The sequence below is a fragment of the Nocardioides sp. NPDC059952 genome, assembly GCF_042730435.1.
Taxonomy (GTDB): Bacteria; Actinomycetota; Actinomycetes; order Propionibacteriales; family Nocardioidaceae; genus Nocardioides.
In genome coordinates this window covers 1-42,997 of sequence record NZ_JBHWLY010000049.1, presented here as the reverse complement: position 1 = coordinate 42,997, position 42,997 = coordinate 1, and the positions used below count along the sequence as shown (strand labels likewise).

Below are 42,997 nucleotides of genomic sequence, written 5' to 3'. Positions count from 1 at the left end.
CCGGCGGGTCGCTGTTCTCCTCGTTTGGGGTCGTGGGTTCGCAGCCCCCGACCAACTGACCTCGTCGAGTCGGCGCGTCATGACGAGCCGACTCGACGTGTGCTGAAGGAGTTCTGAGATGACGTACGTCGAGATGGAGCACCCGACCGAGGACGTCGCGGTGGTGCGGCTCAACCGGCCGGAGCGGATGAACTCGATGGCGTTCGACGTGATCGTGCCGCTGGTCGCTCAACTCAAGGAGATCTCGGCCGACAACTCGGTGCGTGCGGTGATCCTCACCGGGACCGGGCGCGGCTTCTGCTCCGGTGCGGACCAGAGCGGTGAGAAGGGCCGGATGCCGGGGATCGAGGGGCTCACCGCTGTGTCGGTGGCACTGCGGGCGATGGAGATCCTCGAGGACCTGATCCTCACCCTCCGCACCATGCATCAGCCGGTCATCGCGGCGGTCAACGGCGCCGCGATCGGCGGCGGGCTGTGCCTGGCGCTGGCCTGCGACATCCGGGTGGCCGCGTCGTCTGCGTACTTCCGCGCAGCCGGGATCAACAACGGCCTCACCGCCAGTGAGCTGGGGCTCTCCTACCTGCTCCCCCGCGCCGTCGGCTCCTCCCGCGCCTCGGAGTGGATGCTGACCGGACGCGACATCGACGCCGACGAGGCCGCGCTCACCGGCCTGGTGTCCCGCGTCGTACCCGACGACGAGCTGATCGAGAGCTGCCTGGAAACGGCAAGCGCCATCACCCGATGGAGCCGCCCGGGCGTCGAGCTCACGAAACGTACGCTCATCGACGCGCAGAGCGCTGCGGGCTTCGAGCAGCACATGCACGGCGAGGGCCTCGGCCAGCTCCTGGTCCGCCTCCTCACCGGCAACTTCGAGGAGGCCGTCACCGCGCGCAACGAGAAGCGCTCACCGCACTTCCGCGACTGACCCGCTAGCGTTGCTCAGCGAGACAGGAGGCGGCGATGCTGGCGCTGACCCAGAGAACGTACGGCGGGCTCGACGCGGTCGAGATGGCTGATCTCCCGGTGCCCGAGCCGACCGCCGATGAGGTGCTGGTCGAGGTCCATGCCTGCTCACTGAACGGGTCCGACCGGGAGAACCTCGCCGGCTCGCCGTTCTACTCGCGCGTCGGCGGCCTGCGCAGACCCCGGCGGCCGGTGCCCGGATCCGACATCGCGGGTGTGGTCTCAGCGGTAGGGCGGGAGGTGAGCGAGCTCTCCGTCGGCGACGAGGTCTTCGGGGAGCTGGCCGGCTACCGCGGCGGGCTGGCCGAGTATGTCGCCACGAAGCCGCGGCTGCTCGCGCGCAAGCCGTCCGGTTTGACGTACGTCGAAGCCGCCTCCATCCCGCAGGCCGGTTGCATCGCCTGGCGCGCCATCGAAGGACGAGTGCATCCGGGCGACCGGGTGCTGGTCAACGGCGCAGGCGGTGCGGGGGGACCGCTCGTCATCGGGCTGGCCAAAGCCCGGGGCGCCGAGGTCACCGCCGTCGACCGGGCCGATAAGGCCGACTTCCTGCACCGGATCGGCGCGAGCACCACCGTCGACTTCGAGGCCGAGGACTGGGCCGATCACGCCGACCACCGCGAACGCTACGACCTGATCGTCGACCTGGTCGCTCACCGCTCCCCCTTCCGCGTCCACCGCGCCCTGCGCCCGGGCGGCACCTACCGGATCGTCGGCGGCTCGACCCGGATCCTGCTCGCCGCCCTGCCCGCCCGCCCGCTCATCAAGGCACGCACCGGCAAGGACGTCGGCGTACTCGTCGTGCCCCAGTCGCGCGCAGACCTCGAGGCGATCACCGCGCTGGTGACGAGCGGCGTCGTCACGCCCGCCATCGACAGCACCTTCCCGCTGAGCGAGGCGGTGGCCGCGTACGCACGTCTCGCGAGCGGCGACAACCAGGGCAAGATCGTCGCGATCATGCGCTGACGCGCCACGCCCGTTCTGTCGATCTGAACCACGGCCTCAGATAGCGTGCGGTGCCATGGAGTATGCAGGGCTCAGCAAGCTGCTCGTCGTCCCCGAAGGGTTCGAGGCGCCGAAGGTGCTCACCCACGGCGAGCTGACGGCGCGGCCGCTGTCGCGCGAGTGCCTGGCAGATGACGTACGAGCGATCAACGCCGACCGGGAGCTCATCAACGCGACTCGGGGCGGCGGGTGGCCGGACGGGCCGACGTCGGAGGAGGACGACTACATCGACCTGGTCTGGCACGAGGGCGAGTGGAAGGAGAACAAGTCGTTCTCCTACGTCCTGGAGACGTCCGGACTCGGCTACGTCGGGTGCGCCTATCTCTACCCGCTGGGCGTCCGGCAGGAGCTGAGCGAGGAGCTGGCGACGTACGACGTCGACGTCAGTTGGTGGGTGACCACCGAGGCTTATCAGCAGGGGCTCTACGAGGTGGTCCACGAAGCACTGAAGAAGTGGGTGCCGGGGAACTATCCGTTCCGCCGGCCCCACTTCTCCAACGTGGTGATTCCTTAGATCGTGCTGGCCGTCAGGCGTAGGTGACCGGAAGCTCCTTGATGCCGTTGATCCACGCGTGGCGCAGGCGGCGCGGCGTGCCGTTGGGCTTCAGGTCGGGCATCCGGTCGGCGATCACGTCGAACATGATCCGCACCTCCATCCGAGCCAGGTTGGCCCCGATGCAGTAGTGGGCGCCGTGGCCGCCGAAGGCGAGGTGGGGGTTGTGCTCGCGGGTGATGTCGAAGGTGTCGGCGTCGTCGAAGACCTCCTCGTCATGGTTCCCGGAGGCGTAGTAGAGCCCGACCCGCTGCCCGGCCTTGACGAGCTGGCCGCCGACCTCCACGTCGTTGATCGCGGTGCGGTGGAAGACGGTCACCGGGGTCGCCCAGCGGATCACCTCGTCGACCATCGTGTCGGGCCGCTCCTTCTTCCACAGCTCCCACTGGTCGGGGTTCTCGAAGAAGGCCTGCATGCCGTGGGAGATCGCGTTGCGGGTGGTCTCGTTGCCGGCGACCGCGAGCAGGATGACGAAGAAGCCGAACTCGTCATCGCCCAGCGCGCCGCCCTCCATCTCCGCGTTGACGAGCTTGGAGATGATGTCGTCCTTGGGGTCGGCCTTGCGCTCGGCGGCCAGCATCATGGCGTACGTCAGGATCTCGATCGAGGCGGCCTCGGGGTCGGCGTCGTAGTCCGGGTCGTCGTAGGCGAGCATCTGGTTGGACCAGTCGAAGAGCTTGCGGCGGTCCTCCTGCGGGACGCCGAGCAGCTCGGCGATGGCCTGGAGCGGGAGCTCTGCGGCGACCTCGGAGACGAAGTCGCCCTCACCCTTGGCCAGCGCGTCGTCGATGATGCCGTTGGCCCGCTCGATCAGGCGCTCCTTGAGGGCGTTGATCGCGCGCGGGGTGAATCCGCGGCTGATGATCTGGCGCAGCTTGGTGTGGTCGGGCGCGTCGTGGTGGATCAGCATCGCGCGCTGCAGCTCGACCTGCTCGCGGGTCATGTCCGGCGCGAACCGGATGATGACGCCGTTCTCGTTGGTGCTGAAGTTCTCGCTGTCCTTGGAGACGGCGAGGATGTCCTCGTGCTTGCTGACCGCCCAGAAGCCGGTGTCGAGGAACCCTGCTCGTGCTTCGGGCTTCTGCTCGATCCAGAAGACCGGAGCCGTACGTCGCAGCTCCATGAACTCCTGGAGCGGGACGCGCTCCTCGTTGAGCACGGGATCAGTCGGATCGAAATCCACGGGGAGAGCGGTCACGGGTGTGCTCCTTCGAGGTCTTTTCTGTAACACGTTCTAGTTTATCGTCACACAGTGCCCAGGATCACACAAGGGTTGCGCTAAACGAGAACACGTTCTACTTTGGGACAATCGAGTGTAACCGGTGTCACGTCATCAGGCGTGGCCGTGGGCGGCCGCGCACCAGCGACTTGTCGATACCCCTGAAGAGCGAGGTTCCATGGGCACGCCCGTCATCGTCGAAGCCGTCCGTACCCCTATCGGCAAACGCAAGGGCTGGCTGGCGGGTCTGCACCCGGGCGTCCTGCTCGGTGCCGCCCAGGTCGAGGTGCTCAAGCGCGCCGGTCTCGACCCTGACCTGGTGGATCAGGTCATCGGCGGCTGCGTCTCCCAGGCCGGAGAGCAGTCCAACAACATGGTCCGCCGCGCCTGGCTCCACGCCGGGCTGCCGATCCACACCGGCTCCACGGTCATCGACGCGCAGTGCTCCTCGGCTCAGCAGGCCACGCACCTGATCAACGCGATGATCGCCTCCGACCAGATCAAGGTCGGCATCGCCTGCGGCATCGAGTCGATGTCACGCATCCCGCTGGGCGCCAACGTCCCCCAGGGAGCCGGCGATCCGCGTCCCGCTGACTGGAACATCGATCTGCCCAACCAGTTCGAGGGCGCCGACCGAATCGTGAAGGACCGCGGGTTCTCCCGCAACGAGGTCGACGAGTTCGGGCTCTGGTCGCAGGTCAAGGCGCGCCAGGCGCGCGACGCCGGCCGCTTCAAGAGCCAGATCTTCGCCGTCGAGGCCCCCATGCTCGACGACGAGGGCAACCTCACCGGTGAGGTACGCACCGTCACCGAGGACCAGGGCATCCGCGACACCTCCCTCGACAAGCTCGCCGGGCTGAGCCCGGTGCTCGAGGGCGGCACCCACACCGCCGGTACGTCCTCGCAGATCTCCGACGGAGCCTCGGCCCTGCTGCTGATGGACTCCGACGTCGCCGCCTCCCTCGGGCTCACCCCGCGGGCCCGGATCGTCACCTCCAACCTCGTCGGTTCCGACCCCTACTACCACCTCGACGGCCCCGTCCAGGCGACCGAGAAGGCGCTGAAGGACACCGGGATGACGATCGGCGACATCGACATCGCCGAGGTCAACGAGGCCTTCGCCGGCGTGGTCATGTCCTGGGCCAAGGTGCACCAGGTCCCCGAGGAGAAGATCAACGTCAACGGCGGCGCGATCGCGCTCGGCCACCCGGTCGGCTCCACCGGCACCCGCCTGCTCACCGCGGCGCTGCACGAGCTCGAGCGCCGCGACGCGTCCACAGCACTGGTCTCGATGTGCGCCGGTGGCGCGCAGGCGACCGCGACGATCATCGAGAGGATCTGATCGTGCCCAAGTCCAAGGTCACCGAGGCCGAGTACGTCGTCGTCGGCGCAGGCTCCGCCGGTTGTGCCGTCGCCGGCCGCCTGGCCGCGGCCGGCAAGTCCGTCATCCTGCTCGAGGCGGGCAAGAACGACAAGCACAACTACCTGGTCACCAAGCCGGGCATGATCGGCCCGATGCACGCCGAGCCGCGGCTGAAGAAGCTCGTCGACTGGGGCTACCACACGGTCCCCCAGCAGCACGCCCGTAACCGCGAGCTCCCCCAGCCCCGCGGCAAGGTGCTCGGCGGCTCCTCCTCCATCAACGGCCTGCTGTGGGTCCGGGGCAACCGGGCCAACTACGACGCCTGGGCGGCCGAGGGCAACACCGGCTGGGACGCGGACTCGGTCAACGAGGCGTACCGGAGGGTCGAGGACTACGAGGGCGGCGGCACCGACTACCGCGGCACGGGTGGGCCGATCAAGGTCATGAAGCACCCGCGGCCGACGGAGGCGTCACTCTCCTTCCAGCGCGCAGCCGCCGAGACCCTCGACGTGAAGGTGCTCGACGACTACAACGGAGCCGAGCAGGAGGGCGTCTCGACCTTCCAGCAGAGCGCGATCGACGGGCTGCGCTACTCGGCCTCCCGCGGCTATCTCCACGACCAGGACCTGCCCAGCCTGACCACGCTGACCCGGGTGCACGTCTCCCGGATCGTGATCGAGAACGGGCGGGCGACGGGCGTCGAGATCGTCACCAAACAGGGTCCTCAGACGATCTCGGCCTCCCAGGAGGTCATCGTCTCCGCGGGCGTCTTCGGCTCGGCACAGCTGCTGATGCTCTCCGGAATCGGTCATTCCGCCCACCTCGCCGAGCACGGCATCACCGCGCTCCACGACCTGCCGGTCGGGGACAACCTGCACGACCACATGTTCGTCCCGACCACGTGGGAGATGCCGACGGCTCTGCACCACGGCACCGCCGGCTACTTCGGCAAGGCGGTCCTCAAGGAGCAGACCGTCGGGAAGTCGATCCTCGGGCACACCGTCTTCGAGACGGTCGGTTTCGTACGCACCTCGCTGGCCACCGACGTACCCGACCTGCAGCTGCACGTCCTTCCCTGGGCCTACCCCTCCCCCAACCAGGACGCGCCGGTCCGCCACGACGTCGACCCGCGGGCCGCGCTGACGGTGATGTCGTCGCTGATCTACCCGCGCTCGCGCGGGACGCTCCGGCTGCGCAACGCCGACCCGGCGGCCGAGCCGCTGATCGACTTCAACTACCTCGCCGAACCCGACGACAAGCGCGTGCTCCTCGAAGGCGTGGAGATGATCCGCGGGATCATGGCCTCCCCGGCCTTCGGCGACCAGGTCAAGTCCGAGATCCACCCCGGCAAGGCCCTCGACGCCGAGGCGATGAAGGACGAGGTCACCAACCGGGCGACCTCGATCTACCACGGTGTCGGCACCTGCCGGATGGGCGTCGACGAGCGGGCCGTGGTCGACCCGCAGCTCCGCGTACGCGGCATCGACGGCCTCCGCGTCGCCGACGCCTCCATCATGCCGTCCATCATCGGTGGCAACACCAACGCTCCGGCGGTCATGATCGGTGACCGTTGCGCAACCTTCGTCCTTGACGACAATTCATAGAGCATCCTCGACGAGAGCTGATCGGACTCAGACATGAGCACTGACACCGCGAAGACCGCAGGCGTACGCCGCCCCGACTGGATCACCGAGGAGCTGCTGGGCGAGCTGGTCTCCCGGGTCCCGTCCTCGACGGGTGCGTCCTGGAAGCTGACCGAGGTCTACACCGGTGAGGTGCTGGTGGCGCTGCCGCAGTCGTCACCGGCCGACGTGGAGCGGGCCGCCGAGGCCGGGCGTGCTGCCCAGCGCGCGTGGGCGGCGACCCCGCTCCCGGAGCGGCTGGCCGTCTTCAAGCGCGCCCACGAGCTGATCCTGCGCAACCAGCACAAGATCGCCGACCTCATCCAGGCCGAGTCGGGCAAGGCCCGCCGGATCGCGTTCGAGGAGGTCTGCGACCCGCCCATGGTGATCTCGCACTACCTCAAGCGGGCGCCGAAGCTCCTCAAGGACAAGAAGCGTCCGGGCATGATGCCGGTGCTGTCGAGCTCGATCGAGCGCCACCCGCCGCGGGGCCTGATCGGGATCATCGCGCCGTGGAACTTCCCGTTCGCGACCGGTCTCTCCGATGCGATCCCGGCGCTCATGGCCGGCAACGCTGTGCTCCTCAAGCCCGACAACAAGACCGCACTCTCGCCGCTGTTCGGGATCTCGCTGCTCGAGGAGGCCGGGCTGCCGAAGGGGCTCTTCCAGGTCGTCTGCGGCGAGGGGCCGGACGTCGGGCCGACCATGCTGGACAACGTCGACTACGCGATGTTCACCGGCTCGACCGCCACCGGCCGGGTCATCGGCGAGCAGGCCGGGCGCAACCTGATCGGCGCCTGCCTCGAGCTCGGCGGCAAGAACCCGATGATCGTCCTCGACGACGCCGACATCGACGAGACCGTCGACGGCTCGATGTTCGCCGTCTTCGGCAACACCGGCCAGATCTGCATGCACATCGAGCGGATCTACATCCCCGATGCGATGTACGACGAGTTCCGCGACAAGTTCGTGGCCGCCGTCGAAGGGATGCGGATCGAGGCGGCGTACGCCTTCGGGCCGGACCTGGGCGCGCTGGTCTCCCCCGACCATCTCGCGCGGGTCCAGTCGCACGTCGAGGACGCGGTCGCCAAGGGCGCCACGGTCCTGACCGGCGGGAAGGCACGCCCCGACGTCGGGCCGACCTTCTTCGAGCCGACCATCCTGGAGGGCACCACCAAGGAGATGATCCACGGGGTGACCGAGACCTTCGGGCCGGTGGTCTCGCTGCACCGCTACTCGACGCTCGAGGAGGCGATCGAGCTGGCCAACGACACCGACTACGGGCTCAACGCCTCGGTGTGGACCACGAACTTCAAGCGCGCTCAGGCGATCGCGGCGCGGATCGAGTCGGGCAACGTCAACATCAACGACGGCCTGGCCACCGCGTACGCCTCGAAGTCGACCCCGTCCGGCGGCATGAAGCAGTCCGGCGTCGGTGCCCGGCACGGCGACCAGGGGCTGCTGAAGTACACCGAGACCCAGAACGTCGCGACCCTGAAGAAGCAGGTCATGGGGCCTCAGGGCAAGCAGACCTTCGACGACTACGCCAAGCAGATGCAGACGTCGTTGCGCTGGATGCGGAAGCTCCGCATCCGTTGACCCCGTCAGCCCGGTCCCGCTACACAGACCTGACCAGGGAGGAGCTCGCCGAGGTCGTCCGCGAGCTCCTCCTGATCGGCCAGCTGATCGACCGCTCCGGGATGGCGTGGTGCATCTCCGCCTTCGGGCGTGAGGAGATGCTGCGGATCGCGATCGTGGAGTGGGCCGCGGCCTCGCCGATCTACACCCGGCGGATGCAGGTCGCGCTGGGGTATGCGCCTGCTGTGCCGGGCCAGGGTGACGTACCGACCATCTTCAAGGGCCTCCAGCTCGACATCGGTGCGCCGCCGCAGTTCATGGACTTCCGCTACACCGTCCACGACGCTCGCCACGGCGAGTTCCACCTCGACCACTGCGGCGCACTGATGGACGTGGAGCCGATGGGCGAGGAGTACGTCCGCGGCATGTGCCACGACATCGAGGACCCGACCTTCGACGCCACCGCCATCGCGACGCACCCCCGCGCCCAGGTGCGCCCGGTCCACCGGCCGCCACGGATGCCGGCCGGCCGGACACCGCACTGCCGCTGGACCGTGGTCATCGACGACTCCCACCCGGAGGCGCAGGCCATCGCGGAGCTGGCCGTCAACGAGCGTTCCCGGGCGGCGCTGCTCGAGCTGGCGCCGATCGATCCTGCCGATGACGGCGCGGCCGACTACGCCGGACCGCTCCTCGCCGATCTCGATCTGGCCGGTTTCTCCCATTCGGCGCTGGTGCGGATCGCCGACGAGGTCTGCCTGCAGATGGCGCTGCTCGACCGTGGCTTCACGCTCGCCCTGGAGCCCCGGGCGACCTCTCCCGAGCAGCTCCTCGACATCCGCCGCAAGCAGCTGGTCGGGGTCGCCGGCATCGCCGGTTCACGCCTCGCCCGGGCTCTCTCGCTGCCGCCGGACGTCAAGGGAGCGGTGCGGCTGCTCGCGCTCCATCCGATGCTCAACCCCGCTGCCTACGTCGCGGTCGAGGCAGATGCCGACGCGCTCGTCGTGCGGCCCTCCCCTGCCGACGAGGACGGTGCCTGGGTCTCGCTGATCGGGCCGGAATGGTTCGTTCCGCTCCGGGCCGCGGTGCAGTCTCTCGACCCTCACCTCGACGTCGAGGTGACCGCTCTCGAGGACGGCTGGCGGGCCGAGGTCGTACGCCGCGCCGAGCCCGCCGCCGAGGCCTCCGAGGTCGCGGTGGTGCGGTTCAGCACCGGCGCGGACTTCGCCTTCGAGCCGCGCCGGTCGCTGCCGATCACACCGGTCTGAGGCTCAGCGCCTTCGCAGCGCGAGCACCGGGATCACCCGGTCGGTCTTGGCCTCGTACTCGCCGAAGCCCGGGCTCATCGCCTTGAACCGCTCCCAGGCGGCGTCGCGCTCGGCGCCCTTCAGCTCGGTGACCTCGACCTCGACGACGCCCTCATCGGGGGTCTCGATCTTGGTCTCCGGGTAGGCCAGGAGGTTGTGGTACCAGGCCGGGTTCTCCGGTGCGCCGGCCTTGGAGGCGGCGATCAGCCAGGTGTCGGCGTCCGGGTGGAGGTTGGCCACCGGGGAGACGCGCTCCTTGCCGGTCTTGGCCCCGGTGTGGTGCACGAGCACGAGCCCCCGCCCGAACGGCACCGAGGTGACGTTGCCGTCGTTCGAGCGGAACTCGTCGATGATCGACTGGTTCCAGTCCTTGTATTCGCTGCCTGACATCGAGTGCCTTTCCCCGAGGATCGGTTTCCACCCACTCTTGCAGACATCCCCAACGGACAAGGGTCAAACGCGGACAAGGGTCAAACGCGGGCAAGCGCCGCGATCCGCACCTGCTCCTCGCGGTCGGTCACCTTCGCGCGGGGTCGGCCGATCTCCTTGCCGGCCTCGCGCTCGTGGGTGTCGAGCGTGTTCCAGCCGGCCTGGTCGACGACGATCACCCCGCGCTCAGCCAGGAGGTCGTCGAGGGACTCTCCGGCGGGGGCGGCGAGCGAGCCGGCGGCGTGGTCGTCCAGGAGGGTGCGTACGGTCTCGGCGGCGCAGGCGCGGTTGGTGCCGATCACACCGCTGGGGCCGCGCTTGGCCCAGCCCGCGGTGTAGGTGGCCTCGGTCCCGATCACGCGGCCGGCCTCGTGCGGGAAGCGGCCGCTGCCCTTCTCGTTCGGGACACCATCGACCCCTACGGAGCGGTAGCCGGTGGCGCGAACGACCAGGCCGGCCTCGATCTCCTCGCCGCCGCCGAAGCGCACGCCGGTGACGGTGTCGGCGCCGAGAATCTCGGTGGGCGTCAGGCCGAAGCGGAGGACGAGCCGCTTCGCGGCGTTCGTACGCGGCCGGGCGGCCAGGTCGCGGAGCAGGTCGGCCTTCTGGACCGCGGCGAAGGTGCCGGCGGTGCGCTCGGCCACATCGTCCTCGGTCGGAAGTCCGGCGAGGTCGGCCTCGTCGACCACGACGTCGATGCCTGGGTCGTCGGCCAGCGCCCGCAGCTCGGGGCTGGTGAACGCGGCGTGCTCGGCGCCACGACGGGCGGTGACGACGACCTCGCGGATGCCGCTGGCGGCCAGCGCCGCGAGCGCGGCCGGAGCCAGGTCGGAGGACGTCAGCGCCTCCTCGTCGGCCAGCAGCAGCCGGGCCAGGTCGAGAGCGACGTTGCCGTTGCCGATGACGACGGCGCGCTCGTGGGCGAGCGGGAAGGTGAGCGCGGCCCGGTCGGGATGTCCGTTGTACCAGCCGACGAGCTCCGCGGCCGAGGTCGAGCCCGGCAGCTCCTCCCCCGGCAGGCCGAGGCTGCGACCCTCGCCCGCGCCGGTCGTGTAGACGACCGCGTGGTGGGCGCCGAGCAGCTCCTCGTGGGTGACGTCTCGCCCGATCTCGACGTTGTAGCGCGTGCGCACCCGGCGGTGGCGGGCCGTCTTGGCGAAGTCCTCGGCCACCTCCTTGGTGTCCAGGTGGTCCGGCGCGACGCCGTAGCGGACCAAGCCGTACGGGGTCGCGAGCCGGTCGATGACGGTGATCTCGACGTCACAGCGGCGGGTGGCGGCGAGCTCCTGGGCGACGTACCAGCCTGCGGGGCCGGCTCCGACCACTGCGACCTTGAGCGGGCCTCCGGGGATCTTGGCGCCGGCCGGCGGCAGCGGCGCGGGCTCGTCCTGCTCGCCGGTGAACTCGAAGAAGGCGGCGTTGATGTCGACGTAGGGCGCGAAGGCGTCGGGGACCTCGTAGTCCGGGAAGATCGCGCTGACCGGGCACGCGTCCTCGCAGGCGCCGCAGTCGATGCACTCGTCGGGGTGGATGTAGAGCATCTCGGCGGCGCCGAACCCCGGCTCGTCGGGGCCGGGGTGGATGCAGTCGACCGGGCAGACCTCGACGCAGGAGGCGTCGTTGCAGCAGGACTGGGTGATGACGTACGTCATGAGCGCTCCACCTTCTTCTGGGCCGCCCTCCGGGCCTTGCCGATCGCCTCCTCGACGACCGTGTTCATCCTGGCACCGTTGGGCCATCCCGCGTAGTGACTCAGGAAGACGACGATCTCGCGCAGCTCGTCCTCGTCGAGCTCGCCGTTGGCGTACGCCGCGGGGATCTGGATCCCGAGCACGTCCGCCGCGCCCTGGCCGGCGAGCAGGCCGATCAGCAGGAGCCGGCGGTCGCGCGTGGTCAGGCCCGGGCGCTGCCAGATGTCCCCGAAGAGATGGTCGGCGGTGTAGCGGAAGAAGTCGCCCTCGCCGTCGGCCATGTCGAAGCCGTAGACCTCCTCCATCTTGCGCAGCCCTCGAGCGCGGGCTTCGGGGAGGTCGGCGAACTTGTCCTCCGCCGGTTCTGCCGGGCCGGATCCGGACAACCCGAGACCCGGCGCCAACCGCTCGCGCGCGAGCCGGGCGAGCGGCACCTCGACGCCGAGCTCGTCGGCGAGGGCGATCGCGAAGCCGAGGTCCTTCTCCCCCAGTGCGGCCACGTGGCCGAAGACGCCGTGCCAGAAGTCGGTCTCCTCGATCGGCGCGGTGGTGTCGCGGTGCATGATCGCACCCGGTCCACCGGTGATCGCGTCGGTGTGGCGGACGACGTCGCCGAGCGCCACCAGGTCCAGCCCGGCAGCCTCGGCGAGGCGCTGGGCCTCGGTGGCTGCGGTGAAGGAGGCGAAGTGGAGCAGGTTGCGGGCCAGCTTGAACCTGGTCCCGGAACCGATCTCGCCGGCGTGGACCACCTTGGTGCCCATCGCCGCCAGGACCGGGCCGGCCGCTGCGTACGCCTCGGGGCTGCCGCCCACGAGGATCGCCAGGGTGCCCTCGGCGGCTCCCATCGGGCCGCCGGAGACGGGGGCGTCGAGCACGTGGACACCGTGCGGCTGGGCGGTCGCGGCCAGCTCGGCGGGGGTCTTCGGGGCAACCGTGGAGTGCACGAGGACCGTCAGCGGGGCACCCTCCGGCCGGTCGCCGGCGGCGGCGAGCACCTCGGCGAGCACGTGGCGCACCTGGTCGTCGTCGCGCACCATCACGCTGAGCACGTCGACCGCGGTCGCCAGGTCGGCGACCGAGGCGGTCGCCTTCGCGCCCGCAGCGCTCAGCTCCGCGACGGGCTCGGGTGCGATGTCGTGCACCCACAGCTCGATCCCGTCCGTGCCGGCGAGCTGGAGCGCCATCGGCTTGCCGATGTTGCCGAGCCCGACGAAGCCGGCGCGTGTCCTCGGCGCGGCGTTCACAACCGGAACGTCCCGCCACCGTCGACGGCGATGATCTGGCCGGAGATCCACGAGGAGTCCTCGGAGAGGAGGAACTTCGCGGTCCCGACCATGTCCTCGGTGGTGCCGAGGCGCTTGATCGCCATCTGCTTCGTCATCTCCTTGGCCGCGTCACCGGCCTGGGTCCGGGTCGCCTCGGTGTCGGTCGGCCCCGGCGCGATCGCGTTGACCCGGATGTTCATCCCGCCCAGCTCGTGGGCGAGCTGCTGGGTCAGGCCGTTGATGCCGACCTTGGCCAGTCCGTAGAAGCCGGAGTAGAGATAGGCGGCGGTGGAGGACTGGTTGACGATCGCCCCGCCGCCCCGCTTCTGCATCGCCGGGTAGACGGCGCGGGTCATCACCAGCGCACCGTTGAGGTTCACGCTCATGAACTTCTCGTAGTAGTCCCAGTCGACGGTGATCAGCAGGTCGAAGGCCATGTCGCCGTAGATCGCGGCGTTGTTGACCAGCCCGTCGATCCCGCCGTACGCCTCGGTCGTCTCGGCGACCAGCGCGGCCGCCGAGGCGTGGTCGGAGACGTCGCAGCGGATGAATCTCGCGACACCGCCGGCCGCCTCGATCTCCTTGGCGACCTGCTGCCCCTTCTCCTCGTTCAGATCGGCGACGACGACGGCAGCGCCCTCGGCGGCGAACCCCTTGGCGTACGCCTCCCCGATCCCCTGCGCCGCCCCGGTGACGACGATGACCTTGTCCGTGAACCTCATGGTCTCTCCTGTGCTCATGCCGGCTCCGCGACCAGCTTGGTCTCGAGGTACTCCTCGAAGCCTTCGACACCCATCTCCCGGCCGAGGCCGGACTGCTTGTAGCCGCCGAAGGGCGCGTCGGGGCCGAACCACTGGCCGCCGTTGACGCCGATCGTGCCCGTGCGGATCCGGGCGGCCACCGACTTCGCGCGCTCCAGCGACCCCGATTCCACGGAGCCGGAGAGGCCGTAGGGCGAGTCGTTCGCGATGCGTACGGCATCGTCGTCGCCGTCGTGCGGGATCACCGTGAGCACGGGGCCGAAGATCTCCTCGCGGGCGACGCGGGCGGAGTTGTCGAGGCCGGCGACGACGGTGGGCTGGATCCAGAAGCCACCGGCGAGCGCGCCGTCCTGGACCGCGACCGCGCCGCCGGTGGCGATGCGGCCACCCTCCTCCTCGGCGAGCGCGAGGTAGCCGAGGATCCGGTCGCGCTGGACCGCGGAGATCACCGGGCCACAGATGGTGCCGGCATCGGCGGGGTCGCCCGCGCCGAGAGAGGCCATCGTCGCCGCGGCCGACTCGACGGCCGCGTCATAGGACGCGCGAGGCACCAGCAGACGGGTGGTCAGAGCACAGCCCTGACCTGCGTGGACGGCCACCGAGAAGGCCGCCATCGAGGCGGCCGAGGCGACGTCGGCGTCGTCGAGGACGATCGCCGCGGACTTCCCGCCGAGCTCGAGGAAGACCTTCTTCAGACTGGGCGCCGCGGCGGCCATGATCGCCCGGCCGGTGGCCGTCGATCCGGTGAAGGAGACCAGGTCGACCCGCGGGTCCTCGGCCAGCATCGCGGCCACCCGGTTGTCGCGTGGGGTCACGACGTTGAACACGCCCGGCGGGATGTCGGTGTGCTCGGCGACCAGACGGCCGAGCTCCGCGGCCAGCCACGGGGTGTCGGGGGCGGGCTTGAGGACCACCGTGTTGCCCGCGGCCAGCGCCGGGCCGACCTTGGCCAGGTTGATCTGGTTGGGGAAGTTCCACGGCGTGATCGCCGCGACGACCCCGACGGCCTCCTTGCGCACGGTGCGGCGCGAGGAGATCCCCATCGTGACCCCGACGCCCAGGTCGCGCTCCCACTCGTAGGACTCGGCCAGGTCGATCGTCCACGCCAGGGTCTCGACCGGGGTGTCGAACTGCGGCCCGGCCACCAGGAAAGCGGGCGCGCCGACCTCGGCGGTGGTCAGCTCGCGCAGCGCCTCGGCGTTGTCGAGGATCGCCTGATGGAGCTGACGCAGGCACCGGACCCGCAGCGCCACGTCGGTCGACCAGTCGGTCTCGTCGAAGGCCCTGCGCGCGGCGGCGATGGCGGCGTCCATGTCCTCGGCCGTCGAGTCGGGCGCGCGCCCGATCTCCTGCCCTGTGGCCGGGTTGAGGATGGCGTACGTCTCGCCGGAGCTCGCCGCGCCGAGCTTGCCGTCGACGAGCTGCTGGGCGGGCGGGTTGGTGGGTTCTCTGGTGGTCACACGGACTCCTGGGTCACGAAGGTTCCGGCCGCGACGGGCGGCGGCCAGACGGTCGAGGGCAGGTCGGCGAGGCGGTAGTGGCCGGGCTGCTCGATCCCGTTGAGCGACATCCGCTCCAGCAGCCCGGCGGTCGCCTTCTTGGCCTTGACGATGTCGAGGAAGGTGGTCGCGGTGGAGCCGAGGTCGAACCAGTCGCGCTGCCAGGCGAACTCGAGCCCATCACCGTCAGGGCGCGGCGCGAGACCGAACCAAGAGCCGCCGATCCCGAGGATCTCGTACTCCTCCCCGGTCGCGTCGTCGACGATCCCGGCGCGCTGTCGCCAGAAGCCGATCACCATCGCGTTGACGTCGTCGATGACCGTCGCCTGGTAGTCGTAGTGCCAGCCCTCGAGCCCGGCCATCTCGGTGCCGAGCGCCCACTCCCGGATCTGCTCGCGGCCGACCGCCATGAAGTGCTCGTCGGGGGTGTACATCCAGCCGTACGTCGCGTCCTCGGCATAGACGTCGGCCAGCTGCCCCCAATCACCCTCAGCCTCTGCTTTACGGTTAAGGCTGAGCCAGTCGGCCCAGAGCCCTTCGATCGCGGTGCGGTCCATGTCAGTCCTCCAAGGTGAGAGCGAAAGCAGGGCAGTACTTGACCGCCGCACGTGCGGCGGGGAGCTGCTCCTCGGACGGTTCGGTGATGCGTACGACGACCTGGTAGCTGTCGTCGTCGAAGCCGAAGAGCTCCGGCGCCTCGGCGAGGCACTCCTGGTGCCCTTGGCACAGCCCCAGGTCGGCGACGAGCTTCATGCTCTGCCACCACCCACGGGCCGCCGCCGGTAGCGGACGCGGCAGGGCTGCTGGAGCTGGATCACCATCTTGGTGAAGTCGTCGGCGTAGGACTCCAGCGGCTGTGCCGCCTCGAACGAGTAGTCGCGCAGGATGACCGAGAAGATCGCCTTCATCTGCATCATCGCGAACGCGTTGCCGACGCAGCGGTGCTTGCCGGCGCCGAACGGGATCCAGGTCCAGCGGTTCTGCATGTCCTCCTGGCGCGGATCGATGTAGCGGCTCGGGTCGAAGGAATCGGCCTTCGGGAAGTCGGCCTCGATCCGATTGGAGACCCGCGGCGAGGCGGCCAGCAGGGTGCCGGCCGGGATGGTCTCTCCGAGCAGCTCGAAGTCCTCGCGCACCAGCCGCATCAGGATGATCAGCGGCGGGTGCAGGCGGAGCGTCTCCTTCAAGGCGGCCTCGAGCACCGGGATCGAGCGCAGCGCCTGGAAGGAGACCTCCGAGCCGTCCGCGTAGAGCTCATCGAGCTCGCCCACGACGTCCGCCATCACCGACGGGTTCCGCAGCAGCTCGATCATCGCCCACGACGCGGTCCCCGAGGAGGTGTGGTGGCCGGCGAACATCATCGAGATGAAGATCCCGGTGATGGTGTCGGTGTCCATGTCGATCGAGATCAGCACGTCGAGCAGGTCGCGCTCCTCGCGCGGGACCTTGCCGCGCACGACTCGCTTGTCGATGATCGCCTGGACCAGCGCGACGAGCTTCTCCCGGGCGGCGTCGCGCATCCGGAAGCTCTCGATGTCGGCGTAGGCGTCGACGTACGCGATCGCGTCCGTGCCGTGCTCCAGCTCGTGGTAGTGCTGGGCGAAGGACGCGTCGAGCTCCTCGCGGAACGGCTTCCCGACCAGGCACGCCGAGGTCGTGTAGATGGTCAGCTCGGCGAAGAAGTCGAGCAGGTCGATCTCGCCCTCTTCGCCCCAGCCGGCGATCATCCGGCGGATCTCGGCCTCGATCGTCTGCGCGTGCCCGCGCATCATGTCGCCGCGCAGCGCCTGGTTCTTCAGCATCTGCTGCCGCTCCTCCGGCGAGGCGTCGAAGACGACGCCCTTGCCGAAGATCGGCGTCATGAACGGGTACGCCGCGGCCTGGTCGAGCACGTCGTCGGGTGCCCGGAAGAAGGCCTCGTTGGCCTCGGCCCCGGTGACCAGGACGACGTCCTTGTCGGCGAGGCGGAAGCGCCCGAGGTCTCCGCACTCCTCGCGGACGCGGGTGAACAGCGAGATCGGGTCGACCCGCATCTCGGGCAGGTGCCCGGTGCCGCGGATGATCTCGGGAACGCTCGGGTCCTGGTCGTCCAGGACGGTGGAGACGGTGGGGATCGTCATCGTGCCTCCTGCACAGGGGCTTCGGGGTTGACGTCGATGGTGCTGATGTGGACTCCGCGGGCAGCGGTCACGACCGTCGTGATCGCGTCGGCCAGCGCGCGGGCCTTGAGGAAGTGCGGATGCCGGGCCAGCCCCCACTTCACCCACTGCTCCAGCACGGACCCGCCGAGCTCGGCGGGCCACTCGTTGCCGATGTCGGAGTGGGTGGGGCCAGGTCGCACGATCGAGGCTCGAACCCCGGTGCCCTCGAGCTCCATCTGGAGCGCGTTGACCATGCCTTCGAGGCCCCACTTGGAGGCTGCGTACGCCCCCATGAACGGTCGCGGCCTCAGCGCCACGTCGGAGGAGAGGAAGACCAGGTCGCCGCGTCGCCGTTCGATCATCCCGGGCCCGAAGGCGCGCAGGACGCGGTGGGCGCCGAGCAGGTTGATGTCGACCTGCCCCGCGAAGGTCGCGGTGTCCACGTCCACCGTGGCACCTGGGTGGGTGACGCCGGCGTTGCTGACCAGGACCTCGACGTCGCCCAGGTCCGCGGCCACCTTCGCGGCGAACTCGGCCACCGCGTCGTCGGAGGTCACGTCCAGAGGGTGCGCGACCGCCTCTCCCCCGTCGGCCCGGATCGCCGCGGCGACCTCCTGGATCCGTTCGACCCGCCGGGCACCGAGCGCGACCGGAAAGCCGGCCGCGGCCAGCGCCTTCGCGGTCTCCGCGCCGATCCCGGACGAAGCGCCGGTGATCACCGCCGGGCGGCGGTCAGGCTGTGCGTACTTCATGCGTCCTCCCTGGATGCTGACCGAGGTACCTCGGCGAACGCGCACTGACTTCGCGGAACTCCGCGAAGGAGGTGATTGCCGACCGAGGTATCTCGGTGAGCATTCGCCCCGCTCATCGCACCCTCCAGCCGAAGGTGACAGGCAGCTCGGCGAACCCGCGCACGCTCGTGGAGTGCACGCGGACGGCACGGTCGGTGTGGACCTCGAACCCGGACGTACGCCGCACCAGCTCCGCCAGCACGACCTTGGCCTCGAGCCGGGCGAGGTTGGCGCCGAGACAGAAGTGCCGGCCGACGCCGAAGCTCATGATCCTGCCGAGCTCGTCGGAGGGGCGGTGGACGTCGAAGACGTCCGGTGCTGTGAAGACGCGCTCGTCGCGGTTGGCCGAGCCGAGCAGGACGAGCAGCTTCGAACCGGCAGGGACGACCTGGCCGTGCAGCTCGACGTCCGAGGCGACGTAGCGGGCCAGCATCTGGCTGGAGGTGTCGTGGCGCAGCGTCTCCTCGATCCACGAGCCCACCAGCGCGCTCTCGCCCGGGTCGGCGAACACCTCGGCGAGCTGACCGGGATGGGCGCCGAGGTGGAAGAGCGCATTCCCGAGCAGCTTGGTGGTGGTCTCGTTGCCCGCCACGACCATCAGGAACAGGAATGCGATCACCTCGTGGTCGACCAGCCGGTCCCCGCCGACCTCGGCCTCGATGAGCGCCGAGGTGAGGTCCTCGCTGGGCTGCTTGCGCCGCTGCGCGACCATCTCGGCGTAGTAGCCGATCAGCTCCAGCGCGGCCGTCATCCCGGCCTCCGGCACGTCGCGTACGCCGTCTTCCCGGTGCACCACCAGGTCGGCCAGGCGGCGCACCTCGTCGCGGTCGGCGACGGGGACGCCCATCATCTGGGAGATCACGTCCATCGGGAGCTTGCCGGCGAGCCCGGCGATCCAGTCCACCTCGGCCCCAGGCTCGGCCCCGCCTTCGGCCAGCGCGTCGAGGTAGTGGTCGGCCAGCTCCTGGATCTGCGGTGCCAGCTCACGGACACGACGGGGCGTGAACCCCGCCGAGACCAGCTTCCGCAGCCGGGTCTGCTCCTTGCCGTCGAGAGCCAGGAAAGACATCACCCGATGGGCGTCGGCGTTCCAGGCGCTGGCGTCGAGCGAGACCCCCATCCGGTTGGAGAAGGTGACGTCGTCCTTCACCGCGGCGTGCACGTCGGCGTGCCGGGAGAGCGCCCAGAAGTCGTCGGAGGCGTTGTAGTAGAGCGGCGCCTCGTCCCGCAGCCTGGCGTAGACCGGGTACGGGTCCTCGTGGAAGTCGTAGTCGTAGGGGTCGAAGATCTCGGTGGTGGTGCTGGTCATCTCACTCCTCGCCGACGATCACGGCGACGACCGGGGCGAGCCGGTCGGCCATCTCGTCGTAGGTCATCAGGCCCATGCCCGCCTGCAGCAGCGCCCCGGAGAAGGCGAGCAGCAGGGCTTCGCGCTCGGCGTCGGCCGCACCGTCACCGAGCGCCGCCTCGAACCGGGCCGCGAACTCAGCCCCGATCCGCAGCCGCAGCCGCTCGACCGCGGAGTCGGTGCCCAGCAGCGCGGGCGTGACCGCCGCCGCGAGCGCCGGTTCCTCCGCGATCCGGGTGGTCAGGCTGCGTACGGCTGCCTGCACCCGGTCCGCGCGGGATCCGGTCTCCTCGACCGCCGGCGCCTGGGCCAGATGGCGCCAGAAGAGCTCGGCGAAGAGGTGGTTCCTGGAGGCGAGGTAGGTGTAGGCCGTGGCCGGGGAGACCCGGGCCCGCGCGGCGACCGAACGGATGGTCAGTGCCTCGTGGCCGACCTCGCGCAGCTCCTCCAAGCCGGCAGCGAAGACTCGCTCGGCCGTCTCCGCTTGGCGGCTGCTGGTTGCGCTGGACACGTGTCCAGATTAGAACACGTTCTCGTTTCGGGCAAGGGTTGATCGGCATCGAATCGGGGTACCGCAGCGGTATGCCGAGAACAGACGTGCTGGGCGATGAGTTCCAGCGACAACGAGATGTCCTCAAGCTGGTGGGCGCGACGCTGAAGGCCGCCGAGATCCCGTTCGCGCTGGCCGGCGGGTACGCGGTCTGGACCCGAGGCGGTCCGGAGAGCACCCACGACGTCGACTTCGTGCTCCCCGAGGAGTGCGTCGAGGACGCAGTGCACCGCCTGCTCGACAACGGCATGGACCGCGTCGGCGCCCCCGAGGACTGGCTGGTGAAGGTCGGCCACGACACGGTGGTGGTGGACCTGATCCACCGGCTCCCGACGGGGCCCGTCGACGACGAGCTACTGATGCGGTGCACGGAGCTCCCGGTCGACTCGGTCACGATGCCCGTCATGTCCGCGACGGACCTGCTCATCTCGCGCATGCTGGCGCTGAGCGAGCATGCCTGCGACCTCTCGCCGATTCTCGGCTCGGCCCGCGCCCTGCGCGAGCAGGTCGACTGGCGGCTGGTGCGACAGGAGGCGAAGCGGAGCCCCTTCGCGCAGTCCGCGATCGGCCTGCTGGACGCGCTCGCCATCATGGAAGCAAGCAATATGGGAGGACCCGATGCCTGACCCGATTCGCGTGGCAGCAGTGGGTGACGTACATCTGGCCGACGACCTGCGTGGCCGCTACGCTCCGCTCCTCGCGGACATCTCCGAGGAGGCCGACGCGCTGCTCGTCGCCGGTGACCTGACCCAGCACGGGACGGTCGAGGAGGCGGAAGCGTTCGCCGACGAGTTCGACGCCGCCGACGTGCCCGTCCTCGTCGTGCTCGGCAACCACGACTACCACTCCGGGGCCGAGCGTGACATCGCCCGGCTGCTGGAGGACCGCGGCGTGACCGTCCTCGAGGGAACCTCGGCCACGATCGAGACGGATGCCGGCCGGCTCGGCGTCGCCGGCGTCAAGGGCTTCTGCCTGGGCTTCCACGGTCGTTGTGCCGCCGATTTCGGCGAGCCCGAGATGAAGGCCTTCACCGGCCACGGCATCGAGACAGCCGGCGTCCTGCGCCGGGCTCTCGACGACCTCGAGGCAGAAGAACCGGACGTCACGGTCGCGCTCTCGCACTTCGCCCCGGTCGACGACACCTTGGTCGGGGAGCCCAAGGAGATCTGGCCGTTCCTCGGCAACTACCGGCTGGGCGAGGCGATCGACGAGACGGGCGTGGACCTCGCGGTCCACGGTCACGCCCACGCCGGTCGCGAGAAGGGCATCACCCCGGCCGGGGTCCCCGTACGGAACGTCGCCCAGCCCGTCATCCAGGCGGCGTTCCGCGTCTACGACGTCGTCCCGAGGAGGTCGGCATGAACGAACGGCTGGCACGAGACCTGGAGCGCGAGATCGCGACCGACCCACGCACCAACGAGCTGGGCATCCGGGTCGAGGTACGCAGCGACCACCTCGTCGTCTCCGGCGAGGTGGCCTCCGAGGAGCGCCGGGCCACGGTGCTCGAGGTCGTCAGGGAGCACGAACCCGGGCGCGACATCGTCGATCACGTCATGCTCAGCGCCGAGCCCGGACCGGGAGGACCCGGCCACGAGCAGATCGACCCAGCAGAAAGGAGCTGATCACCGATGAACGGCACCATCGTCGCAGTCGTGGTCGGGATGATCCTGTTCTGGAGCGTTCTCACGCTCATCGCGGCGCTCCTGGACCGGCGTCGCAGCCGTCAGATCGACGACGACCTGACCCAGATGGAGCGCAAGTACCACCTCGACGGCCGCGACCGGTACGGGAGCTTTGACCAGCGAACCCGTTGACCCCGCTCAGGCCCCGGGCGGAAGGCTGGTGAAGTCGGGTTCCCGCCCCTCGGCGAAGGCGACGAGCGCCTCGATGTTGGCAGGCCCGCCGAGCAGCTCGGCGAATTTGGCGTTCTCGAGCTCGCGAGCCGCCTCGATCCCAGGGCGCAGCGGCGCGGTCATCGTCTCCTTGACCGCCACCAGGCTGCTGATCGGCCTCGTGGCGAGCGTGGCGGCGTGGTCCCAGGCGACCTCGAGGAGCTCCTCGGGCTCGGTGACGCGCCAGACGAGCCCCATCTCGTGGGCCTCCTCGGCGCTGAACCAGTTCCCAGACATCAGCATCCAGGCAGCGTTCTGGCGTCCGATCAGCCTCGGGAACAGGAAGCTGGAGGCCGCCTCCGGCGCGACCCCGAGGGTGGTGAACGGCGTCTTGAACCTCGCCTTCGTCGAGGCGAGAACCAGGTCGGCGAAGCCGAGGAGGGTCACACCGATGCCGAGCCCGAGACCGTTGACCGCCACGACCAGCGGCTTGGAGAACGCCGTCAGGGCGTCGACGAGGCCGATGAATCCGTGCGAGGCACCGTCTTCGGCCCCCGAGGCGGTCTCCTTCATCTCCACCAGGTCGGTGCCGGCCGAGAACGCCCGACCGGTCCCGGTCAGCAGCACGACCGCCACCTCCGGGTCCTCGTCGGCCTCGCGCAGCGCCTCGGCCAGGGCGACGTAGAGCGCCTGGCTGAAAGCATTGAGCTGTTCGGGACGGTTGAGGGTCAGCGTACGGACGCGGTCGCGGTCCTCGCTCAGGAGCAGGTCGGACATCAGGCCCCCAGGATCAGGTCGGCGGCGCGCTCACCGATCATGATCGAGGGCGCGTTGGTGTTGCCTCCGGTGATCGAGGGCATCACGCTCGCGTCGGCCACGCGCAGGCCGTCGATGCCCTTCACGCGCAGCGACGGGTCGACCACGGCGCGCTCGTCCGAGCCCATCCGGCAGGTGCCGACGCCGTGGTAGACGCTGTGCACGATGTTGGGCAGCAGCTCACGGGTCGCCTCCGGGGTGGCGTAGGACGGTCCCGGCGAGATCTCGCCCTGGTTGTCCCCGAGACCGACCATCATCTCGCGCACCTTCGCGATGCCGTCCAGGAGCACCTCGGTATCCTTGCCGGACGTCAGGTAGGCCGGGTCGAGCAACGGGTGTGCGGAGGGGTCGGCGCTGGCCAGACGTACGGTGCCGCGGCTCTCGGGGTAGATCAGGGTCGGCAGGATGCACAGGCCGGGCTTGTTCGTCGGCGGGCGGATCGCCTTGTCGCCGTCCTGGTTCGGGAACGGGTAGACCCAGTAGAGGACGTGCAGCTGCAGGTCCGGGACCCGGTCGGCCAGGGCGCTGCGTACGAACCCGAAGGCCTCGAACTGCGAGCCGGCTGCCCAGCCCTTGCGGGTGATCCTCGACTTGGCGAAGCCCGCGGCGAAGTAGGCGGGCGTGGGCTTCCGCAGCGCCGAGTCCATCCGGAAGGAGACGGGCACGAAGAGGTGGTCGTGGAAGTTGTCGCCGACCGGCAGGTCGGCGTGGACCTGGATGCCGTGCTCGCGGAGGTGGTCGGCATGACCGATCCCGGAGAGCATCAGCAGGTGCGGCGAGCCGTAGACGCCGGCCGCCACGATGACCTCACGGGTCGCCCGGATGGTCTGCGTGTCGCCGTCGGCGCCGACCACCTCGACGCCGGTGGCGCGGGATCCCTCGATCCGCACCCGGGTGACCTGCGCCTTGGTCAGGATCAGCAGGTTGTCCAGGGGGTCCTCGCGCAGGTAGGCCTTGGAGGTGGAGTAACGGCGTCCCTCGGACGCGGAGAGCTGGACGACGCCGACACCCTCCTGCTGCTTGCCGTTGTAGTCCTCGAGCGCAGCGACCCCGAGCCGCTTGGGCGCCTCGTCGAGCCAGGTCTGGGTCGCCGGGGTGAGGTCCTTCTGGTAGCGCACCTTGACCGGTCCACCCTGGCCGCGGAACTCGTCGGCACCGGCCTCGAAGTCCTCCATCCGCTTGAACGCCGGCAGCACGTCGTCGTAGGACCACCCGGTGGCGCCGTCGGCCGCCCAGTCGTCGAAGTTCTGTCGGTTGCCGCGCACCCAGAGCATGCCGTTGATCGAGGATGACCCGCCCAGCACCTTGCCGCGGGTCATCGGGATGACCCGGTCGAGGGCAGCGCTCTGCGGGACCGACTTGTAGCCCCAGTCGACCAGCTTCTTCAGCTGCGGCGTGGAGAGCATCGCGGCGACCGCGCCGGGGAGCTCGAGCAGGTTCTTGATCCCGAAGGCGGTGTCCTTGGTGCCCGCCTCGATCACGATCACGCTGGCACCGCTCTCGGCCAACCTGCGGGCGGTGGCGCAGCCCGCACTCCCGGCGCCTACGACGATGTAGTCGGCTTCCATGTTCACTTCTCTCTCCCGGTGATCCCTTCCGCAAAGACTAGAACACGTTCTACTGTTGTGTCATGCGCCACGGCATCGTCCTGTTCACCTCGGACCGCGGCATCACGCCCGCCGAGCTCGCCTCCGCCGCCGAGGAGCGCGGCTTCGACACGTTCTACGTGCCCGAGCACACCCACATCCCGGTGCGCCGCGACGCCCTGCACCCCACCGGCGGCGCCGAGCTCCCCGACGACCGCTACCTGCGTACGCTCGACCCCTGGGTCACGCTCGGAACCTGCGCCGCGGTGACCTCGCGGATCGGGCTCTCCACGGCGGTCGCGCTGCCGGTCGAGTCCGACCCGATCACGCTCGCCAAGACGATCGCGACCCTCGACCACCTCTCCGGCGGCCGGGTCTCGCTGGGCGTCGGGTTCGGCTGGAACACCGACGAGCTCGCCGACCACGGCATCCCGGGCGACCGCAAGCGCACCGCGCTCAAGGAGTACCTCGAGGCGATGCGCGCGCTGTGGACCGAGGAGGAGGCGGCCTACGACGGCGAGTTCGTCTCCTTCGGCCCCTCCTGGGCCTACCCGAAGCCCCCGCAGGGCCGGATCCCGACGATCGTCGGCGCCGGCGGCGGCCCCAAGACGCTGCGCTGGATCGCGCGCAACGCGGAGGGCTGGATGTCGACCCCGACCGAGGCCGGCATCGGTGACAAGGTGAAGACGCTGCAGGACGAGTGGGAGTCGGCCGGCCGTGAGGGCAAGCCCGAGGTCCGCGTCCTCGTCGCGAAGCGGCCGACACCCGACGACCTGGCCGAGTGGTCAGTGGCCGACGAGCTGATCTGGGGCGTCCCCGACACCGAGCCGGCCGGCGTGCTCACCTACCTCGACAAGCTCGCCACCCGCCTAGCGCTCCCCTGACCACTCGGCCTCAGGGGGCCAGGACATCGTTCAGGTACGCCACTACGCGAGCCAGGCCGCCTGTCGAGGCCGGCGAGAGGCCGGGGAGGGTCATGTAGGCGTGGGTCGCGAGGCGCGGGCAGTGCATGGCGACGTCCACCCCGGCCGTACGCAACACCGCGGCGTATCGCTCCGCGTGCGGGCGCAGCGGGTCGAACTGCGCGGTGAGGACGAGGGCGGGCGGCAGGCCGGCATGGGACTCGGCCCGCAGCGGCGAGGCCGTCCACTCCCGGGCTCGCGACTCCTCGCCGCCGAGATAGTTCTCCACGATGCCACCCAGCCCCGGCCCGCGCAGACCGACGAGATCGACGAGCGGGTAGATGAGCACCTGACCGCGGAGCCGCGCATCGGCTTCCTCAAGAGATCTCAGGGCAAGGACCGCGGCGAGAGTGCCGCCCGCGCTGTCGCCCAGCACTGCGATCCTCTCGGGGTCGCCACCGAGGTCGGCTGCATTCTCTATGACCCACCGCAGCGCGGCCCAGCAGTCCTCGACAGCCGCTGGATAGGGGTGTTCGGGCGCGAGCCGGTAGGCCGGCGCGACCACCACGGCCCCCGCGCGGGCGGCGATGTGTCCGGCCATCCAGCGCGACTGCTCGGGCGTCCCCCAGCACCAGCCACCGCCGTGGAGGGCGAGGACGATCGGCCTCGCCGACGCCGCGGGAGCTCGCGACGCATGGATGCGGAGCCGGATGTGGCCCGCCCAGGCCTCACCCACCGCGACCCCTGGATGCTCCGCCCCGAAGACCCAGGTAGCGGTTCGCCAGCAGCGCCGCCCGCCGCTCGCGCAGCTCGACCATCCCGTCCACACCTCGATCCTGCACCTGGAGGACGGTCCTCGTCGTGACATCCCGCCGACCGGCGGCCGAACGACAGCCCACAGCCACCCATTTGTAGAACACGTTCTACTATGATGGATCCATGAGTGACACCAGGGAGATCGAGCAGCTGAAGTACCGCTACGTACGCCTCCTCGACACCAAGCAGTGGGACGAGTTCGCCAGCTGCTTCAGCGATGACGCCACCGCCGACTACGCCGGGCTCTCGTTCACCTCACCGGGCGAGCTCGTCGACTACATGCGCACCAACCTGCCCGGCACGATCATCACGATGCACCACCTCCATCACCCCGAGATCGCCGTCGACGGCGACGTCGCCACCGGCCGCTGGTACCTCTACGACAAGGTCTTCGCCCCCGCCTTCGGGTTCGCCCTCGAGGGCGCCGCCTTCTACGAGGACCGCTACGCCCGTACGCCCCAGGGCTGGCGCATCGCGCACACCGGCTACCAGCGCACCTGGGAGCTCACCACCAGCCTGAAGGATCAGCCCAGCGCGAAGCTGACCGGGCCCGGCGGACCCGCCACCCACGCCTGAGATCAGGAGTCGTACGCCGTGCGGTGCCGCGGCTGGTAGATCTGGACGTCGTCCGCACCGGGGACGCGCACCATCGCGACCAGGCCACCGTGATCGTCGGAGTAGACCAGGGTGTGACACGCGAGGATCATGCCGCCGACGCTACCCCTGGCGATAGGTTGGGGCCATGCGGATCGCGTTCGGGGCCGACGACGAGAACGAGACGACGCGGGCAGTGCTCGACCACCTGCACGAGCGCGGAGAGGTGGAGGTGCTCACCACCGCCTCCTGGCCCGATCTGGGCGCCGACATCGGCAGGGCGGTCGTCGAGGGCCGCGCCGACGTCGGCGTGGTGATGTGCTGGACCGGCACCGGCACCACGATCGCCGCCAACAAGGTCCCCGGCGTCCGCGCTGCTCTCGCCTGGGAGCCGTGGATCGCCCGCGGCGCACGGCTGTGGAACGACGCCAACGTGCTCGCGATGAGCCTCAAACGCCTCGCCCCCGACGTCGCGGTCGAGGTGACCCGGGCCTTCCTCGACGAGTCCGCACCGGACCCCGACGAAGCGGCCGCGATCAGGCGGCTCGATGAGCTGTGAGCCCCGGTCAACAGCAGGCGCAGTCGCCGTCGCAACCGTTGTGATCGTCGCGGTCGAAGAACGCTTCAGCAGGTGAGCAGCAGACCTCCCCGCGCCAGGCGTTGATGCCCTCGCGTACGGCCAGGGCGGCGATGACGAGCGCGGCAGCCGAGTCAGCCCACCACCAGCCCAAGGTGCTGTTGGCGAGCAGACCGAGCAGGAGTGCGGCGGACATGTAGGTGCACAGCAGCGTCTGCTTGGAGTCGGCGACGGCGGAGTGTGAGCCGAGCTCGGTTCCGGTGCGGCGCTGGACCCAGGATGCGACCGGCATGACGAGCAGGCTCAGCGCGGCGATGCCGATGCCGAGACTGGAATGGTCGGCGGCGTGCCCAGCGATCAGGCTGGTGACGGCGTCATAGGAGACGAAGGCGGCGAGCCCGAAGAAGGAGAGCGCGATGATCCGCAGCGCGACCTTCTCGCGGGCCTCAGGATCGTGGCCGGCAAACTGCCAGGCGACCGCGACGGCGGAGGAGACCTCGACAACCGAGTCGAGGCCGAAACCGAGCAGGGCCGCCGAGCCGGCGAGCGTGCCGGCCGCGAGCGCGACCACGGCCTCGACGACGTTGTAGGCGATGGTGAAGGCGACCAGGAGGCGGACCCGGCGCACCAGCACGGCTCTTCGGGGCCGATCGGGCCCCGAGGGCGGCGTCAGATCGACGCGTCGGCCGATGACCTGGACCGGAAGGTCGGAGCTCACCAGGTCACCTCGTGGCACTGCCGGGTCGGCGCGGTCTCGGTCTGGAGCGTGGCGTGCTCGATGCGGTGGCGCGTGGCGAGCATGGCCTGCGCGCCGGTCAGCACCTCTTGCGCATCCGTGCCGGGGTCCAGCAGGAGGTGAGCGGTCGCGACGTGCATCCCCGAGGTCAACGTCCACAGATGCAGGTCATGGACGCCGTCGACACCGTCGACCGCCTCGAGATCGGCGACGACCTGGTCGACGGCCATCCCGTCGGGGACGTGCTGCCCGAGGACCGAGAGGACCTGCCGGCCCAGGACCACGGCGCGTACGGCCACGAAGACCCCGATCGCGACGGCCACGGCGACGTCCCACAACGGCTGTCCGGTGGCCGCGACCAGCAGGCCGGCCGCGATGACCCCGACGCTCCCGGCGGCGTCGGCAACCACCTCGAAGTAGGCCCCTTTGACGCTGAGCGACTCACCGGCTCCCGCACGCAGGAGCACCATGGAGACGATATTGACCGCCAGGCCGATCGCGCCGACCACGAGCATGGCTCCGGACTGGACCTCGGAGGCTTCACCGATGCGCCCGATCGCCTCGAGCACGACGTAGGCCGAGACGCCGAGCATGATCAGCACGGTCAGACCGGAGGCGAACACCTCGACCCGGTAGGAGCCGTACGTCCTCCGGCCGGTGGTGTCGGCGCGGGTCGCGATCCGGGTGGCGACCAGCGCGGCGCCGAGCGCGACGACGTCCGCCGTCATGTGCCCGGCGTCCGAGATCAGGGCCAGCGACCCCGACCACAGGCCTGCGACGAGCTCGACGACCAGGAACGCCGCCACCATGGCGAAGGTGACCGCCAGCCGCCACCGGTGCCTGCCGCCGGCGTGGCCCACGGCGGCGCCGTGACCATGTCCGTGACCGTGTCCGTGGCCCATCAGCAGCAGCCCTGCTCGGCGGAGTCGCGGCACGCCTCCGGATCGGTGACCAGGATCAGGTCGTGGAGGTCAGCCAGTGCGTGCGCGAGGCGGCCGTCGGCGAGCTCGTAGCGGGTGCGCCTGCCCTCGGGAACCGCGACGACCAGGCCGCAGCCGCGCAAGCACGCCAGGTGGTTCGACATCGACTGGCGCGTCACCCCTAGCGACTCCGACAGCTCAGCCGGGTAGGCCGGCCCCTCGCGCAGCTGCATCAGGACCCGGGCCCGGGTCGCATCGGAGAGGGCGTGCCCGAACCGGGCGAGGGCGTCCAGCGACGAGGTGGTGGCGGTGACCATGCCGCGACAGTACAGCGAAACATGTATTCAGCAAAAGCTGAACCATGCCAGGACCAGTCAGTCCAGCTCCCGGTAGTTGCTCCGGAAGAACAGCAGCGGCTCGGTGGCGGTGCCCTCCTCGAGATCCAGGACGCGGCCGACGACGAGGTAGTGGTCGCCCTCCTCGTGGACCGAGTGGACCGCGCAGTCGAGATAGCCGACGGCCCCTTCGAGGTGCGGGTCGCCGTGGTGGGCCGACGGGGTCCAGGACATGTCGGCGTACTTGTCCGCGGCGCGCGAGGCGAACTGGTTCGAGACGGCTTCCTGGCCGGCGGCGAGGATGTTGACCGAGAAGTGCCCGGCACGGCGGATCCGGGCCCAGGCGCGCGAGGACTTGGTCGGCGCGAAGAGGATCAGCGGTGGTCGCAGCGACACCGAGGAGAAGGACTGGCAGGTCATCCCGACCGGGCCCTCCGCGGTCTGCGCGGCGATCACGGTGACCCCGGAGGCGAACCGGCCCAGCACCGTACGGAACCGGTCGTCCGCCTCCGCGTCGGCAGGGGTCTCCGGTGGAGACGGTGGCGCCTCGAAGTCGAAGCGACCGTGGAAGGACTCGATCAGCTCGGGATGCGGCCAGCTCTCGGCAGCATCAGGAGACATCCCGTCAGGCACCTCTATACGCATACCCGATCACTGACCTACGCCGAAGTCGTGACCCCAGTACGAGACGGCCGTGGACTCCCGGGCGACCCACCTGTGGTCGTCGACCTGCAGCCCCTCGGTGCCGAACTCGATGTCGAAACCACCCGGCGACTTCACGTAGAAGGAGACCATCTCGTCGTTCATGTGCCGCCCGAGCGTGGCCGACAGCTTCGCACCGTACTTCTTCACCCGCTCCAGCGCCCTGCCGACGTCGTCGAGCTTGTCGACCTCCAGCATGATGTGGACGCACTTGGAGTCGTTGGGGAACGGCAGGAACGCCAGCGAGTGGTGACGCGGGTTGATCCCGAGGAAGCGCAGCCAGATCTTCGTGCCGGGCTCCTTGCCGGCGAACTCGCCGGGCATGCTCATCGAGTCGCGCAGCCGGAAGCCGAGCGTGTCGCGGTAGAACTCCAGCGCCTCGACGTCGTCGGAGACCGGGATCACCACATGGCCCATTCCCTGCTCACCGGTCACGAAGGTGTGGCCGTAGGGCGAGACCGCGGGGCGGCGCTCGTAGGTGATGCCGTGGAAGAGCTCGAAGACGTTGTCGAAGGGGTCGCGGAACCGCAGCATCTCCTGCACCCGCCGCTCGGCGAGCTCCTCGGGGCTGCCCTCCTCCACCTCGACCCCGGACTTCTCCAGGTGCTCGCGGGCCTGCGCCAGCGCGGTGTGGTCGGCGACCTCCCAGCCGACACAGGCGAGCTGGTCGACCTCGCCCGGCTCGATCACGAGCCGGGCCGAGACCTCGTCGATGCGGTAGTAGAGGTGCTCCTGGTTCGGGCCCTTGGCCGTCACCAGGCCGAGCACCTTCTCCGCGAACGTACGCCACGCCTCCAGGTCGGTGCTGGTGACGCGTACGTAGCCCATGGACTTGATGTCGATCATGCGCGCTCCTTGTGCCTCTTCAAGAACGAAGCCGCGACCTCGCGGAACTCGTCGGCGGCCTCGATCTGTGCCCAGTGCCCACAACGCGGGAAGACATGCAGCTGCGCCTTGGGGATCAGCTTCAGCGCGGGGAACGCACCGTCGAGCGGGTTGACCCGGTCCTCACGGCCCCAGGTGAGCAGGGTGTGGTGGCGGAGCTTGTGCGCCTCGCGCCACAGCATGCCGTCCTCAGCCGTCTCGGGGTTGTAGAACGACCAGCCCATCGACGCCATCGCCTCGCGCGCGCCGGGCGCGGTCGCGTCCGCGAACCGCTCCTCGACCAGCTCGTCGGTGACCAGCTTCTGGTTCACGACCATCGTCGAGATGAACGCCTTGAGCGCCTCCCGGGTCGGGTCGGCGGAGAAGTCCATCAGGCGCTGTACGCCCTCGGTCGGATCAGCATGGAAGAGGTTGAGCGAGAGCCCACCCGGCCCCATCAGCACCAGCCGTCCCACTCTTTCCGGATACGTGAGAGCGATCCGCATCGCGGTCCCGCCACCGAGCGAGTTACCCAGCAGGTGCACCTTCTCCAGGCCCAGCTCGTCGAGAAGGGCGATCACCGCGTCGCCGGCGAAGCGGTAGTAGTTGCCCACCACCTCCGGCTTGTCGGAGGCCCCGAAACCCGGCTGGTCGACCAGGATCGTGCGGAAGTCGGCAGCGAAGCCCTCCAGCGCGGAGCCGAAGTTGGACCACGACGAGGCCCCGGGACCCCCGCCGTGAAGCATCACCAGCGGCAGCCGGTCATCCCGGTCCGAACCCAGGTCGTAGTAGCGCAGCGAGATCTCACCCGCGGCCTCGGTCTTGATCGCGACGTCGTGGGCGACGTCCTCCTTCACCAGCGCCATCAGTACATCCCCGGGTCGACCTTGTGCCCGAACTCCGAGGCGCCGTACATCTGCAGCGCCCGCTCGGGGTCGTTGGCGGCGTGGACACGGCCCGCGTGGGCATCGCGCCAGGCGCGCTGCAGGGGCGTGCCCGAAGCCAGCGCGCGGCCACCGGAGGCCTCGAAGAGCAGGTCGATCGCGTCGATCGCCCGCTGGGTGCCGAGGACCTGGTCGCGGCGGATCCGCAGCCGCTGGGTGATCGGGATCTTCTCGCCGCGGGCGACGTGGGCCTGCTGCTCACGGATGTTGCCCATCAGCAGCGCCCAGGCGGCGTCGATGTCGGAGGAGGCGGTCGCCACGCGCACGGCGGCGAAGGGGTCCAGGGACGCCTTCTCACCGTAGGAGGCGCGGACCCGGTTCTGCTGCATGGTCACGTGCTCCTCGTAGGCACCGCGGGCCATGCCGATGATCGGCGTGGTGATCGTGGTGGTGAACAGCGAGTGGAACTGCAGCTTGTAGAGGTCGCCGGTGTTGACCGCCTGACCGGGGCCCTTGCAGCGTCCGGTCTCGGCCATGGAGAGCGTGAAGGTCTCCGGGATGAAGACGTCCTCGACCACGATGTCGTTGGAGCCGGTGCCGGCCAGGCCGACGACGTTCCAGACGTCGACGATCTCGTAGCTGGCGCGCGGCACCAGGAACGTACGGAAGTCGACCACGTGGCCCTCGTCGTTGAAGACGAGGCCACCGAGCAGCACCCAGGTGGCGTGTGCGCAACCGGAGGAGAACGACCAGCGGCCGGAGAGGTTGAAACCGCCCTCGGTGATCGCCGCCTTGCCCACCGGCGCATACGAGGAGGACACCCGCGTGTCGGGGTCCTCACCCCAGACCGCCTGCTGGGCCTCGTCGTCGAAGAGCGCGATCTGCCAGGGGTGCACGCCCAGGACGCTGGAGACCCAGCCGGTCGATCCGCACGCCGAGGCGATGTCGCGCACACAGGTGTAGAAGTCGACCGGGTCGGCCTCGAGACCGCCGAAGCGGGCCGGCTGCAGCAGCTTGAAGAAGCCGACCTCCTCCAGCTCCTTGACGCTCGACTCGGGCACGACCCGGAGACGCTCGGTCTCCTCCGCACGGTCCCTGATCGTGGGCAGCAGGTCCTGCACCCCGTCCCTGACGGTCTGTGCGTCCTTGTGGGGGCGCTGTGTCGGTTCGCTCACCGCTCTGCCTTCCTGCATGGTGTCCCAGATGTCCTCGGACGGCGCGGTTCGTGCGCTGCCGATGGATCAATACTAGAACACGTTTCAGTTTTGTCGAGTCCCTGGGCGTGTTTCGTCGGCCGTCGTCTATGGTAGAACGTGTTTCAGTTCTTAGATAGCGCCGCCTGATGGCACGAGGTTGAGGAGCACCATGGGTCAGACGAACGAGGAGACCTACGACGTCGTGGTCGTGGGCGCCGGGGGCGCCGGGATGACCGCCGCGCTGGCGGCCGCCCGCCGTCATGGGCTCGAGACCGTGGTCATCGAGAAGAGTGCCTACTTCGGCGGCTCGACGTCCCGCTCGGGCGGCGGGGTCTGGATCCCCCGCAACCACGCCCTCGAGGCGGCCCACCAGAAGGACTCCGCAGAGGCCGCCAGCCTCTATCTCGAGTCGATCGTCGGCGACGTCGTGCCGGCAGAGCGCCGCGAGACGTTCCTCGGCCGCGGCCCGGAGGTGCTCTCCTTCGTCTGCGAGAAGACCCCGGTGCGGTTCAGCTGGGTCCCCGACTACGCCGACTACCACCCCGAGGCCCCCGGTGGCCGCGGTGCCGGACGCTCCGTCGAGCCGGTCCCGCTCGACGCCCGGGTGATCGGCGAGGAGCTCTCGCGGCTGCACCCGCCCTATACGAAGTCGCCGGCCAACATGGTCGTCACCCAGGCCGACTTCCGCAAGATCAGCCTCGGCATGCGCACGATCCGGGGCCCGATCACGATGGTCAAGATCGCGGTCGCCCGCATCCTCTCCGGACTGCTCGGCAAGAAGATGTACGCCATGGGCGCGGCGCTCGCGATCGGGCTGCGCAAGGGGCTTCTCGACGCCGGCGTCCCGATCCGTTACGAGACCGAGCTGGTCGGCCTGGTCACCGAGGGCGGCCGGGTCGTCGGTGTCGAGGTACGCCGCGGCGAGGACGGCCCGACGACGGTGATCAGGGCGCGGCGCGGCGTGATCCTCGGCTCCGGCGGCTTCGAGCGGAACCTGGAGATGCGGGAGAAGTACCTGCCCGCGCCGACCTCGGTCGAGTGGACCACCGGGGCCCAGAGCAACACCGGCGGCGGGATCCTGGCCGGGATCGCGGCCGGGGCCGACACCGACCTGATGGACGAGTCCTGGTGGGGCCCGACGATCCCGTTCCCCGGGCGGCCGTGGTTCGCGCTCGCCGAGCGCAACCTGCCCGGCTCGATCATCATCAACGGCGCCGGCAAGCGGTTCATGAACGAGGCGCTCCCCTACGTCGAGGCCGTCCACGAGATCTACAAGGGCCACGAGACGGGCGTCTCGCACGTCCCGGCGTGGCTGGTCTTCGACCAGCGCTACCGCAACCGCTACATCTTCGCCGGGCTCGGACCCAAGCAGCCCTTCCCGGGGCGCTGGCTCAAGGACGGAGTCGTCGTGAAGGCGTCGACCGTGGAGGCGCTGGCCGAGAAGATCGAGGTGCCCGTCGACGGCCTGCGCGAGACGCTGGCCAGGTTCAACGGCTTCGCCGAGTCCGGCGTCGACGAGGACTTCCACCGCGGCGAGTCGACCTACGACAAGTACTACTCCGACCCCACCGTCAAGCCGAACTGCTCGCTCAACGTCATCGACCAGGCGCCGTTCTACGCCGTCAAGATGGCCCCCGGCGACCTCGGCACCAAGGGCGGCCTGGTCACTGACAAGCGCGCCCGCGTCCTGCGCGCCGACGGCTCCGCCATCGAGGGTCTGTACGCCGCCGGCAACGTCTCTTCCGCCGTGATGGGACGCACCTACGCCGGCCCCGGCGCCACCATCGGCCCCGCCCTCGTCTTCGGCTACCTGGCCGCCGAGGACTGCGCTCTGAAGGAGACGAACTGATGCCCATCGACCCGACCAAGGCCATCGGCGCGTCGCTGCCGACCCAGTCGTTCTCGTGGACCTCGTCCGACGTGCTGCTCTACCACCTCGGCATCGGCGCCGGCTCGCGTCCCGGCGACGCGACCGACCCGGCCGCGCTGCGCTACACGCTCGATTCCGATGCCCTCTCCGTGCTCCCCTCCTTCGGGGTCGTGGCACCGACCTTCCACGTCACCGAGCCGCCCTCGCTGGACCTGCCGGGCTGCGACATCGACCTTGCCTCGGTGCTCCACGGCTCCCAGGAGATCCGGGTGAACGGCCCGATCCCCACCTCGGGCGAGGCAGTCGTCGCGACCCGGATCGCCGAGGTCTGGGACAAGGGCAAGGCCGCCGTGATCGTCCAGGAGGGCACCGCCACGACGCCGGCCGGCGATCCGCTGTGGACCGTCAGGAGCTCGATCTTCGTACGCGGCGAGGGCGGCTTCGGGGGCGAGCGCGGGCCGTCGACGGCACTGCCGGTTCCCGACCGCGCGCCCGATGCGGCCACGACGTACGCCGTCACGGAGCAGCAGGCACTGCTCTACCGGCTGTGCGGCGACCGCAACCCGCTGCACGCCGACCCCGCCTTCGCCGCGAAGGCAGGCTTCCCGAAGCCGATCCTGCACGGGCTGTGCTCCTACGGGGTCGTGCTGCGCGAGGCGACCGGTCTGCTCCTCGACGGCGATGCCACCCGGGTCGCCGGGTTCGGTGCCAGGTTCGCGGGGATCGTCTTCCCCGGCGAGACGATCTCGATCGAGGCATGGGACGAGGAGCCGAAGACCCTGGTCAGAGCCACGATCTCGTCCGAAGATCCGGCCCGGGACGGCGCCCCGGTCCTCGCCGACTGCTACCTGGAGAAGCGATGAGCCGCGCGAGCTGTAACACGCTGTTCGTAGGACTACTCGCCCTATTGGAACGACCGGATAGTCCTACGAACGACGTGTTACATGGGAGGACGGCATGAGCGGAACGGCACTGCCCGACGTACTCTCCCCCACCGACGTCGAGGAGCGCTTCGGCGGCTGGTCGGAGGAGACCGACGTGATCGTGGTCGGCTTCGGCGTGGCCGGCGGAGCGGCGGCGCTGGAAGCGGCCCGCACCGGCGCCCGCACGATCGTCTTGGAGCGTGCCGCCGAGCCCGGCGGCACCTCGGCGATGGCCGGCGGACACTTCTATCTCGGCGGCGGCACCGCGGTGCAGAAGGCCACCGGGATCGAGGACTCGGCCGCGGAGATGTTCGCCTATATCCACGCGGTCTCCAAGGAGCCCGAGGACGACAAGATCCGGGCCTACTGCGATGACTCGGTCGAGCACTTCGACTGGCTCGAGGCGCTGGGGTTCGAGTTCGAGCGCACCTTCTGGCCCGGCAAGGCCGTCATCCAGCCCGGCACCGAGGGGCTGATGTACACCGGCAACGAGAAGGTGCACCCGTTCCGTGACCTCGCCGTCCCGGCACCACGCGGCCACAAGGTGCCGGTCCCGGGCGACACCGGCGGCGCCAAGCTGGTCGTCGACCGGATGGCCGACCGGCTGGCCGAGACCTCGGCGGTGATCCGCTACGAGACCGGTGCCACCAACCTGGTGATCGAGGACGGCCGTGTCGTCGGCCTGGCCTGGCGACGTTTCGAGGAGCGCGGCGCGATCCGCGCCCGCGCGGTGATCCTGGCGGCGGGCGGCTTCGTCGGCAACGCCGACATGGTCGCCGAGCACACCCCGAGCCTCGGCGAGAAGCTCTTCCCGCTGGCCTCCACCTACGACGACGGTCTCGGGCTGCGCCTGGGTGCCTCGGCGGGCGGTCGGTGGCGGTTCATGGACGAGCCGTTCCAGACCGCTCCGTTCTACCCGCCCTCGATCCTGCTCACCGGGATCATCGTCAACAAGCACGGCAAGCGGTTCGTGCCGGAGGACTCCTACCACGCGCGTACGGCCGCCTTCGTCATGGAGCAGCCGGACTCGGCCGCCTTCCTGATCGTCGACTCGGCGCACATCGAGCACCCCAAGATGCCGCTGTGCCCGTTCATCGACGGCTGGGAGACGGTCGAGGAGATGGCGGCCGGCCTGGGCGTACCTTTCGAGACCCTGAACGCCACCCTGACCTCCTACAACACCCACGCGGCCGACGGCGAGGACCCGGAGCTCCACAAGGCGCCGGAGTGGACCGAGCCGCAGGACACCGGCCCCTGGGGCGCCTACGACCTCTCGCTCGGCAAGGCGATGTACGCCGGGTTCACCATGGGCGGCCTGGCGACCACCGTCGAAGGAGAGGTACGCCGCGAGGACGGCTCCGCGATCGCCGGGCTCTACGCCGCCGGCGCCTGCGCGGCCAACCTCGCGCAGGATGCCAAGGGCTACGCCTCCGGCATGCAGCTCGGCGACGGCTCGTACTTCGGTCGACGGGCCGGACGGCATGCCGCCGGGATGGGGTGACCGGCCTCACAACCCGGGTGGGTTCCGGCGATCCCCCGCCGGGGCCACGGCGCCGGGCCGCTAGTCTTTACCGAAGACTCATCGAGTGAACTGTTGCCATATCACATATCTCGTCGGACGTGAATGGCTTCGGTAAAGATCGGGACCTTTTCCCCTACGCGTGCCGTCGCACAGGCTGGTTATGTATACGCGACGCCCAGGGCACTGGCTGTGCCGACGCGTCCGCAGGCCCTCGGTCCCCACTCGACGCCTGTCGCCGAACTAGCCGAAAGGAATCCCCATGTTCGACTTCCGGAGCCCGGCCGGCCTCATGGTCATCGCCGCCCTGGTCGTCATCGCGCTCGTGGTGGTCGGCGCTATCGCCGGCAACAGCCCGTCCTGATCTGACACCGAGCTTCCTGGCCAGGAAGCCGCAGGCCCCGGCTCGATGAGCCGGGGCTGCGTACGTTCTCGAGCGGATCAGCGGGTGAAGACCGCTACCGTCCGGGCCGGGACCGTGAAGGTGCCCGAAGCCGCCTCGAACGACGCCGACCTGACGACCTCGTCCGAGCCGTCGGCCTGGGTCGGGTGCAGCCGGTAGCCGGCGCCCTTCGCCCCCTTCATCGCCTGCTCCTGCGTCGTCGTGGTCGCGTTGAAGACGACCACGAGGTCACCGAGGCGCATGGTGATGACACCCGGCGTCTCGTCCTTGCCCGAGAGCGGGAACCCGAGCTTCTCCTGGACCTGCCCGGTGGTGGACAGATGGAAGGCCGGCTCGTCCGTACGAATCCTCAGCAGGTCCTGGTAGGCGGCCGAGGCCCCCTCGATGTCCGCGCAGTCCGGGGACGCCGCCGAGGCCAGCAGCGGCTTGGCGTAGGGCCACTTGTCCTCGTTGTCGGCCGCCGGCGGCAGGCCCCGGCCGAAGCCGTTGCCGTCCTCGCAGTCCCAGTGGATGGCGTTGAACCAGTCGCCGGAGTCGTAGGAGTTGCGGTCCAGCGACTTCGAGCGGAGCAGATCGGTGCCGGCCTGAGACAGCGCCGGGCCCTGCGAGAGCGCTGCCGTCGCCATCGCGAGCACCTGCATCCGGGAGCGGTCCGCGGTGCTGGTCGAGGCGGGCAACTTGAAGGTGAGGGCGTCGTAGAGCGACTCGTTGTCGTGGGCGTCGGCATAGGCGAGCGCGTCACCGGGCGCCGCCGCATAGCCGGCGGGCGCACCGTTGTAGTCGACCTGCGACCCGGTGACCTGGTTGCCGGCGGTGTCGGTGAACGAGTAGCCGGCGAGATTCCCGGACAGCCCGACCTTGATCAGGTCCTGGTGGTGCAGCAGCCGTGCCTTCTGCTCGGCCTCCGTGCCGTTGGCCGTGGACGAGTTGGGGTCGGTGAACAGCCCGCTCGCGAAGCCCTGGACACCCGGGTCGGCGTCGAACGGTCCTCCGCCGCGTACGGCATCTCGGGCGCGGTCGCTGAAGGTGGCGATGCCGGTGCCCGCCATGTTCTTCTGGGTGGCCTGCACGAAGCGGGCGTCGTCGGCGATCTCGCCGAAGTTCCAGCCCTCGCCGTAGAGGATGATCTTCCTGCCGTCGACGCCGTCCTTCTCGAGGGTGAGGGCGTCGAGGGCCTTGCGGACGGCCAGGATGTTGGCCTTGGGGTGGTGGCCCATCAGGTCGAAGCGGAAGCCGTCGACCTTGTACTCCTTGGCCCAGGTCACGATCGAGTCGACGACGAGCTTGCCCATCATCGTGTTCTCGGGCGCGGTGTTGGCGCAGCAGGTCGAGTTGGCGACCGAACCGTCGGCGAGGAGCCGCTGGTAGTAGCCGGGCACGATCCTGTCGAGCACCGAGGTCTTCGCCTGGCCGCTGCTGGTGGTGTGGTTGTAGACCACATCCATCACCACCCGCAGACCGTCCTCGTTGAGCGCCTTCACCATCTGCCGGAACTCGACCGTGCGGTCCGTCCCGTCGGGGTCGGTGGCGTAGGAGCCCTCCGGGACCGTGTAGTGGTAGGGGTCGTAGCCCCAGTTGTACGCATCCCCTGCGGCCGCCGCGGCGACGCACTCCTGCTGCTCCTGGCTGTCAGCGGGAAAGGACTTCAGGTCGCAGTCGGGGCTGGTCTGGTCGCTCTTCTTCTCCGGGATGGTGGCGATGTCGAAGGCCGGCAGCAGGTGGACGTACGAGGTGCCGGACTCGGCCAGCTTCCGCAGGTGCTTGGAGCCGGCGCTGTCCTCGTCGGCGAAGGCGAGGTAGCCGCCCGGGTGGTCGCTGGTCTCGTCCTCGACGGAGAAGTCGCGGATGTGCAGCTCCTGGATCTGGGCGTCCTTCATGGACACGGCCTTCGGCTTCCTGAGGTTCGACCAGCCCTTCGGGGCGAGCGCCTTGTCATCGAGGTCGACGACGAGGCTGCGCTCGGAGTCGGTGGTCAGCGCGACCGAGTAGGGTCGGTGACCCTGTTCGTGACGAGCTTCTGCACGCTCGGCGCCCATACGGTCACGGCATAGCGGTACTCCTTGCCGCGCCAGGCCGAGGCCGAGCCGGTCGCCGCCCAGACGCCGCTGGCGTCGTCGCGGCGCATCGGGACCAGCTTCTTGCCGAGCTCGAGCTTCACCTCATGGGCGGTCGGCGCCCACACGGACAGGGTGACCTTGCCACCCTTGAACACCGGGCCGAGCTCCGCCTTCGCCGCCTTCGCACCATAGAGGTCGTCGAGGATGCCCTGGGTCTGCACGCCGGTGCCGGTGACCAGGGCGCCGTTGCCGATGCGCTGGGTGAGCACGACCTGTCCGGCGAGGGCTTCCCGGATCCGGTCGCGGTCGCGGGTGTCCACGGTGAAGGCGGTGTAGTCCTTCAGGTGCGGGAACTCCGCCTTCTGTGCGTCGGTCAGGGACGTGCTCAGCAGCCGCAGCCAGCGGCCCTCGCTGCTGAGCGCACCGGAATCGACGGTGATGCCGCCGTCGCGGTCGTAGACCAGCTGGGTCGACAGCGCCGAGCTGCTCGCCATCTCCTTCGGCAGCACGACCGTGTCCTTGTCGATCCACTGCGCCTGCGCCTTGGCGAGATCGAGCTCGGGGACCGAGCCGACCGAGGGCAGCAGATAGCTGGTCTCACCCGAGTTGAGCCACACCTCGTGGCCGTACGTCGTCAGGTCGAGGGATCGGTCGTTGGGGATGTCCTTCTCGTCGCCCTTGTGGACGATGTAATTGAGCGAGGTGGCGCCGTCGACCAGAGGCACCTCGAAGGTGATGCCGTAGGCGTCCTCGCCGGTGGGCTGCAGCGGCTTGGACCACTCGGTCGGGGTCGCCGCGCCGGTCCAGGTGTGCAGGCCCCAGCCGTCGTAGTCGCCGTCGGCACGGTGCAGGTGGATGACCGCCTTGGACGTGTCGGGCTCCGGGTAGACGCCGTCCGGCTTCGTGGTCGCCTGGCCTGCGTCACCCGCCTCGACCCAGACCTCGCCGGTCTCGGCGAGGTCGATCGTCCGCTCGGCGCCGTCGGCGGTGCCGTCCTTCTCGACCCGGTAGGTCACCGAGGACGCGCCGTCCGGGAGCTTCACCCAGGCGAAGGCGCCGTAGGCGTCGCGGCCGCTGAACTCGCCGCTCTGCTCGCCGGCCCGCAGGGTCCAGCCGGTGTAGTCGCCGTCGGCGCGCCGGTAGTGCACGACCGCGTAGTCGCGGTCGACGGCGCTCGGGTTCTCGGCCTCGGGTGCCTGGCCGGCCGTGGTCTCGGCGAGGGCGCTCGCGGTGCGTACGTCCCGGTCGACCACCACGGCCTTGTAGCGCAGGGCGGTGCCGGCGGAGACGGTCGCGGGGACGTACTGGGTGATCTTGTAGGGGGCATGGTCGACAGAGCCGAGGGTGCGCCACTTCCCGTTGCCGACCTGGGCGGCGAAGACGACGCGGGCGCCGGAGGTCTTCCCCGGGTCGGCGGTGAGGGTGACGGTGCCGGTGGCGCCCGCGTCCGGGGCGGTCAGTGACAGGGTCGGCTTCGCGCCTGCCTTCGGGAGCTCGGCGTCGGCGCGCAGGACGACCGAGGAGAGCGCGGGAACGCTCACGGTGACCTTGCCGTCGGTGGCGGTCTCGGTGGCCTCGCCGCCGTAGATCGTCTCGAAGCTCGCCGACTCGACAGGCAGGGTGACGGTCTTCGCCTCGGTGGCGTTGTTGACCGCGACCACGTACTCCCGGTCCTCGCCGGTGCGCGAGAACGCGTAGACCGAGCCCTCGGCGTGGAGCTCCTTCTGGACCCCGTCGGTCAGGGCCGGGTGGTCCTTGCGGAGCTTCGCCAGCGCGGCGATCGCGGCGTAGATCGGGTGGCTGGTGTCGTAGGCGTCCTCAGCATGGGTGCGGTCGGTGCCGAGCTGGTCGTCGTCGAGGTAGTCGGCGACCTCGGAGCCGAACAGCGTCTGGCGGGCGTCCTTGTCGCCGCCGGCGCCGGTGAAGCCCTGCTCGTCGCCGTAGTAGACGACGGGGTTTCCGCGGGAGAGGAACATCAGCTCGTTGGCGAGCCGGGCCCGCTGGACCAGCTCCGCGTCGGGCGCGTCGGGGTGGTCACCCGCGAGGAAGGTGCCGATCCGGCCCATGTCGTGGTTGCCGAGGAAGGTGACCTGCTCATAGGCGTTCGCCTTGTCGGAGGCGTACTTGTAGTCGTCGGCGAAGACCTTCGCGAGCCGTTCGGCCGGAGCCCCCAGCGAGGCGTAGGCGCGGGCCGCGTCCTGGAACGGGAAGTCCAGGGTGGCGTCGAGACGGCCGCGGGTGACGTACGGGGAGGTGACGTCGCTGTCGGCGGAGTAGACCTCGCCGAACATGAAGAAGTCCTCGCGACCCTGCTTGGCGGCGTAGGCGTCGAGGGCGGTCGCCCACTTGGTCCAGAAGTCCAGGTCGACGTGCTTGACGGTGTCGATGCGGAAGCCGTCGATGTCGAAGTCGCGGACCCACTTCTGGTAGATCTTGGTCATCCCCTCGACGACCTCGGGACGCTCGGTCCACAGGTCGTCCAGGCCGCTGAAGTCGCCGTAGGTGGTCGACTCGCCCTCCCAGGTGGAGTCCCCGCGGTTGTGGTAGAGCGTCGGGTCGTTGAGCCAGGACGGGACCATCTCGCCGGTGTTCGCCGGGGTGTAGGGGAACGAGTCCTCGTCGACCTTCACGCGGTCGGCAGCCGGGTCGGCGTCGTCGAAGGGTCGGCCCTCGGTGTCCAGGTAGGGGAAGGCGCCCTTGGGGCGGTAGCCGTACTTCTTCTCCGCGTAGTCGACGGTGTCGGCGGTGTGGTTGGTGATGACGTCGAAGAAGACCTTCATCCCCTTGGCGTGGGCCGCGTCGACGAGGGTCTCGAGGTCCTCGTTGGTGCCGAAGTGCGGGTCGACCTGGGTGAAGTCGGTGATCCAGTAGCCGTGGTAGCCGGCCGAGGCGTTCGCGCCCTCGCCCTGGACGGGCTTGTTCTTGAAGATCGGTGCCATCCAGATCGCGGTGGTGCCGAGGCCCTTGATGTAGTCGAGGCGGTCGGTGAGGCCCTGGAGGTCACCGCCCTGGTAGAAGCCCTTGTCGGTGGGGTCGAAGCCGGTCGAGGTGCGGCTGCCGGTCAGGCCGCCCTCGTCGTTGGAGGTCTCGCCGTTGGCGAACCGGTCGGGCAGCACGAAGTAGAACTGCTCCTTCGTCGCGTCGTGACGGGCCGGCTCGGCGGCCAGCTTCGCGTCCGACGGCGGCTTCGGGGCGGCGGCCGACGCCGACAGCGCCGTGGCCGTCTGCAGCGCCGTGGCGAGCAGTGCGGTCGCGAGCACGGTCGCGGCCAGCCGGGGCGCGCCGGGTGCGCCACTTCTTCGAATCACTGTGAGGGCCTCTCTGGCATTAAGGGGGCGGTAGTATATAAAAAAAAACGAACCCACCAGAACGTGTTGCCA

At 69.8% G+C, this 42,997-nt stretch carries 42 protein-coding genes; 17 read left to right on the top strand and 25 right to left on the bottom strand.

The window, feature by feature from the left end; translation table 11 throughout:
• Positions 1–118 precede the first annotated feature (118 nt).
• The 3 genes from ACFV9G_RS20560 to ACFV9G_RS20550 are packed head-to-tail and all read left to right on the top strand — an operon-like array spanning position 119 to position 2,482.
• Positions 119–925 carry an enoyl-CoA hydratase gene (locus ACFV9G_RS20560; protein ID WP_378729393.1) on the top strand — a complete coding sequence of 269 codons (807 nt, stop codon included), beginning with the start codon at positions 119–121 and terminating at the stop codon, positions 923–925.
• Between the two features lie 35 nt (positions 926–960).
• The gene (locus ACFV9G_RS20555) at positions 961–1,929 is read left to right on the top strand and encodes an NAD(P)-dependent alcohol dehydrogenase (RefSeq protein WP_378729392.1); all 969 of its coding nucleotides are present in this window, start codon (positions 961–963) and stop codon (positions 1,927–1,929) included.
• A 55-nt stretch (positions 1,930–1,984) separates the two neighbouring features.
• Positions 1,985–2,482 (top strand): GNAT family N-acetyltransferase, encoded by a 498-nt coding sequence (locus ACFV9G_RS20550; protein ID WP_378729391.1) that lies wholly within the window; start codon positions 1,985–1,987, stop codon positions 2,480–2,482.
• A gap of 13 nt (positions 2,483–2,495) precedes the next feature.
• Here the strand turns inward: ACFV9G_RS20550 and ACFV9G_RS20545 are convergent, their stop codons facing one another.
• Positions 2,496–3,719: a cytochrome P450 gene (locus ACFV9G_RS20545; RefSeq protein ID WP_378729390.1), complete on the bottom strand. Its 1,224-nt coding sequence runs from the start codon at positions 3,717–3,719 to the stop codon at positions 2,496–2,498.
• 199 nt (positions 3,720–3,918) lie between these two features.
• Here ACFV9G_RS20545 and ACFV9G_RS20540 point away from each other — a divergent pair, with 199 nt between their 5' ends.
• The 4 genes from ACFV9G_RS20540 to ACFV9G_RS20525 are packed head-to-tail and all read left to right on the top strand — an operon-like array spanning position 3,919 to position 9,571.
• Positions 3,919–5,082 (top strand): steroid 3-ketoacyl-CoA thiolase, encoded by a 1,164-nt coding sequence (locus ACFV9G_RS20540; RefSeq protein ID WP_378729389.1) that lies wholly within the window; start codon positions 3,919–3,921, stop codon positions 5,080–5,082.
• A gap of 2 nt (positions 5,083–5,084) precedes the next feature.
• Positions 5,085–6,707, top strand: a complete 1,623-nt coding sequence (locus ACFV9G_RS20535) for a GMC family oxidoreductase (RefSeq protein WP_378729388.1) — start codon at positions 5,085–5,087, stop codon at positions 6,705–6,707.
• Between the two features lie 33 nt (positions 6,708–6,740).
• On the top strand, positions 6,741–8,324 hold the full coding sequence (locus tag ACFV9G_RS20530; protein ID WP_378729387.1) for a succinic semialdehyde dehydrogenase: 1,584 nt from the start codon (positions 6,741–6,743) through the stop codon (positions 8,322–8,324).
• Positions 8,321–9,571, top strand: a complete 1,251-nt coding sequence (locus tag ACFV9G_RS20525; protein ID WP_378729386.1) for a hypothetical protein — start codon at positions 8,321–8,323, stop codon at positions 9,569–9,571. The genes ACFV9G_RS20530 and ACFV9G_RS20525 overlap by 4 nt, the downstream gene beginning before the upstream one ends.
• A gap of 3 nt (positions 9,572–9,574) precedes the next feature.
• On the opposite strand, the gene ACFV9G_RS20520 is transcribed toward ACFV9G_RS20525, so the two are convergent.
• The 11 genes from ACFV9G_RS20520 to ACFV9G_RS20470 all read right to left on the bottom strand — a co-directional run bounded on the left by ACFV9G_RS20520 (position 9,575) and on the right by ACFV9G_RS20470 (position 20,046).
• The gene (locus tag ACFV9G_RS20520; RefSeq protein ID WP_378729385.1) at positions 9,575–10,000 is read right to left on the bottom strand and encodes a nitroreductase/quinone reductase family protein; all 426 of its coding nucleotides are present in this window, start codon (positions 9,998–10,000) and stop codon (positions 9,575–9,577) included.
• An 80-nt stretch (positions 10,001–10,080) separates the two neighbouring features.
• Positions 10,081–11,691 carry an FAD-dependent oxidoreductase gene (locus tag ACFV9G_RS20515; protein WP_378729384.1) on the bottom strand — a complete coding sequence of 537 codons (1,611 nt, stop codon included), beginning with the start codon at positions 11,689–11,691 and terminating at the stop codon, positions 10,081–10,083.
• Complete coding sequence (locus tag ACFV9G_RS20510; protein ID WP_378729383.1) at positions 11,688–12,974, bottom strand: NAD(P)-binding domain-containing protein; 1,287 nt, start codon at positions 12,972–12,974, stop codon at positions 11,688–11,690. Before ACFV9G_RS20510 ends, ACFV9G_RS20515 begins: the two co-directional genes overlap by 4 nt.
• Positions 12,971–13,717, bottom strand: a complete 747-nt coding sequence (locus ACFV9G_RS20505) for an SDR family oxidoreductase (RefSeq protein ID WP_378729382.1) — start codon at positions 13,715–13,717, stop codon at positions 12,971–12,973. The genes ACFV9G_RS20510 and ACFV9G_RS20505 overlap by 4 nt, the downstream gene beginning before the upstream one ends.
• Before the next feature lie 14 nt (positions 13,718–13,731).
• Entirely contained in the window at positions 13,732–15,216 is a 1,485-nt protein-coding gene (locus tag ACFV9G_RS20500) for an aldehyde dehydrogenase (RefSeq protein WP_378729381.1), read from the bottom strand.
• Positions 15,213–15,812, bottom strand: coding sequence for a hypothetical protein (locus ACFV9G_RS20495; protein ID WP_378729380.1), 600 nt, complete (start codon positions 15,810–15,812; stop codon positions 15,213–15,215). The genes ACFV9G_RS20500 and ACFV9G_RS20495 overlap by 4 nt, the downstream gene beginning before the upstream one ends.
• Before the next feature lies 1 nt (position 15,813).
• Positions 15,814–16,008, bottom strand: coding sequence for a ferredoxin (locus tag ACFV9G_RS20490; protein ID WP_378729379.1), 195 nt, complete (start codon positions 16,006–16,008; stop codon positions 15,814–15,816).
• Entirely contained in the window at positions 16,005–17,375 is a 1,371-nt protein-coding gene (locus tag ACFV9G_RS20485; RefSeq protein ID WP_378729378.1) for a cytochrome P450, read from the bottom strand. The genes ACFV9G_RS20490 and ACFV9G_RS20485 overlap by 4 nt, the downstream gene beginning before the upstream one ends.
• A complete protein-coding gene (locus ACFV9G_RS20480) occupies positions 17,372–18,148 on the bottom strand; it encodes an SDR family oxidoreductase (RefSeq protein ID WP_378729377.1) in 777 nt (258 codons plus the stop codon). The genes ACFV9G_RS20485 and ACFV9G_RS20480 overlap by 4 nt, the downstream gene beginning before the upstream one ends.
• A gap of 112 nt (positions 18,149–18,260) precedes the next feature.
• The gene (locus ACFV9G_RS20475) at positions 18,261–19,496 is read right to left on the bottom strand and encodes a cytochrome P450 (protein ID WP_378729376.1); all 1,236 of its coding nucleotides are present in this window, start codon (positions 19,494–19,496) and stop codon (positions 18,261–18,263) included.
• 1 nt (position 19,497) lies between these two features.
• The gene (locus ACFV9G_RS20470) at positions 19,498–20,046 is read right to left on the bottom strand and encodes a TetR/AcrR family transcriptional regulator (RefSeq protein ID WP_378729375.1); all 549 of its coding nucleotides are present in this window, start codon (positions 20,044–20,046) and stop codon (positions 19,498–19,500) included.
• A gap of 71 nt (positions 20,047–20,117) precedes the next feature.
• Here ACFV9G_RS20470 and ACFV9G_RS20465 point away from each other — a divergent pair, with 71 nt between their 5' ends.
• The 4 genes from ACFV9G_RS20465 to ACFV9G_RS20450 are packed head-to-tail and all read left to right on the top strand — an operon-like array spanning position 20,118 to position 21,899.
• Positions 20,118–20,711, top strand: a complete 594-nt coding sequence (locus ACFV9G_RS20465) for a nucleotidyltransferase (protein ID WP_378729374.1) — start codon at positions 20,118–20,120, stop codon at positions 20,709–20,711.
• The gene (locus ACFV9G_RS20460; RefSeq protein ID WP_378729373.1) at positions 20,704–21,447 is read left to right on the top strand and encodes a metallophosphoesterase; all 744 of its coding nucleotides are present in this window, start codon (positions 20,704–20,706) and stop codon (positions 21,445–21,447) included. Before ACFV9G_RS20465 ends, ACFV9G_RS20460 begins: the two co-directional genes overlap by 8 nt.
• Complete coding sequence (locus ACFV9G_RS20455; RefSeq protein WP_378729372.1) at positions 21,444–21,707, top strand: BON domain-containing protein; 264 nt, start codon at positions 21,444–21,446, stop codon at positions 21,705–21,707. The genes ACFV9G_RS20460 and ACFV9G_RS20455 overlap by 4 nt, the downstream gene beginning before the upstream one ends.
• Before the next feature lie 6 nt (positions 21,708–21,713).
• Positions 21,714–21,899, top strand: coding sequence for a hypothetical protein (locus tag ACFV9G_RS20450; protein ID WP_378729371.1), 186 nt, complete (start codon positions 21,714–21,716; stop codon positions 21,897–21,899).
• 6 nt (positions 21,900–21,905) lie between these two features.
• Here the strand turns inward: ACFV9G_RS20450 and ACFV9G_RS20445 are convergent, their stop codons facing one another.
• Positions 21,906–22,694 (bottom strand): enoyl-CoA hydratase/isomerase family protein, encoded by a 789-nt coding sequence (locus ACFV9G_RS20445; protein WP_378729370.1) that lies wholly within the window; start codon positions 22,692–22,694, stop codon positions 21,906–21,908.
• The gene (locus tag ACFV9G_RS20440; RefSeq protein ID WP_378729369.1) at positions 22,694–24,301 is read right to left on the bottom strand and encodes a GMC family oxidoreductase; all 1,608 of its coding nucleotides are present in this window, start codon (positions 24,299–24,301) and stop codon (positions 22,694–22,696) included. Before ACFV9G_RS20440 ends, ACFV9G_RS20445 begins: the two co-directional genes overlap by 1 nt.
• 62 nt (positions 24,302–24,363) lie before the next feature.
• On the opposite strand from ACFV9G_RS20440, the gene ACFV9G_RS20435 reads away from it, so the two are divergent.
• On the top strand, positions 24,364–25,203 hold the full coding sequence (locus ACFV9G_RS20435) for an LLM class F420-dependent oxidoreductase (protein ID WP_378729368.1): 840 nt from the start codon (positions 24,364–24,366) through the stop codon (positions 25,201–25,203).
• Between the two features lie 10 nt (positions 25,204–25,213).
• Here ACFV9G_RS20435 and ACFV9G_RS20430 read toward each other — a convergent pair whose 3' ends face one another.
• Positions 25,214–26,089 carry an alpha/beta hydrolase gene (locus tag ACFV9G_RS20430; RefSeq protein ID WP_378729367.1) on the bottom strand — a complete coding sequence of 292 codons (876 nt, stop codon included), beginning with the start codon at positions 26,087–26,089 and terminating at the stop codon, positions 25,214–25,216.
• A gap of 71 nt (positions 26,090–26,160) precedes the next feature.
• Between ACFV9G_RS20430 and ACFV9G_RS20425 the strand changes: the two genes are divergently transcribed.
• The gene (locus ACFV9G_RS20425) at positions 26,161–26,613 is read left to right on the top strand and encodes a nuclear transport factor 2 family protein (protein WP_378729366.1); all 453 of its coding nucleotides are present in this window, start codon (positions 26,161–26,163) and stop codon (positions 26,611–26,613) included.
• Positions 26,614–26,615: 2 nt separating this feature from the next.
• On the opposite strand, the gene ACFV9G_RS20420 is transcribed toward ACFV9G_RS20425, so the two are convergent.
• Entirely contained in the window at positions 26,616–26,744 is a 129-nt protein-coding gene (locus tag ACFV9G_RS20420) for a hypothetical protein (protein ID WP_378729365.1), read from the bottom strand.
• A 35-nt stretch (positions 26,745–26,779) separates the two neighbouring features.
• Between ACFV9G_RS20420 and ACFV9G_RS20415 the strand changes: the two genes are divergently transcribed.
• Entirely contained in the window at positions 26,780–27,190 is a 411-nt protein-coding gene (locus ACFV9G_RS20415; protein ID WP_378729364.1) for an RpiB/LacA/LacB family sugar-phosphate isomerase, read from the top strand.
• Between the two features lie 7 nt (positions 27,191–27,197).
• Here the strand turns inward: ACFV9G_RS20415 and ACFV9G_RS20410 are convergent, their stop codons facing one another.
• The 7 genes from ACFV9G_RS20410 to hsaA are packed head-to-tail and all read right to left on the bottom strand — an operon-like array spanning position 27,198 to position 32,824.
• Complete coding sequence (locus ACFV9G_RS20410; RefSeq protein WP_378729363.1) at positions 27,198–27,926, bottom strand: cation transporter; 729 nt, start codon at positions 27,924–27,926, stop codon at positions 27,198–27,200.
• Positions 27,923–28,879, bottom strand: coding sequence for a cation diffusion facilitator family transporter (locus ACFV9G_RS20405; protein WP_378729362.1), 957 nt, complete (start codon positions 28,877–28,879; stop codon positions 27,923–27,925). Before ACFV9G_RS20405 ends, ACFV9G_RS20410 begins: the two co-directional genes overlap by 4 nt.
• Positions 28,846–29,181, bottom strand: coding sequence for a metalloregulator ArsR/SmtB family transcription factor (locus tag ACFV9G_RS20400; protein ID WP_141804731.1), 336 nt, complete (start codon positions 29,179–29,181; stop codon positions 28,846–28,848). The genes ACFV9G_RS20405 and ACFV9G_RS20400 overlap by 34 nt, the downstream gene beginning before the upstream one ends.
• Before the next feature lie 57 nt (positions 29,182–29,238).
• Positions 29,239–29,820, bottom strand: coding sequence for a flavin reductase family protein (locus ACFV9G_RS20395; RefSeq protein WP_378729361.1), 582 nt, complete (start codon positions 29,818–29,820; stop codon positions 29,239–29,241).
• Between the two features lie 30 nt (positions 29,821–29,850).
• The gene (hsaC, locus tag ACFV9G_RS20390) at positions 29,851–30,747 is read right to left on the bottom strand and encodes an iron-dependent extradiol dioxygenase HsaC (RefSeq protein WP_378729360.1); all 897 of its coding nucleotides are present in this window, start codon (positions 30,745–30,747) and stop codon (positions 29,851–29,853) included.
• Entirely contained in the window at positions 30,744–31,631 is an 888-nt protein-coding gene (hsaD, locus tag ACFV9G_RS20385; RefSeq protein WP_378729359.1) for a 4,5:9,10-diseco-3-hydroxy-5,9,17-trioxoandrosta-1(10),2-diene-4-oate hydrolase, read from the bottom strand. Before hsaD ends, hsaC begins: the two co-directional genes overlap by 4 nt.
• Positions 31,631–32,824, bottom strand: coding sequence for a 3-hydroxy-9,10-secoandrosta-1,3,5(10)-triene-9,17-dione monooxygenase oxygenase subunit (hsaA, locus tag ACFV9G_RS20380; protein WP_378729358.1), 1,194 nt, complete (start codon positions 32,822–32,824; stop codon positions 31,631–31,633). The genes hsaD and hsaA overlap by 1 nt, the downstream gene beginning before the upstream one ends.
• Before the next feature lie 190 nt (positions 32,825–33,014).
• On the opposite strand from hsaA, the gene kstD reads away from it, so the two are divergent.
• The 3 genes from kstD to ACFV9G_RS20365 all read left to right on the top strand — a co-directional run bounded on the left by kstD (position 33,015) and on the right by ACFV9G_RS20365 (position 37,139).
• Positions 33,015–34,694 carry a 3-oxosteroid 1-dehydrogenase gene (gene kstD, locus ACFV9G_RS20375; RefSeq protein WP_378729357.1) on the top strand — a complete coding sequence of 560 codons (1,680 nt, stop codon included), beginning with the start codon at positions 33,015–33,017 and terminating at the stop codon, positions 34,692–34,694.
• On the top strand, positions 34,694–35,578 hold the full coding sequence (locus ACFV9G_RS20370; RefSeq protein ID WP_378729356.1) for a MaoC/PaaZ C-terminal domain-containing protein: 885 nt from the start codon (positions 34,694–34,696) through the stop codon (positions 35,576–35,578). Before kstD ends, ACFV9G_RS20370 begins: the two co-directional genes overlap by 1 nt.
• A gap of 94 nt (positions 35,579–35,672) precedes the next feature.
• The gene (locus tag ACFV9G_RS20365) at positions 35,673–37,139 is read left to right on the top strand and encodes an FAD-binding protein (RefSeq protein ID WP_378729355.1); all 1,467 of its coding nucleotides are present in this window, start codon (positions 35,673–35,675) and stop codon (positions 37,137–37,139) included.
• A 459-nt stretch (positions 37,140–37,598) separates the two neighbouring features.
• Here ACFV9G_RS20365 and pulA read toward each other — a convergent pair whose 3' ends face one another.
• The gene (gene pulA / locus ACFV9G_RS20360) at positions 37,599–39,596 is read right to left on the bottom strand and encodes a pullulanase-type alpha-1,6-glucosidase (RefSeq protein ID WP_378729354.1); all 1,998 of its coding nucleotides are present in this window, start codon (positions 39,594–39,596) and stop codon (positions 37,599–37,601) included.
• Positions 39,533–42,925 carry an alpha-amylase family glycosyl hydrolase gene (locus ACFV9G_RS20355; protein WP_378729353.1) on the bottom strand — a complete coding sequence of 1,131 codons (3,393 nt, stop codon included), beginning with the start codon at positions 42,923–42,925 and terminating at the stop codon, positions 39,533–39,535. Before ACFV9G_RS20355 ends, pulA begins: the two co-directional genes overlap by 64 nt.
• Between the last annotated feature and the right edge of the window lie 72 nt (positions 42,926–42,997).

What these genes read in the sequence shown, in the direction of transcription:
- ACFV9G_RS20475 (WP_378729376.1), bottom strand. Translation starts at nt 19,496, where the DNA reads ATGACCAGCACCACCACCGAGATCTTCGACCCCTACGACTACGACTTC.
- ACFV9G_RS20520 (WP_378729385.1), bottom strand. Translation starts at nt 10,000, where the DNA reads ATGTCAGGCAGCGAATACAAGGACTGGAACCAGTCGATCATCGACGAG.
- ACFV9G_RS20540 (WP_378729389.1), top strand. Translation starts at nt 3,919, where the DNA reads ATGGGCACGCCCGTCATCGTCGAAGCCGTCCGTACCCCTATCGGCAAA.
- ACFV9G_RS20480 (WP_378729377.1), bottom strand. Translation starts at nt 18,148, where the DNA reads ATGAAGTACGCACAGCCTGACCGCCGCCCGGCGGTGATCACCGGCGCT.
- pulA (WP_378729354.1), bottom strand. Translation starts at nt 39,596, where the DNA reads ATGGGCGCCGAGCGTGCAGAAGCTCGTCACGAACAGGGTCACCGACCC.
- ACFV9G_RS20550 (WP_378729391.1), top strand. Translation starts at nt 1,985, where the DNA reads ATGGAGTATGCAGGGCTCAGCAAGCTGCTCGTCGTCCCCGAAGGGTTC.
- ACFV9G_RS20495 (WP_378729380.1), bottom strand. Translation starts at nt 15,812, where the DNA reads ATGGACCGCACCGCGATCGAAGGGCTCTGGGCCGACTGGCTCAGCCTT.
- ACFV9G_RS20485 (WP_378729378.1), bottom strand. Translation starts at nt 17,375, where the DNA reads ATGACGATCCCCACCGTCTCCACCGTCCTGGACGACCAGGACCCGAGC.
- ACFV9G_RS20505 (WP_378729382.1), bottom strand. Translation starts at nt 13,717, where the DNA reads ATGAGGTTCACGGACAAGGTCATCGTCGTCACCGGGGCGGCGCAGGGG.
- ACFV9G_RS20455 (WP_378729372.1), top strand. Translation starts at nt 21,444, where the DNA reads ATGAACGAACGGCTGGCACGAGACCTGGAGCGCGAGATCGCGACCGAC.
- ACFV9G_RS20440 (WP_378729369.1), bottom strand. Translation starts at nt 24,301, where the DNA reads ATGGAAGCCGACTACATCGTCGTAGGCGCCGGGAGTGCGGGCTGCGCC.
- ACFV9G_RS20435 (WP_378729368.1), top strand. Translation starts at nt 24,364, where the DNA reads ATGCGCCACGGCATCGTCCTGTTCACCTCGGACCGCGGCATCACGCCC.
- ACFV9G_RS20400 (WP_141804731.1), bottom strand. Translation starts at nt 29,181, where the DNA reads ATGGTCACCGCCACCACCTCGTCGCTGGACGCCCTCGCCCGGTTCGGG.
- ACFV9G_RS20465 (WP_378729374.1), top strand. Translation starts at nt 20,118, where the DNA reads ATGCCGAGAACAGACGTGCTGGGCGATGAGTTCCAGCGACAACGAGAT.
- ACFV9G_RS20430 (WP_378729367.1), bottom strand. Translation starts at nt 26,089, where the DNA reads ATGTCACGACGAGGACCGTCCTCCAGGTGCAGGATCGAGGTGTGGACG.
- kstD (WP_378729357.1), top strand. Translation starts at nt 33,015, where the DNA reads ATGGGTCAGACGAACGAGGAGACCTACGACGTCGTGGTCGTGGGCGCC.
- hsaD (WP_378729359.1), bottom strand. Translation starts at nt 31,631, where the DNA reads ATGGCGCTGGTGAAGGAGGACGTCGCCCACGACGTCGCGATCAAGACC.
- ACFV9G_RS20530 (WP_378729387.1), top strand. Translation starts at nt 6,741, where the DNA reads ATGAGCACTGACACCGCGAAGACCGCAGGCGTACGCCGCCCCGACTGG.
- ACFV9G_RS20370 (WP_378729356.1), top strand. Translation starts at nt 34,694, where the DNA reads ATGCCCATCGACCCGACCAAGGCCATCGGCGCGTCGCTGCCGACCCAG.
- ACFV9G_RS20425 (WP_378729366.1), top strand. Translation starts at nt 26,161, where the DNA reads ATGAGTGACACCAGGGAGATCGAGCAGCTGAAGTACCGCTACGTACGC.
- ACFV9G_RS20490 (WP_378729379.1), bottom strand. Translation starts at nt 16,008, where the DNA reads ATGAAGCTCGTCGCCGACCTGGGGCTGTGCCAAGGGCACCAGGAGTGC.
- ACFV9G_RS20415 (WP_378729364.1), top strand. Translation starts at nt 26,780, where the DNA reads ATGCGGATCGCGTTCGGGGCCGACGACGAGAACGAGACGACGCGGGCA.
- ACFV9G_RS20555 (WP_378729392.1), top strand. Translation starts at nt 961, where the DNA reads ATGCTGGCGCTGACCCAGAGAACGTACGGCGGGCTCGACGCGGTCGAG.
- ACFV9G_RS20445 (WP_378729370.1), bottom strand. Translation starts at nt 22,694, where the DNA reads ATGTCCGACCTGCTCCTGAGCGAGGACCGCGACCGCGTCCGTACGCTG.
- ACFV9G_RS20395 (WP_378729361.1), bottom strand. Translation starts at nt 29,820, where the DNA reads ATGTCTCCTGATGCTGCCGAGAGCTGGCCGCATCCCGAGCTGATCGAG.
- ACFV9G_RS20460 (WP_378729373.1), top strand. Translation starts at nt 20,704, where the DNA reads ATGCCTGACCCGATTCGCGTGGCAGCAGTGGGTGACGTACATCTGGCC.
- ACFV9G_RS20515 (WP_378729384.1), bottom strand. Translation starts at nt 11,691, where the DNA reads ATGACGTACGTCATCACCCAGTCCTGCTGCAACGACGCCTCCTGCGTC.
- ACFV9G_RS20365 (WP_378729355.1), top strand. Translation starts at nt 35,673, where the DNA reads ATGAGCGGAACGGCACTGCCCGACGTACTCTCCCCCACCGACGTCGAG.
- ACFV9G_RS20420 (WP_378729365.1), bottom strand. Translation starts at nt 26,744, where the DNA reads ATGATCCTCGCGTGTCACACCCTGGTCTACTCCGACGATCACGGTGGC.
- ACFV9G_RS20450 (WP_378729371.1), top strand. Translation starts at nt 21,714, where the DNA reads ATGAACGGCACCATCGTCGCAGTCGTGGTCGGGATGATCCTGTTCTGG.
- hsaC (WP_378729360.1), bottom strand. Translation starts at nt 30,747, where the DNA reads ATGATCGACATCAAGTCCATGGGCTACGTACGCGTCACCAGCACCGAC.
- ACFV9G_RS20560 (WP_378729393.1), top strand. Translation starts at nt 119, where the DNA reads ATGACGTACGTCGAGATGGAGCACCCGACCGAGGACGTCGCGGTGGTG.